This window comes from Lysobacter enzymogenes, assembly GCF_017168095.1.
Lineage (GTDB): Bacteria > Pseudomonadota > Gammaproteobacteria > Xanthomonadales > Xanthomonadaceae > Lysobacter > Lysobacter enzymogenes_D.
The window spans coordinates 1-45,537 of the sequence record NZ_LXSD01000573.1 but is presented as its reverse complement, the minus strand read 5'-3'; the positions used below and the strand labels follow the sequence as shown (position 1 = coordinate 45,537).

At 69.5% G+C, this 45,537-nt stretch carries 35 protein-coding genes and 1 pseudogene; 15 read left to right on the top strand and 21 right to left on the bottom strand.

All coding sequences use genetic code 11. From position 1 onward, the window contains the following. Nucleotides 1–782 (bottom strand): tRNA lysidine(34) synthetase TilS (tilS, locus tag A7A76_RS22520; RefSeq protein WP_206413413.1); only part of this gene is annotated, 782 nt, incomplete at its 3' end. A gap of 108 nt (nt 783–890) precedes the next feature. Between tilS and A7A76_RS22515 the strand changes: the two genes are divergently transcribed. Together A7A76_RS22515 and A7A76_RS22510 are read left to right on the top strand one after the other, a co-directional pair. Next, a complete protein-coding gene (locus A7A76_RS22515) occupies nt 891–1,958 on the top strand; it encodes an NADH:flavin oxidoreductase/NADH oxidase (protein ID WP_206413412.1) in 1,068 nt (355 codons plus the stop codon). A 518-nt stretch (nt 1,959–2,476) separates the two neighbouring features. Then, complete coding sequence (locus A7A76_RS22510; protein ID WP_206413411.1) at nt 2,477–3,985, top strand: discoidin domain-containing protein; 1,509 nt, start codon at nt 2,477–2,479, stop codon at nt 3,983–3,985. 181 nt (nt 3,986–4,166) lie between these two features. Here the strand turns inward: A7A76_RS22510 and A7A76_RS22505 are convergent, their stop codons facing one another. From A7A76_RS22505 to A7A76_RS22490, 4 genes are all read right to left on the bottom strand, one after another. Then, a complete protein-coding gene (locus A7A76_RS22505; RefSeq protein ID WP_206413410.1) occupies nt 4,167–4,958 on the bottom strand; it encodes a transglycosylase domain-containing protein in 792 nt (263 codons plus the stop codon). Nucleotides 4,959–4,984: 26 nt separating this feature from the next. Next, nucleotides 4,985–5,944 carry an acetyl-CoA carboxylase carboxyltransferase subunit alpha gene (locus A7A76_RS22500; protein WP_206413409.1) on the bottom strand — a complete coding sequence of 320 codons (960 nt, stop codon included), beginning with the start codon at nt 5,942–5,944 and terminating at the stop codon, nt 4,985–4,987. A 232-nt stretch (nt 5,945–6,176) separates the two neighbouring features. Beyond that, nucleotides 6,177–9,710, bottom strand: a complete 3,534-nt coding sequence (gene dnaE, locus A7A76_RS22495) for a DNA polymerase III subunit alpha (protein ID WP_206413408.1) — start codon at nt 9,708–9,710, stop codon at nt 6,177–6,179. A 569-nt stretch (nt 9,711–10,279) separates the two neighbouring features. Next, nucleotides 10,280–10,906: a hypothetical protein gene (locus tag A7A76_RS22490; protein WP_206413407.1), complete on the bottom strand. Its 627-nt coding sequence runs from the start codon at nt 10,904–10,906 to the stop codon at nt 10,280–10,282. Nucleotides 10,907–10,968: 62 nt separating this feature from the next. Here A7A76_RS22490 and A7A76_RS27040 point away from each other — a divergent pair, with 62 nt between their 5' ends. Further along, nucleotides 10,969–11,385: a DUF6053 domain-containing protein gene (locus A7A76_RS27040; protein ID WP_428995220.1), complete on the top strand. Its 417-nt coding sequence runs from the start codon at nt 10,969–10,971 to the stop codon at nt 11,383–11,385. Here A7A76_RS27040 and A7A76_RS22485 read toward each other — a convergent pair. The 5 genes from A7A76_RS22485 to A7A76_RS22465 all read right to left on the bottom strand — a co-directional run bounded on the left by A7A76_RS22485 (nt 11,274) and on the right by A7A76_RS22465 (nt 16,735). Then, nucleotides 11,274–11,900: a ribonuclease HII gene (locus A7A76_RS22485; RefSeq protein WP_206413406.1), complete on the bottom strand. Its 627-nt coding sequence runs from the start codon at nt 11,898–11,900 to the stop codon at nt 11,274–11,276. The two genes, A7A76_RS27040 and A7A76_RS22485, sit on opposite strands and share 112 nt — an antisense overlap. A gap of 130 nt (nt 11,901–12,030) precedes the next feature. After that, complete coding sequence (gene lpxB / locus A7A76_RS22480) at nt 12,031–13,284, bottom strand: lipid-A-disaccharide synthase (protein WP_206413405.1); 1,254 nt, start codon at nt 13,282–13,284, stop codon at nt 12,031–12,033. Between the two features lie 263 nt (nt 13,285–13,547). After that, entirely contained in the window at nt 13,548–15,047 is a 1,500-nt protein-coding gene (locus A7A76_RS22475) for an aldehyde dehydrogenase (NADP(+)) (protein WP_206413404.1), read from the bottom strand. Beyond that, nucleotides 15,044–15,865 (bottom strand): NAD-dependent epimerase/dehydratase family protein, encoded by an 822-nt coding sequence (locus tag A7A76_RS22470; RefSeq protein ID WP_206413403.1) that lies wholly within the window; start codon nt 15,863–15,865, stop codon nt 15,044–15,046. The genes A7A76_RS22475 and A7A76_RS22470 overlap by 4 nt, the downstream gene beginning before the upstream one ends. Nucleotides 15,866–15,952: 87 nt before the next feature. Next, the gene (locus A7A76_RS22465) at nt 15,953–16,735 is read right to left on the bottom strand and encodes an IclR family transcriptional regulator (protein WP_206413402.1); all 783 of its coding nucleotides are present in this window, start codon (nt 16,733–16,735) and stop codon (nt 15,953–15,955) included. 125 nt (nt 16,736–16,860) lie between these two features. Between A7A76_RS22465 and A7A76_RS22460 the strand changes: the two genes are divergently transcribed. The 10 genes from A7A76_RS22460 to A7A76_RS22415 all read left to right on the top strand — a co-directional run bounded on the left by A7A76_RS22460 (nt 16,861) and on the right by A7A76_RS22415 (nt 32,364). After that, nucleotides 16,861–17,790, top strand: coding sequence for a 5-dehydro-4-deoxyglucarate dehydratase (locus A7A76_RS22460; RefSeq protein WP_343225390.1), 930 nt, complete (start codon nt 16,861–16,863; stop codon nt 17,788–17,790). A gap of 43 nt (nt 17,791–17,833) precedes the next feature. Then, nucleotides 17,834–19,096: an MFS transporter gene (locus A7A76_RS22455; RefSeq protein WP_206413400.1), complete on the top strand. Its 1,263-nt coding sequence runs from the start codon at nt 17,834–17,836 to the stop codon at nt 19,094–19,096. 116 nt (nt 19,097–19,212) lie between these two features. Beyond that, nucleotides 19,213–21,267, top strand: coding sequence for a glycoside hydrolase family 88 protein (locus A7A76_RS22450; RefSeq protein ID WP_206413399.1), 2,055 nt, complete (start codon nt 19,213–19,215; stop codon nt 21,265–21,267). Continuing rightward, nucleotides 21,267–23,315: a heparin-sulfate lyase HepC gene (hepC, locus tag A7A76_RS22445; protein WP_206413398.1), complete on the top strand. Its 2,049-nt coding sequence runs from the start codon at nt 21,267–21,269 to the stop codon at nt 23,313–23,315. Before A7A76_RS22450 ends, hepC begins: the two co-directional genes overlap by 1 nt. 109 nt (nt 23,316–23,424) lie before the next feature. Then, nucleotides 23,425–26,484, top strand: coding sequence for a TonB-dependent receptor (locus A7A76_RS22440; RefSeq protein ID WP_206413397.1), 3,060 nt, complete (start codon nt 23,425–23,427; stop codon nt 26,482–26,484). A 156-nt stretch (nt 26,485–26,640) separates the two neighbouring features. Next, the gene (locus A7A76_RS22435; RefSeq protein WP_206413396.1) at nt 26,641–28,155 is read left to right on the top strand and encodes a sulfatase family protein; all 1,515 of its coding nucleotides are present in this window, start codon (nt 26,641–26,643) and stop codon (nt 28,153–28,155) included. A 52-nt stretch (nt 28,156–28,207) separates the two neighbouring features. Continuing rightward, the gene (locus A7A76_RS22430; protein WP_206413395.1) at nt 28,208–29,116 is read left to right on the top strand and encodes a formylglycine-generating enzyme family protein; all 909 of its coding nucleotides are present in this window, start codon (nt 28,208–28,210) and stop codon (nt 29,114–29,116) included. 86 nt (nt 29,117–29,202) lie between these two features. Further along, complete coding sequence (locus tag A7A76_RS22425) at nt 29,203–30,153, top strand: polysaccharide lyase (RefSeq protein ID WP_206413394.1); 951 nt, start codon at nt 29,203–29,205, stop codon at nt 30,151–30,153. A gap of 25 nt (nt 30,154–30,178) precedes the next feature. Beyond that, a complete protein-coding gene (locus tag A7A76_RS22420) occupies nt 30,179–30,994 on the top strand; it encodes an ROK family protein (RefSeq protein WP_206413393.1) in 816 nt (271 codons plus the stop codon). Beyond that, a complete protein-coding gene (locus A7A76_RS22415; protein ID WP_206413392.1) occupies nt 30,991–32,364 on the top strand; it encodes an APC family permease in 1,374 nt (457 codons plus the stop codon). The genes A7A76_RS22420 and A7A76_RS22415 overlap by 4 nt, the downstream gene beginning before the upstream one ends. A 189-nt stretch (nt 32,365–32,553) precedes the next feature. Here A7A76_RS22415 and A7A76_RS22410 read toward each other — a convergent pair whose 3' ends face one another. The 11 genes from A7A76_RS22410 to A7A76_RS22360 form a co-directional block, all read right to left on the bottom strand. Continuing rightward, complete coding sequence (locus A7A76_RS22410) at nt 32,554–33,039, bottom strand: hypothetical protein (protein ID WP_206413391.1); 486 nt, start codon at nt 33,037–33,039, stop codon at nt 32,554–32,556. A gap of 28 nt (nt 33,040–33,067) precedes the next feature. After that, nucleotides 33,068–33,850 (bottom strand): acyl-ACP--UDP-N-acetylglucosamine O-acyltransferase, encoded by a 783-nt coding sequence (gene lpxA / locus A7A76_RS22405; RefSeq protein ID WP_206413390.1) that lies wholly within the window; start codon nt 33,848–33,850, stop codon nt 33,068–33,070. A gap of 5 nt (nt 33,851–33,855) precedes the next feature. Beyond that, a complete protein-coding gene (gene fabZ / locus A7A76_RS22400) occupies nt 33,856–34,311 on the bottom strand; it encodes a 3-hydroxyacyl-ACP dehydratase FabZ (RefSeq protein ID WP_206413389.1) in 456 nt (151 codons plus the stop codon). Nucleotides 34,312–34,489: 178 nt separating this feature from the next. Next, entirely contained in the window at nt 34,490–35,518 is a 1,029-nt protein-coding gene (lpxD, locus tag A7A76_RS22395; RefSeq protein WP_206413388.1) for a UDP-3-O-(3-hydroxymyristoyl)glucosamine N-acyltransferase, read from the bottom strand. A gap of 26 nt (nt 35,519–35,544) precedes the next feature. Further along, nucleotides 35,545–38,007 (bottom strand): outer membrane protein assembly factor BamA, encoded by a 2,463-nt coding sequence (gene bamA / locus A7A76_RS22390; RefSeq protein ID WP_206413387.1) that lies wholly within the window; start codon nt 38,005–38,007, stop codon nt 35,545–35,547. 113 nt (nt 38,008–38,120) lie between these two features. Continuing rightward, entirely contained in the window at nt 38,121–39,479 is a 1,359-nt protein-coding gene (gene rseP / locus A7A76_RS22385; RefSeq protein WP_206413386.1) for an RIP metalloprotease RseP, read from the bottom strand. Nucleotides 39,480–39,495: 16 nt separating this feature from the next. Next, entirely contained in the window at nt 39,496–40,692 is a 1,197-nt protein-coding gene (gene dxr, locus A7A76_RS22380; RefSeq protein WP_206413385.1) for a 1-deoxy-D-xylulose-5-phosphate reductoisomerase, read from the bottom strand. A gap of 4 nt (nt 40,693–40,696) precedes the next feature. After that, a complete protein-coding gene (locus A7A76_RS22375) occupies nt 40,697–41,551 on the bottom strand; it encodes a phosphatidate cytidylyltransferase (protein WP_206413384.1) in 855 nt (284 codons plus the stop codon). Beyond that, complete coding sequence (gene uppS / locus A7A76_RS22370; RefSeq protein WP_206413383.1) at nt 41,548–42,315, bottom strand: polyprenyl diphosphate synthase; 768 nt, start codon at nt 42,313–42,315, stop codon at nt 41,548–41,550. Before uppS ends, A7A76_RS22375 begins: the two co-directional genes overlap by 4 nt. Nucleotides 42,316–42,470: 155 nt before the next feature. Continuing rightward, nucleotides 42,471–43,028, bottom strand: a complete 558-nt coding sequence (gene frr, locus A7A76_RS22365; RefSeq protein WP_206413382.1) for a ribosome recycling factor — start codon at nt 43,026–43,028, stop codon at nt 42,471–42,473. A 359-nt stretch (nt 43,029–43,387) separates the two neighbouring features. Beyond that, complete coding sequence (locus A7A76_RS22360) at nt 43,388–44,593, bottom strand: cation diffusion facilitator family transporter (protein ID WP_206413381.1); 1,206 nt, start codon at nt 44,591–44,593, stop codon at nt 43,388–43,390. Nucleotides 44,594–44,810: 217 nt separating this feature from the next. Here A7A76_RS22360 and A7A76_RS22355 point away from each other — a divergent pair, with 217 nt between their 5' ends. Both A7A76_RS22355 and A7A76_RS22350 read left to right on the top strand, forming a co-directional pair. Then, nucleotides 44,811–45,197, top strand: coding sequence for a BlaI/MecI/CopY family transcriptional regulator (locus tag A7A76_RS22355; protein WP_074866145.1), 387 nt, complete (start codon nt 44,811–44,813; stop codon nt 45,195–45,197). A gap of 1 nt (nt 45,198) precedes the next feature. Beyond that, a pseudogene (locus tag A7A76_RS22350) lies at nt 45,199–45,537 on the top strand (hypothetical protein); the annotation flags it as partial.

Below are 45,537 nucleotides of genomic sequence, written 5' to 3'. Positions count from 1 at the left end.
CGCCGCGCCGGCGCCAGCGCGCGCAGGCGGCTGCGCGAGAGCGCCTGCGGGTCCAGGCTGCGCACCTGGGCCAACGCCGCCGCGTCTTCGCCGTCGAGCAATTCGGCCGCTTCTTCCTGCAGGCGCGCCGATTGCGCCAGCGCCGCGGGCGCCTGCGGCCAGCGCTCGCGCAGCAGCGGCAGCGCGCGGTGGCGAAGGAAATTGCGGTCGTAGCGTTGTTCGTCGTTGCCGGGGTCGTCGATCCAGCGCAGCGCGTGTTCGCGCGCGTACGCCTCCAGCGCCGCGCGCGGCAGCGCCAGCAGCGGCCGCCACAGCCGGCCGCGGCCGCAGTCGCGCCACTCGCGCATCGCCGCCAGGGCGTCGGGGCCGGAGCCGCGCAGCAGCCGCAGCAGCAGGGTTTCGGCCTGATCGTCGCGGTGGTGCGCCAGCGTCAGCACTTCGCCCGCGCCCAGGCCGGCGGCGAAGGCGGCATGACGCGCGGCGCGCGCGGCGGCTTCGGGGCCGTCGCCGCCGTCGCGCGCAACCGACACCCGCGAAACGGTCAGTTCCAGGCCATAGCCGGCGCAGACCTGGGCGCAATGCGCGGCCCAGGCGTCGGCGTCGGGGTGCAGGCCGTGGTGCACGTGCCAGGCGCGCAGCCCGCGTTCGCGCGCCGCCGGCGATGCCGCCAGCGCGTGCAGCAGCACGCTCGAATCCAGGCCGCCGCTGTAGCCCACGCACAGCGGCGCCGCCGGCAGGGCGGCGAGCGCGGCGGGGATCGCGTAGGCATGAGATGCGTGCATGCGCGCATGGTGCCACGGCAACGGGACGCAGCAACCCATGCGTGATGCTGCCCCGGCCGCAGGCCGCCTATACCTTGATTCCCAGATCCCTACCGAGAGAATCCCGTCGTGTCCCGGCTTTTCGCTCCGCTGTCGCAACGCTCGCTGACCTTGCGCAACCGCATCGCGGTCTCGCCGATGTGCCAGTACTCGGCCAGCGACGGCCTGCCCAACAACTGGCATTTCGTCCATCTGGGCAGCCGCGCGGTCGGCGGCGCCGGGCTGGTGCTGACCGAGGCCTGCGCGGTGTCGCCGGAGGGCCGCATTTCCGCGGCCGACACCGGTTTGTGGAACGCCTCTCAGGCCGAAGCCTGGCACCGCATCACCTGTTTCCTGCGGTCGCGCGAGGCCGCGGTGGGCGTCCAGCTCGCCCATGCCGGGCGCAAGGCCAGCGTCGCCGCGCCGTGGCTCGGCGGCCAGCCGGTGCGCGCCGAAGACGGCGGCTGGACGCCGGTGGCGCCGTCGCCGCTGCCGTTCCGCGACGGCGCGCCGCAACCGCGCGAGCTGCAGCCGATCGAGATCCGCACGGTCGTCGACGATTTCGCCGCGGCCGCGCAGCGCGCGCTGGATTCGTGTTTCCAGTTGGTCGAGATCCACGCCGCGCACGGCTATCTGCTGCACCAGTTCCTGTCGCCGCTGTCGAACCGGCGTGAGGATCGTTACGGCGGCAGTTTCGACAACCGCACCCGCCTGCTGCGCGAAGTGCTGGCGGCGGTGCGCGAGGTGTGGCCGGAGCGCTTGCCGCTGTGGCTGCGCATCTCCGCCACCGATTGGGCCGAAGGCGGTTGGGACATCGAGCAGAGCGTAGCGCTGGCGCGCATGGTCAAGGAGCTGGGCGTCGACCTGATCGACGTGTCCAGCGGCGGACTGGTGCCGAACGCGCGCATTCCCGGCGACGAGCCGGGCTATCAGGTGCCGTTCTCCGCGCGCATCCGCCGCGAGGCCGGCATCGCCACCGGCGCGGTCGGGCTGATCACCCGCGCGGCGCAGGCCGAAAGCATCGTCGCGCAAGGCGAGGCCGATGTGGTGCTGCTGGCGCGCGAGCTGCTGCGCGATCCGTACTTCCCCCATCGCGCCGCGCGCGAGCTGGGCGCGACCACCCACGTGCCGGATCAGTATCAGCGCGCCTGGAGTTGATCGCAGCGCCTTGAACCGGGCGGCGCACGACGATGTCGGGAATGCGAACGCCGGGCCTTCGGGTCCGGCGTTTTCCTTGTGCGCGTTTCGGTTTTCGCGTGTGGGGCCGGCTCCGGGAATGGCGCGGGCTGCGGCGGCCGCGGCGCAACTGCGGCGATGCTTGCGCGGTGGTGGTGTTTTCGCGGTCGCGACTTGCGTCGCTCCTACAGGGGTGTTCCGTGGCTCTTGCGCGCTTGTGGTTTTGTGAACGACGCGCTTTTGTCTTGATCTGTGCGAGACATCACGCGGCGCCGGCGCTTTCCTGCCGGCGGGGCTGACGCCGCGGGGGCGTGGGCCTGAGAAGATGCGCCAACGGGATCGCGCTGCGCTCGCAAGCGCGATTCCGCAGGGTTCGAACCACGCTCCGCCCTGCATGAATTTTTGGATTTTTCCGCTTTTTTTGCACGAGCGGACCTTGTCTGCGCAAGCGCGCACTTTCGCTGCGCGCGTCCTTCACCCCTACGCTCCCGGGAGTCAGCATGCGATCGATCCTGTGTCTGCAGCAAGCGCAACGGGCCGCCTGCGCGGCGGGTCTGGTCGCGCTCGGCCTCAGCGGCGCCGCGTCGGCGGCCAATCTCGCCTTGAACCGGCCCGCCACCGGCTCGGCCGCGTGCAACGCCAACGAGACGCCGGCCAAGGCGGTCAACGGCAGCGTCTCCGGCGGCAACGCCGACAAGTTCTGTTCGTCGGCGTCGAGCAAGTGGTTGCAGGTCGATCTGGGCGCGAGCAGGAGCATCGCCGGCTTCGTGGTCAAGCACGCCGGCGCCGGCGGCGAGCCGGCGACGTACAATACCCGCAACTTCAACATCCAGACCTCGGCCGACGGATCGGCGTGGACGACCGCGGTGACCGTCAGCAACAACACCGACAACGTCACCACCCACGGCGTCAACGCGCTCACCGCGCGCTACGTCCGGCTCAACCTGACCACGCCGACCCAGGGCAGCGACAGCGCCGCGCGCATCTACGAGTTCGAGGTTCACGACACCGCGCCGGCGCCGGAGAAGGTCGTGCTGGTGCTCGATCAAGTCCCGCAGTTCGGCATCTACCGCAGCACCCAGCCGACCACCTACACGCCGCCGGCGGGCCTGCTGATGTGGAAGCGCGGCACCGAGTTCGCGCGTAAGCTCAGCGATGCGGACAAGGCCAAGATCGGCGACGACGTCGCGCTGCGCATCACCTATCACGCCCAGTGCGATCCCTACGACCGTTTCGCCTCCGCGTTCTTCATCAGCCTGCCGAAGGGACAGACGCCGACGGTGGACACGCCGCGGGTCACCTTCACCGATTTCATTTCGCCGTTCAGCGACATGTGGCAGGGCGCCAAGGCCACGCGCGTGTATCCCGACGCGCCGATGGATCCGTACGCGGCGGCGCTGGCCAATCCGGACCGCGACATCTGGGTCGGCATCAGCGGCGGCTCCAATCCGCAGTACGGCGACGACGCCTGCCAGAACCACGGCGTCACCGATCCGGCCATCGCCGAGGTCGGGTTCAAGTATTCGCTGGCGCTGGTCTCGCGCAAGCCGCTTAGCGCCGGCGCCGACCCGGACGTGCTGAGCCTGCTGTCGCGTTCGCCCGAGAAGACCGACACGATCGCGACCGGCACCGTCGCGCACACGGCCAACCTCGGCATCGCCACGCTAGCGGTCAGCATCGCCGGTTACGGCGCGTCCTCCGGCGGGCAGGAGTACACCAACACCAACGTCAGCGTGAAGTTCAACGGCGCGCAGATCGCGACCTTCAGCACCAAGATCGATTGCGCGACCTACGAGCAGTACAGCCCGCGCGGCAATCCGGGGATCTTCCGCAACAACAACACGACCAATCCGCGCAGCTGGTGCCCGGGCGCGCTGGTGCCGATGCGCTATTTCGACCTCGGCGACATCCGCGGCAAGACCTTGCAGTTCACGCTGGGCGTGGGCAATCGCTCGCCGTGGACGGCCGATTCGGTCTACAACACCAGCGTCAGCGTGTTGGAGCACTGAGGCAGCGATGGGGCCGGCGGGCGCAGGCCCGCCGGCTACGATCGAAGGATCGGAAGCATCGGACCTTTCGCTCAGTTCGCGGCTTCGCCATGCGCGCAGGTTCCCGCGCGCATCCGCGCCGGCATCGTCTGCGCGGACGCCAGATCGCCGCCGCGAGCGGTCGATGCGCGCGCGTGGGGTGTCATTGCGGTTCGCTGCACTCGGTGGGCTTCAGGCGCGGCAGCGACAGATCGCTCGCGCGTGGGAGGCCGGAGGCGGCGGAGTGCCGGATCAACTCGACGTAGCGCTCGCGGAATTGCTCCGGCTGACAATACGGGTCCATGCTCCCGATCTGAAAGCGCAACGTCGCCAGCGCAAGCAGTTCGTCGTCGGTCAGTGCGTCGACGTCGGCACCGAAGTAGACGCGCGCGGCTTGGTCGAGCCCTTCGCTGCCGCGGCCGTAATTGCCATGCTCCAGCACGAAATCGGCCATGCTCTCGGCGGACCGTTCGCGGCTGACGCGGATGTAGGCGGCTACTTCCTTGAGATGATGGTCGTAACCGATCTGCCGCAGCGCTTCGGCATTGCCGCTACTGACTGCGCCCTTGGCCTCGGTTGCCGAGCGCTCTTGTTCGATTTGGTGATGCAAGGAGCCGGCGGCAACATCCAACAGTTGCATATCCGCCGGCAGGGACGGCAGCGGCGCATAGCGATCCATCCAGCTCGTCATCATCGCCTGTGACCCGAATTCCAGGCCGAGGCCGGCATAGCTGAAAATCGTGAGCTTGCGAACCGACAACGGGGTATCGCCGCCGCCGAACATCCGCCACAACGCCACGCGCGCTGTCGTGGGGTACGCGCGCCGCGGTTGCGGCAAGTCTTTCGGCAGCAGCGACGCACCGTACCAATACGCGCACTGCAACGACAAGCACAACACGGCGATGACGACGGCGACGCCGCCGCCGGCCCATTTGAAGAAGGTGCTGAGCGCCATCCGTGGCTCCGCGCGTATCGCCGCGCTTAGGCGGCTTCGTACGCGCCGTACCCGCGCAGCCGCTCGTAACGGCGCTGCAGCAGTTCGTCCATCGGCACGCCGTCCAGCGCGTCGAGTTCGTTGATCAGCACGGCCTTCAGGCGCGTGGCCATCTGCTTGGGGTTGCGGTGCGCGCCGCCGATCGGCTCGCGCACGATCTTGTCGATCAGGCCCAGCTCGTGCAGGCGCTTGGCCGTCAGGCCGAGCTGTTCGGCCGCGTCCTTGGCCTTGTCGGCGGTCTTCCACAGGATCGAGGCGCAGCCTTCCGGGGTGATCACCGAGTAGGTGCTGTATTCGAGCATCAAGGTGCGGTCGCCGACGCCGATGGCGAGCGCGCCGCCGGAGCCGCCTTCGCCGATCACGGTGCAGATCACCGGGGTCTTGAGCCCGGCCATCTCCATCAGGTTGCGGGCGATGGCTTCGGACTGGCCGCGCTCTTCCGCGTCGATGCCCGGCCAGGCGCCGGCGGTGTCGATGAAGGTCAGCAGCGGCAGGCCGAAACGCTCGGCCAGCTTCATCAGCCGCAGCGCCTTGCGGTAGCCCTCCGGGCGCGGCATGCCGAAGTTGCGCTTGATCTTGCTCTTGGTGTCGCGGCCCTTCTGGTGGCCGACCACGACCACGCTGCGCCCGGCGATGCGGGCCAGGCCGCCGACGATGGCGTTGTCGTCGGCGAAGGCGCGGTCGCCGGCCAGTTCCTGGAACTCGTCGCAGATCACCCGCACGTAGTCCAGCGTGTACGGCCGGGCCGGGTGGCGGGCGAGCTGGGAGATCTGCCACGAGGACAGGTCGCGGAAGATCTGCGCGGTGCGCAGGCGCAGCTTGTCCTGCAGGGCGTGGATTTCGGCGTCGATGTCGACCGCCGGGCCGCTGCTGGCGTGGCGCAGCTCCTGGATCTTGGCTTCCAGGTCGGCGATGGGCTGCTCGAAGTCGAGGTAGTTCGGGTTCATGCGTGGGCCATGGGCCGAGGAAGGGCACAGTCTAGCTCAGGCGGCGCGACCGTACCGATAGGCATGGGGTGGGTACGGAAATTGAGGAACGAGTGAGGAGGAACGAGGAACGAGCGACACGGGTGAGGGTGTACTCGTTGCTCGGTTTCTCCAAGGCGGGTGCGATGGCGTGGAGAGCCTGGAACGAGCCGGTCCGACGACTCGTTCCTCGTTTCTCTCCACTCGTTCCTGCTCAATCGCCCCCAGATCGCGCCCACGGCTTGGACAGCGTCACCTTGACCGCCTTGACCCCCGGCTGGGCGCGCAGCAGGCCGGCCAGTTCGGCGTCGATGCGCACCGATTGCGGGCCGTTGAGGTCGAGCATGCCGGCCGCGCCGTCGCGCAGCAGGTCCAGGCGGATAGGGGTCGGGCCGGGGCGCTGCTTGGCCAGCAGGGCGTCGACCCGCTGCCAGGCGCCGGGCACGCGCAGGTCCAGGCGCAGGGCCAGGCGCTGGGCGTGCCTGGCGCAGACCGCGTTGTAGTCCCAGCAGCGCGCCGCGCGCAGGGCGAAGCCGCCGCTGAAGGCGTCCTCGCGCAGGCCGCCCTGGATCACCAGCAGGCGGTCGCGCGCGAGCATCGAGGCGAACTCGCTGTAGGTCTCGGAGAAGAACGCGCACTCCAGGCGGCCGCGGCCGTCCTCGATCTGCACGAACATCTGGCTGTCGCCCTTCTTGCGCAGGCCGACCACTTGCCCGGCGACGATCACTTCCAGCTCCGGGCGCCAGCCGCTGCGCGCGCTTTCCGGGCGCTTTTCCCAGATGCCTTCGAGCTCGCCCAGGTCGGTGCCGACCAGCGAACGCAGCTCTTCGCGATACGGATCGAAGGGATGGCCGCTGAGGTAGTGGCCGAGGGTTTCGCGCTCGCCTTGCAGGATCTGCGCGAGCGGCCATTCGTTGGTTTCGCTGAGGTCCAGGTGCAGCGCCGGCGCGGCGGCTTCGAAGCCGCCGAACAGCGAGACCTGGCCCGCGGCGCGCTCCTTGGCCATCTGGTCGGTGGCCTTGAGCACCTCGGGCAGCTGCAGCATCAGGCTCGCGCGATTCTTGCCCAGGCCGTCGAGCGCGCCGGCGTGGGTCAGCGCTTCCAGCGCGCGGCGGTTGAGCTTGCCGCTGTCCACGCGCTTGCAGAAATCCAGCAGGTCGACGAACGGCCCGGCGCGGCGCGCCTCGACGATCGACTCGCACACGCCGCGGCCGACGCCCTTCACCGCGCCGATGCCGTAGCGGATGGTGTTGGCGTCGATCGCCTCGAACATGTACTCCGATTCGTTGACGTGCGGCGGCAGCACGGTGATGCCCATCACCCGCGCTTCGTCGAGGAAGTTGACCACCTTGTCGGTGTTGTCCATGTCCGACGAGCAGGTCGCGGCCATGAACTCGGCGCCGTAATGGCGCTTGAGCCAGCCGGTCTGGTACGCCACCAGCGCGTAGGCGGCCGAGTGCGACTTGTTGAAGCCGTACTCGGCGAACTTCTCCATCAAGTCGAAGATCGGGCTGGCCTGCTTGGCCGGGATGTTGCGCTCGGCGCAGCCGGCTTCGAACTTGGCCCGCTCCTTGGCCATTTCCTCCGGCTTTTTCTTGCCCATCGCGCGGCGCAGCATGTCGGCGCCGCCGAGGGTGTAGCCGGCCAGGACCTGGGCGATCTGCATCACCTGTTCCTGGTAGACGATGACGCCGTAAGTCGGCGCCAGCACCGGTTCCAGCGACTCGTGCGGATAGGTGACCTCGGCGTTGCCGTGCTTGCGGTCGACCCAGTCCTTGTCCATCCCCGAGCCCAGCGGGCCGGGACGGAACAGCGCGGCCAGCGCGATGATGTCTTCGAAGGTGTCGGGCTTGGCGCGCTTGAGCAGTTCGCGCATGCCGCGCGATTCGAACTGGAACACCGCGACGGTGTCGCCGCGCGCGAACAGCTCGTAGGTGGGCTTGTCGGTCAGCTCCAGCGCGTTGATGTCGAGCGGCGGCTGCCCTTCCTTGGCGCGGCGCTTGTTGATCGCGCGCACCGCCCAATCGATGATCGTCAGCGTGCGCAGGCCGAGGAAGTCGAACTTGACCAGGCCGACGGCTTCGACGTCGTCCTTGTCGAACTGGGTCACCGGATTGCGGCCGCGGCCTTCGCCGTCGTGTTCGGCGAACAGCGGGCAGAAGTCCGACAGCGGGCTCGGCGCGATCACCACGCCGCCGGCGTGCTTGCCGGCGTTGCGGGTCAGGTCTTCCAGGCTGCGCGCCAGGTCGAGCAGGTCGCGCACGTCGTCTTCGTTGCGGTAGCGCTGGATCAGGTCGGCCGAGGCCAGCTCCGGATTCTTCGCCGCCGCTTCGGATTCGCCCAGCGCGTCGTCGAGCGAGATGCCCAGGGTCATCGGGATCAGCTTGGCGATGCCGTCGACGAAGCCGTACGGATGGCCGAGCACGCGGCCGGCGTCGCGCACCACCGCCTTCGCCGCCATGGTGCCGTAGGTGATGATCTGCGAGACGCGGTCGCGGCCGTACTTGCGCGCGACGTAGTCGATGACCTCGTCGCGGCGGTCCATGCAGAAGTCGATGTCGAAGTCGGGCATCGACACGCGTTCGGGGTTGAGGAAGCGCTCGAACAGCAGGTCGTACGGCAGCGGGTCCAGGTCGGTGATGCCCAGCGCCCAGGCCACCAAGGAGCCTGCGCCCGAGCCGCGGCCCGGGCCGACCGGGATCTCATGGTCCTTGGCCCAGTTGATGAAGTCCGCCACGATCAGGAAGTAGCCGGGGAAGCCCATCTTGATGATGACGTCCAGCTCGGTTTCCAGGCGCTGGTCGTATTCCTCGCGGGTCTTGCCGGGGGCGAGCGGGTTCTTCTCCAGGCGCTTGGCCAGGCCTTCGCGCGACTGGCTGCGCAGCCACGATTCGATGGTGTGTTCGCTCGGCGTGGGGAACGCCGGCAGCGCGTACTCGCCCAGCTTGAGCTCGACGTTGCAGCGCGTGGCCAGCGCGAGCGCGTTGTCGATCGCGTCGGGCACGTCGGCGAACAGCGCGGCCATTTCCTCGCCGGTCTTGAGGTATTGCTCTTCGCTGTACTCGCGCGGGCGCTTGGGGTCGTCGAGCACGCGGCCGGAGGCGATGCACACGCGCGCTTCGTGCGCTTCGAAACCGTCGCGATCGAGGAAGCGCGCGTCGTTGCTGGCCACCACCGGCAGGCCGCGCTTGCTCGCGGCCTGCAAGGCGAAGGCGTTGAAGACGTCTTCGCCGTCGCGCTGGGTGCGGGTCAGTTCCAGATGCAGGCGGTCGCCGAACACGCCTTGCCAGTCGACCAGCCAGGCGTGGGCGAGCTCTTCGCGGTTGCTCGCGGCCAGGCGCGCGGCCAGGCTGTTGCGGCCGGCGAGCGCGAACAGGCCGTCGTTGTCCTCGCGCAGCCATTCCGGCCGCAGCACCACGCCTTCGGTGCGGTGGCCTTCCATCCAGGCGCGGCTGAGCAGGCGCGACAGGCTCAGGTAGCCGCTGCGGTCGCGGCACAGCAGGGTCAGGCGCGAGGCCGATTCGTTGCCGTCGGCCAGGTGCACGTCGGCGCCGATGATCGGCTTGATGCCCGCGCCTTCGCAGGCTTTGTAGAACTTGACCGCGGCGAAGATGTTGTCGAGGTCGGTCAGGGCCACGGCCGGCTGGCCGAGGGCGACGCAACGCTTGACCAGCTCGCCGATGCGGAGGGTCGAATCGGCCAGCGAGTACTCGCTGTGCAGGTGGAGATGAACGAAAGGAGCGGACATGCGTACCGATTGTGCGGCCGTGCCGGGAGAGCGTGCCGGGAGCCGCGCGCCTTGATGGCGCGAGCCCGGAACGGCATCGGCACGGCGGGGAAAGTGCCGGATTGCAGGGTATCAGCCCGGCGGCGTGGGGCAAGGCTTGACAGCGGATCGAGGGCGCCCGGGGGGCGACGGGACGTGGGCGGCGAGTTGCTGGCGACGCGGCCGGCGGCGCGGCTGGCGGCGAGGTTGTGCGATTTTGGGCCGTTGCGGTGTCGGCGCTGCGCGGACGGCTACGCCTGTGCGCGGAGCGTCGCGGGGAGCGGGGATACGAGATCCGGTGGGGCGCCGTGGCTTCGCATTTCCTCGGCAAACCATTGGCCGCGTCGCGGCTCGCGCCGCTCCTACAGGTAGCTTCGCCTGCAACAGACTCGCCCTGTAGGAGCGGCGCAAGCCGCGACCGCGCCAATCCGAACCACGGCGCAACCGAACCCGCCGGCGCGCCCACCCGGCGAGGCGCCACGCGAGCAGCTTCGGCCGAGGCGCCGCGCCAGCGACACCCCCGACTCCTCATCGCCTCCCCGCAACCACGCTCAGGTCACCCGAAACACCGGCTCCGGCGTGCGGCCGTTGGCGTAATGGCTGTCGCTGACGCGGGCGTGGTGCTGCAGCAGGGCCAGCTCAGCCAAACGGTCGCGGACCCAGGCGGCGCGCTGCGCGCCGGCGTCGCCGCTGGGGTGTTCGCGCTGGCGGTAGGCGCAGAAGTCGCGGTAGTCCTCCGCCTCGGCCGCGAACGCCGGCCAGGCCAGTTCGATCAGCAGCACGTCGTCGAGCAGGCCCAGCAGCGGCACCCGGTCGGGGATCAGATCCTCGTCCTGGTCGATGTAGGCGAACAGCCGCTCCAGGCGCCGGCGCAGCGCCGGGTCGCAATCCCAGGCCGGGTCGACGGCCAGCGCGCGCAGATCCTGCAGGCATTGCAGGCGGGTGTCGATCGCGCGCCGCGCGTCGGCCGGCGGCAGCTGCGCCAGCCACTGCGCCAGGCGCTGCAGGCGGTCGGCGTCGACCCGGGCGGCGTCGGGATGCAGTTCGTGGACCAGCGCGTCGAACGCGGCGATCGCCGCCGGGCGCAGCGCCATCGCGGGCTCATAAGGCTGCACGCAGTGCGGCGGCGGGGCGCGCTCGAACGGCAGCGGCTCGGCGGTCGGGGTGGGGTGAGGCATGCGCATGAAACACCTCGCGTCCGGCCCGTCTTGGGGGCGGGGAGGGCCGCGTCGCGGGCCGGATGACGACGCGGACCGGTGCGTTGGGACTGTGGCCAACGATGCGCCTGGACGCAGTCTGCGCGCGCGGGTCTGAAGTCGTTGTGACCTGTGGCACGCCTGGGCGTTCAGGCTTTGTGGGAGGGCCTTCAAGCCCGAAGCTCTTGTTTCAGATGGCTGCGACCCGAGAGAAGAGCATCGGGCCTGAAGGCCCTCCCACAACAGCACTGGCCTCAGGCCTCAAGGCCCTCCCGCAGAACTGCAGCATCGGCCTCAAGGCCTTCCCACAAGAACCGCAGCATCGCGCCTGGGCGCCCGCGCATCCGCCTCAGAACAGCGAGCGCTGCTCGGCCTCGATCCGCACCGGCGCGAAGCTGCGCCGGTGCTGCGGGCACGGCCCGTGCGCGCGCAGCGCGTCCAGGTGCGCGGCGGTGGAATAGCCCTTGTGGCGGTCGAAACCGTACTGCGGCCACGCGTCGTGCAATTGCAGCATCAAGCGGTCGCGCGCGACCTTGGCCAGGATCGAGGCGGCCATGATCGACGGTTCCAGCGCGTCGCCGCCGATCAGCGCCTCGCCGCGGCAGGGCAGGCCCTTGGGCAGATGGTTGCCGTCCACGCGCGCCAGATCGGCCTGCGGCGCCAGCGCCAGCAGCGCGCGGCGCATGCCGGCCATGGTCGCCTGGAAGATGTTGATGCGGTCGATTTCCTCGACCTCGACGAACTCGATCCGCCACGCCAGCGCGCGTTCCTGGATCAGCGGGAACAGCGCTTCGCGCCTGGTTTCGCTGAGCTTCTTGGAATCGTCCAGGCCGTCGATGCGGCGGCGCGGATGCAGGATCACCGCAGCCACCGCGACCGGCCCGGCGAGCGGGCCGCGGCCGGCTTCGTCGACGCCGGCGATGAGGCGGCGGGCGCGGCGGGTGGGGGCGGGGGCGGTGGCGGTGGGAATGTCCAAGGGCCGGGAACGAGTGAAGAGGGACGAGCGAAGAGGAACGAGGAACGAGTCGAAGTTGGCGGGGCGGCGAGGGCGGCCGGTCGCCGCGACTCGTTCCTCGTTCCTCTTTAACTCGTTCCTGGAGTTTAAATCACGGAACCAGGGGCGGTTCCGCGTCCGCACCCGCGCCTTCGCCGATCAGCTCGACGATCGCGTCGGCCGCGCGCGCCGAGGCGTCGCGCTTGAGTTCCAGGTGGATGCGCTGGAACTTCGGCAGCAGCGCCGCGCTCGCGGCCGGATCGCGCAGCCAGCGCAGGGTCGCGCCGGCGAGATTTTCCGGCGTGCAGTCGTGCTGCATCAGCTCCGGCACCACGGCCTCGCCGGCCAGCACGTTCGGCAGCGCGTAGTGATCGACCTTGAGCATGCCCAGGCGCTTGACCAGGGTGTAGGTCAGCGGCGAGACCTTGTAGGCCACCACCATCGGCCGCTTGGCCAGCATCGCTTCGAGCGTCGCGGTGCCCGAGGCCAGCAGCACCGCGTCGCTGGCGACCATCACCGTGCGCGCGCCGCGGTCGACGATGCGCAGCGCGCGGCGCACGCGTTCGCCGTCGGCATGCGCGGCGAGGATGCGCTCGAACGCGGCCCGCGCGCGCGCGCTGGCCATCGGCGCGACGATGCCCAGGCGCGGCTCGGCCGCCAGCAGCAGCGCGGCGCAGGCGATGAAATCGGCGGCCAGGGTTTCGATCTCGCCCACGCGCGAACCCGGCAGCATCGCCAGGATCGGCGCCTCGTCGTCCAGGCCCAGAGTCATGCGCGCGCCGTCGCGGTCGGGCTGGATCGGCATTTCGTCGGCGAGCGGATGGCCGACGAAACGCGCGTCCACGCCGTATTCGGCATAGATCGGCGGCTCCATCGGGAACAGGCACAGCACCCGGTCGGCGCTGAGCCCGATCTTCTGCGCGCGCTTGCGCCGCCACGCCCACACCGACGGGCTGACATAGTGCGCGGTGCGCACGCCGCGCTGCTTGAGCCAGCGCTCCACGCCGAGATTGAAGTCGGGCGCGTCGATGCCGATGAAGGCGTCGGGCTTCCAGTCGAGGATGCGCTGGCGCACGTCGCGGCGCAGGCGCAGCAGCCGCGGCAAGTGCTTGAGCACCTCCACCAGACCCATCACCGCCAACTCGCCGGCGTCGAACCAGGTGTCCATGCCGGCCGCGCGCATCTGCTCGCCTCCGATGCCGACGAACTCCGCGCCCGGATGGCGCCGGCGCAGTTCCTCGATCAGCCCGGCGCCGAGCAGGTCGCCGGAGGCTTCGCCGGCGATCAGGGCGAAACGCGGCGGCGGCGGGGGTGCGGCGGGAAAGATCGCGTCGATGGCGGCGGCGGCGGCGGCGGGGGCGTTCATCGGGGGAAAGAGGCGCTCCGGTGCGAGCCGGCGCCGGATCCGCGCGAAACGCGAGCGCAGCGGCCGGCCCGGAATGAGGACGGTGCCGCATTCTCGCCCGGAACGGCCCGGGCATGGGGCCGTTGCGGCCGCGCAGGGGCAGTTGCCGCCAAATGGCGTGATGCGAGTCGGCTTTTGCGCGCGCCGCAGCGACTGCGCGCGAATCCAGCGGCGGCCCGCCCGGAAGGCGGCCCGGACCGGCCGCGCCGCCGCGCGGTCCCGCCTCAATCCAGCGCCAGCGCGCCGTCGCTGCGCCGCGGCAGGCCCAGCGGATTGGCCGCTTTCAACTCGTCCGGCAGCAGCGCTTCGGGCCAGCCCTGGAACGTCACCGGCACCAGCCAGCGCCGCAGCGCAGTCATGCCGACCGACGTGTGCAGCGGATTGGTCGTCGCCGGCCACGGCCCGCCGTGCTGCATGCCCCAGGCCACGGCGACGCCGGTGGGCCAGGCGTTGTAGACGATGCGCCCGGCGATGCCGCGCAGCGCGTCGCGCGCCTGCGCGGCGGCGCCGGCATCGGTGTCGGCCGCGTGCACGCTTGCGGTCAACTGGCCGGGCAGGCGCGCCAGCTCGGCGATCGCGCGCTGCGGATCGCAATACGCCACCACCAGCGCGGCCGGGCCGAAGCATTCCTCGCTGTACTTGTCCGGTTCGGCCGCGAAGGCGTCGAGCCCGACCCGGAACAACTGCGGCGCGGCGCCGTAGGCCGCTACGCTGCCGTCGCCGTCGGCGATGCGCTCGGCCGCGCCGGCCAGCGCGCGGGTGCCGGCCGCGTAGGCGTCGCGGATGCGCGCGCTCAGCATCGCCCCGCCGGCGGTTTGCCGCACCGCGGCGGCGAGCGCGTCGACCAGCCCCTCCGGCGCGAACACCAGGCCGGGATTGGTGCAGAACTGGCCGACGCCGAGGGTCAGCGATGCGGCGAACCCGCGCGCGATCTCCTCGCCGCGCTCGGCCGCCGCGCCCGGCAGGATCAGCACCGGGTTGACGCTGCCGAGTTCGCCGTAGAACGGAATCGGGTCGGGCCGTGCGTTGGCCAGGTCGAACAAGGCGCGTCCGCCGCGGGTAGAGCCGGTGAAGCCGGCGGCCTTGATCGCCGGATGGCGGACCAGCTGGGCGCCCGCGGCGAGGCCGTGGACGAGGCCGAAGACGCCGTCCGGCGCGCCGGCGCGGGCGAGCGCGTCGGCGACCACGCGCGCGGTCGCCTGCGCGGTGTGCGGATGGGCTTCGTGCGCCTTGACCACGACGCTGCAACCGGCGGCCAGGGCCGAGGCGGTGTCGCCGCCGGCGATGGAGAACGCGAACGGGAAATTGCTCGCCGCGAACACCGCGACCGGCCCGATCGGCTGCAGCATGCGGCGCAGCTCGGGGCGCGGCGGCACGCTGTCGGCGTCGGCGCGGTCGAGCGTAGCCTCCAGGTAGCTGCCTTCGCGCAAGGCCTGCGCGAACAGGCGCAGTTGGTTGCTGGTGCGCTTGATCTCGCCGTTCAAGCGCGGCGCGCCCAAGGCGGTTTCGTGGTCGGCGAGCGCGACCAGTTCCCCCGCGCTCGCGTCGATCGCCTCGGCCACGGTCTCCAGCACCGCCGCACGCTTCGCCGCCGGCAGGCGCGACCACGGGGCGAACGCGCGATGCGCGCGGGCGCAGGCCGCGTCGACCTGCGCCGCGGCGGTTTCGGCGATCGGCTGGCCGGCGGCGGCGCCGCTGCGCGGATCGAATCCTTGGATACTCATCGCGCAGCATCCTCTTTTTCGGCGGTATTCCAGTCGGGACCGCACCAGGCGCCGCCCAGGTAGGACATCAGGAAACCGTCCGGGTCAGGTTCGCCCTGGGCGTCGATGTCGGCGGCGAAACGCTCCGAATCGTCCTGCGGCGCGTAGCCCAGCGCGCGCGCCGGCTCCAGCGAGACCCAATGGCGGGTGTTGTCGGAGGCGCCCCAGACCACGCGGAAACCCGGCGCCGGCGCGGCGAAACAGGCTTCGAACAGGCGCGCGCCGTCGTCGGGCGAGAGCCAGGTGCGCAGCATGCGCGCGTCCTTGGGCCGCTCGAAACACGAGCCGATGCGCACCGCGACCACGCCCATGCCGTAGCGGTCGGCGTACAGGCTGCCGAGCGCTTCCAGCGCGACCTTGCTGACGCCGTAGTGGGTGTCCGGACGCGGGAACGCGGCCGCGTCGATGTCGCCGTCGCCCGGGCGCAGGTAGCCGATGGCGTGGTTGGAACTGGCCAGCACCGCGCGCGCGACGCCGGCGCGGCGCGCGGCGTCGAGGGCGACGTAGCTGCCGTGGATGTTGATCTCGAGGATCTGCGCCCAGGCATGCTCGGTGCTCAGGCCGCCCAGGTGCAGCAGCACGTCGACGTCGCGGCAGGCGGCCTGCATCGCATCGGCGTCGGTAATCGAGGCGCGCACGATCTCGGCGCCGTCGTCGCCCGGATCGATCGGGGCGATGTCGAGCAGGCGCAGCACGCGCCCGGGCCTGGCCAGGCGCGGCCGCAGCAGCCGGCCCATGCCGCCGGCGGCGCCGGTGATCAGAATGCGTTGCGGTTTCATCGTCGAGCGTTTTCCTTGGGTAGGGCCGGGCGCGGCGCCGGCGGATGGAAGGACGCGGCGGCCGGGCGCGGCGCCTAGATGCCGCGCCTAAATGCCGCGCCGCGCGCCGGCGCCGATCGCGCGCGCCGCGTCGAACAGGCCGTCGAGCACCTGCCGCTCGTGCTCCGGGTCGAGCCGCGCCAGCGGCACCGAGCAACTGATCGCGTCCTGCGCGATCAGGCCGTGCGGCAAAGCGACCGCGAAGCAACACAGGCCCGGGGTGTTCTCCTCGCGTTCGAACGCGTAGCCGCGCGCGCGCACCTCGGCGAGCTGGCGGTGCAGGGCGCGGCGGTCGCGCACGGTGTTCTCGGTGAGCGCGACGAATTTCGCCGGCAGCAGCGCGTCGACTTCGGCGTCGCTGCGCGCGGCGAGCAGCGCCTTGCCGAGCGAGGTCGCGTATGCCGGCACACGCCGGCCGACGCGCGAGATCACCCGCAGGTGGTGTTGCGATTCGCGGCTGGCCAGGTAGACCACGTCGCCGCCGTCGAGCCGCGCCAGGTGCACGGTTTCGTTGATGCGCACGCGCAGTTCGCTGATGACCTGGGCGGCGGCCTGCACGACCGGGTCCTGGTCGAGATAGGAGGTGCCCACGAGCAGGGCGCGCACGCCGATGCCGTAGGTGCCCAGGCGCAGGTCGCAGCTGAGCCAGCCGCGTGCGACGAGTGTCTGCAGCAGCATGTAGAGGCTCGATTTAGGCACACCGAGTGCTTGCTGCAGTTCGGTCAGCGTCATCGCGTGCGGGCTTGCGGCCAGCACTTCCAGCAGCATCACGGTGCGGTCGGCGGACTTGACCGCGGCCGGTGCGGTTTTTTCCTTGGCTGAGGCGTTCATGGGGGCGAGGGCCTGAGGTTGCGTGGAGAACAACTTGACAGGTTTTGGCGGCTAGACTAGGTTCATGTCCTCGATCTTATTTCATATATATGAACTTCTCAAGCCCACACACGACCGCCGGCGCCGTGCCGCAGGCCACCGACGGCGCCGATCTGCTTAACGGCGTGCTGTTCTTCCCGGTCACGCCGTTCGCCGCCGACGGCGAGGTCAACGCCGCCGCCCTGGCCGAACACATCGAGCGCGGCGTCGCCGCCGGCGCGGGCGGCGTGTTCGTCGCCTGCGGCACCGGCGAGTTCCATGCGCTGGAATGCGGCGAATACGAGCTGGCCGTGCGCACCGCGGTGGAAGTCGTCCGCGGCCGCGTACCGGTGTTCGCCGGCTGCGGCGGCGCGCTGGCGCAGGCGCGGCAGTTCGCCGCCGCGGCGCGGCGCGCCGGCGCCGACGGCCTGCTGCTGTTGCCGCCGTACCTGGTCACTTGCCCGCCCGAGGGCATCGCCGATTACGTCGAGCAGGTGGCGGCGTCGACGCCGCTGTCGGTCATCGTCTACCAGCGCAACAACGCGGTGTTCACTCCGCAGACTGCGGTGCGGGTCGCGCGTCTGCCCAACGTGGTCGGTTTCAAGGACGGCCTGGGCAACCTCGACGCGATGCAGCGCATCGTGCTGGCGGTGCGCGCGGCCATCGGCGCCAAGCCGTTCCAGTTCTTCAACGGCCTGCCAACCGCGGAAATGACCCAGCAGGCCTATCGCGCGATCGGCGTGAGCCTGTATTCCTCGGCGGTGTTCTGCTTCGCGCCGGAGATCGCCAACGCGTTCTATCGCGCGGTGGAGGACGGCGACCGCGCCCGCGCGCAGGCGTTGCTGGCGAATTTCTACGTGCCGCTGGTCGAGCTGCGCGACAAGGTGCCCGGTTACGCGGTGTCGCTGGTGAAGGCGGCGACGCGCCTGTCCGGCATCGACACCGGTGCGGTGCGCGCGCCGCTGGTCGAGGCCAAACCCGAACACGTGGCCGAACTCGAGCGCATCGTCGCCGCCGGCCGCGCGCTGGCGGGCTGAGCGCGGCGTCGATGGGAACCAACCGGGGAGGGATTCGGTGACCATGCAAACGACCGCCGGCTTGGCCGGCGTCGCCCGCCATCGTTGGTGGATCTGCGCGCTGCTGCTGGCGGCGACGACCATCAACTACATGGACCGGCAACTGATCGGCGTGCTCAAGCCGCTGCTGCAGCGGGAACTGGGCTGGAGCGAGACCGACTACGGCAACATCGTGCTCGCGTTCCAGGCGTCCTACGGCATCGGCCTGCTGCTGGCCGGACGCGCGCTCGACCGCGTCGGCACGCGCCTGGGCTTTCCGATCGCGGTCGCGCTGTGGAGCCTGGCGGCGATGGGCCACGCGCTGGCGCGCGGCGTGCACGGTTTCGCGATCGCCCGGTTCGGCCTGGGCCTGGGCGAGGCCGCGCATTTTCCGGCTGCGGTCAAGACCGTCGCCGAATGGTTTCCCGACAGCGAGCGCGCGCTGGCCACCGGCATCTTCAACGCCGGCGCCACCGTCGGCGCGTTGGCCACGCCGCTGCTGGTGCCGCTGATCGTGTCCGGCTTCGGCTGGCAGGCCGCGTTCGTCGTGGTCGGCGGGCTGGGTTTCGTCTGGATCGCGTGCTGGGCCGGCACCCACGTCTGGTTGCGCGCGCGCCACGGCGCGGCCAGCCCGCTGGCGCCGGTCGAGGCGGCGCGCAAACCCGCGCGCTGGCGCGAGCTGCTGCGCTACCGCGCCACCTGGGCGTTCGCGCTCGGCAAGTTCCTCACCGATCCGATCTGGTGGCTGTACCTGTTCTGGCTGCCGGACTTCTTCTCGCGCACCTTCCACATGGACCTCAAGGGCCTGTCGCTGCCGACCGCGGCGGTGTATGTCGCCGCCGGCGTCGGCAGCGTCTTCGGCGGCGCGCTGTCGTCGGTCCTGATCAAGCGCGGCGCGTCGATTGACCGTGGGCGCAAGGTCGCGATGCTGGTCTGCGCCCTGGCGGTCACGCCGGTCTGGTTCGCGCCGTGGGTGACCGACATCTGGATCGCGGTGGGGTTGATCGGGCTCGCGGCGGCGGCGCATCAGGGCTGGTCGGCGAACCTGCTGACCCTGGTTTCCGATGCGTTTCCGCGCCACACCGTCAGCTCGGTCGCGGGCCTGGGCGGCATGTTCGGCGCGGTCGGCGGAATGCTGATCGCCTGGACCGTGGCGCAGATCCTGCAGTTGAGCGGCAGCTACGTGTGGGTGTTCGCGATCGCCGGCGGCGCATACCTGCTGGCGTTGCTGGCGATCCACCTGCTGGTGCCGAGGTTGCAGCGGGTGGAGGTCGCGGAAGCGGACTGATCCGCGCCGATCCTGGTGCGTTCGCGCGTCAGGGCGGTTCAAGTATGAGAACTCGATTTACATATCTGTTGTGCACTTTGTGTGACTCGAATCAGCTTCCGGGAGAGGACATGCGCATGAAACGATTGGGGCAGTGGGCGAGGGCGGTGTCGCTGTGTCTCGCGATGGCGGCGTCGCTTGCGGCGCAGGCGAAGGAGCCCCCGCTGGCCGCCGCGCAGGTGCGCGCCGCGCTGCTGCGCTCGGCCGATTGGCAGCTGGCCCATCCGCGCCGCATCGAGACCACCGACTGGATCATCGCGCCGCTATACGACGGCCTGCTGCGCGCCGCGTTCGCCACCGACGAACCGCGCTTCGCCGAAGCCGTGCTGCGCTTCGGCAACCAGTCCGGCTGGTCGCCGCGCTGGCGGCCGTACATGGCCGACGACCACGCGGTCGGCCACGCCTGGCTCGACCTCTATCTGCTGGACCGCACGCGCAAGGAACGTCTGGCGCCGTTGCAGCAGACCTTCGACTACATCCTGGCCCATCCGGTGACCGAGGCGCTGGATTTCCGCAACACGCCGGCCACTCCCGGCATTGCCCGCACCGACCGCTGGACCTGGTGCGACTCGCTGTACATGGGCCCGCCGGTGCTGGCCAAGCTGTATCGCGCCACCGGCGACAGGAAGTATCTCGATCTGCTCGACCGCGAGTTCCGCTACACCTACGACTCGCTGTACGACCCGCAAGAGCGCCTGTTCTGGCGCGACGGCACTTACATCGGCAAGACCGCGCCGAACGGCCGCAAGCAGTTCTGGAGCCGCGGCAACGGTTGGGTGTACGCAGGCTTGGCCCTGTTGCTGGAAGACCTGCCGGCCGACCATCCGACCCGGCCGTTCTACGAGAAGCTGTTCAAGGAGATGACGGGGCCCGTGGTCGCCGCGCAGCAGGCCGACGGACTGTGGCGGTCGAGCATGCTGGATGCCGCGCACATCCCCGGCGGCGAGCAAAGCGGCAGCGCGTTCTTCACCTTCGGCCTGGCCTGGGGCGTCAATCGCGGCCTGTTGCCGAAGAAGCAGTATTGGCCGGCGGTGGAGCGCGGTTGGCGCGGGCTGATGGGCACCGTCAAGGCGGACGGCCTGGTCGGCTATGTGCAACCGGTCGGCGAGAAGCCGGGCAAGTTCGACCAGAACTCGACCCAGTTGTACGGCACCGGCGCATTCCTGCTGGCCGGCAGCGAAATCCTGCGCGCGCTGGGCGGGGCGACCAAGACCCCGCCCGCGAAGATCCTCGCCGCCGCCCAGGCCGCCTACGATGCCGACCGCACGCCGCGCGCCTACGCACGCCTGGTGCCCGAGCGCCGCGACGACCTGGCCTGGGAAAACGACCGCGTCGCCTTCCGCATCTACGGCCCGGCGCTGCGCGCGTCGGTCGAGGACAGCGGCATCGACGCCTGGTTCAAGAAAGTCGATTACCCGGTGATCGACAAGTGGTATCGCGGCGACCTCCACGACAAGGTCAGCTATCACCAGGATCACGGCGAAGGCTACGACGCCTACGGCGTTGGCGACACGCGCGGCGTCGGCGGCCTGGGACTGTGGCGCGACGGCAAGCTGGTTACCGCCGACACCTACCGGCACGCCGATGTGATCTGGACGTCGCCCGAGGTGGCCGAGTTCGTGGTCGCCTACGACTACCCCGAAATCGACGGCCGCAAGATTCGCGAAAAGCGCATCGTGCGCCTGAAGCTAGGCGAGCAACTCAACGAGGTCGACGCGAACTTCACCGTCGACGGCAAGCCGCTCGCCGGGCTGGAGGTCGCGGTCGGCGTGGCCACGCAGAAACCCGGCGCCACGCTCGCCTTGCGGCCGAAGGACGGCTGGATGAGCGTGTGGGAAACCATCGACGGCCAGGGCGTCGGCACCGGCGCCACCTTCCTGGCGGCCGAACTGCGCGGGATGAAGCGCGCCACGCTGCCCTCCGCCGGCCACGACGGCAAGGCCAAGGGCGTCGAACACGCGCTGGCCATCCTGCGCACCGACGCCGACGGACGGGTGAACTATCGGGCCGGTTTCGGCTGGACCGGCGCCGGCAAGATTGCCGACCGCGCCGCGTGGGAAGCCTACCTGGCCGATCCCGCGCGCGCGTCGGCGAAGACGCCGATTGTGAAGCGCCGGGTGGGGGAGGAATGATGACCTTCGCGCTGCGTGTCGCCCAGTCGTTCGTTCTCGCCATCGCGGCGGCCTGCGCGTTGGTCGCTACCGACGCGCGCGCCGCCGGCAACGCCGGGCCGGCCGATGCCTTCGCCTTGCTCGACTTGAACCGGCCGGGACTGGAACAGGTCAAGCGCGAGGTCGAGGCGCGCGACTACGATGCGGCCGCGGCGGCGTTGCTGGAGTACTTCCGCCAACGCGGCGCAGGCCGGCCGCCCGATTACGGCAACGAGGAATTCCCCGTCGATGCGGCGCAGAAGCCCGACCCGGCGACCGTGGAGCTCGCGGACAATGCGCTGCTGCATCGCTTCAAGCCGCACAAGGGCTACGGCTTCTTCGATTACGGCGCGGACATCGACTGGCAGCACTGGCCGATCAAGGACAACGAGGTCCGCTGGCAACTGCATCGCGTGAAGTGGTGGGGCGCGATGGCGCAGGTCTACCGCGACACCCGCGACGAACGCTACGCCAGGCAATGGATGGCGCAGTTCTCGGACTGGCGGCGCAAGAATCCGCCCGACGGGCCCACCAGTCCGTATGCGTGGCGGCCGCTGGAGGTTTCCGACCGGGTCATGAGCCTGACCACGACGTTCCACTCGTTCGTCGGCTCGCCGAGCATGACCCCGGCCTTCCTGGTCGAATTCCTCGCCAGCTACCACCAGCAGGCGGATTACCTGCCCGGGCACTACGCCAGCGAAGGCAACCACCGCTTGTTCGAAGCCCAGCGCTTGCTTCTGGCCGGCGCGTTCTTCCCCGAATTCAAACGCGCCAGCGCCTGGCGCAAGAGCGGCATCGAGGTGCTGAACCAGGAAATCGGCAAGCAGGTGTACGCCGACGGCATCCAGTACGAGCTGTCGCCGGCGTATCACCTCGCCAGCATCGACATCTTCCTCAAAGCCTACGCCACCGCCAGGAAGGCCGGGCTGGAAAGCGAATTTCCGGCCAGCTACCGGCGGATCGTGGCGAACATGGTGCATGCCTATTTCGATTTTTCCCTCCCGGACTACAACCCGCCGATGTTCGGCGACGCCTGGCTCGGCGAAAAATCGGCGTATCTCAAGCGTTTCCAGAGCTGGTTGGCGGCGTTCCCCGACGATCCCGCGATCCGCTATTTCGCCAGCGACACAACGCAAGGAAGCCCTCCCGCGCATCTGTCGAAAGGCCTGACCGTCGGCGGCTTCTACACCTTCCGCAGCGGCTGGACGCCGGATTCGACCGTTCTGGTCCTCAAGGCCAGCCCGCCCGGCAAGTTCCATGCGCAGCCGGACAACGGCACGTTCGAGCTGTGGGTGGACGGGCGCAACTTCATGCCCGACTCCGGGGTGTACGTCTACAGCGGCGACGCGGAAGTCATGAAGTTGCGCAACTGGTACCGCCAGACCCGCGTGCACAACACGCTGACGCTGGACGATGCGGACATGCGGATCACCCAGGCGGCGCTGCGCGCCTGGCAGCCGGACGGCGACGTGCAGGTGCTGAGCTACGTCAACCCCAGCTATGCGGGGCTGGACCACCAGCGCACGGTGTTGTTCGTGGACCGCAAATACTTCCTCGTCCTCGATCGCGCGTCCGGTCCGGCCACCGGCAAGCTGGGCACCCATTACGCGCTGCGCGAGGACAGCGATCCGGTGTTGGACGCGCGCCGGAATCTGGCGCATACCCGCTATGCCGACGGCAACAACCTGCTGGTGCAGAACTTCGATGGCGGCGAGGCCGCGATGCGCGAGGAAGAGGGCAAGGTGTCCTACTCCTACCGCAAGGAATCCCCACGTCCGGCGTTCGTATTCGAAAAGCAAAAGACCGGCGCCGCGCCGGGCGACTTCGTCACCGTGCTGTTTCCGTACAGGGGGCCAACGCCGCCTTCGATCCGTCTGGTGCGCAACGCCGGCAACGATCCCGAGCGCGGCCTGATCGACCTGACCGTAGTCGTCGACGGAAAACGCCGGCGCCTGCGCGCATCCACGACCTCGAGCGATCCGGCGGCATCCGCCGTCGCGCACGCAGCCGGCGGGGGGAGCCGGCCGTGAGCCGCTGTCGGGGCGTCCATCGCGGCGATCGAGATCGTCGCTTCGCCGCATCGCCCGCGTCATCCAGCACCGGGCATTTCCAGTCGACCGAACCTTGGGGGGAGCCCAGATGAAACGATCGTTCCAGCACGACGCGAGGCAGCCGTCGCTGCGCGCCACCGCTTTGGCCATTGCGGTCTGCATCGGCCTGGCCGGCCAGGTCCAGGCGCAAACCGCGCCGTCGGCGCCCGCCAAGAGCGAAGCGAAGACCCTGGACCGCGTCGCGGTCACCGGTTCCAAGATCAAGGGCGTGGACATGGAAAGCGCCGTGCCGCTGACCTCGGTCACCCGCGCCGAGATCGAGCGCATGGGCGTGACCTCGGTGGACGACGTGCTCAGGATGCTGGCCGTGTCGGGAGAGGGCATGGGCCGCATGTCCAACAACAACCAGAACTCTTACGCCAACCTGCGCAACATCGGCTCGAACCGCACCCTGGTGCTGGTCAACGGCCATCGCTGGGTCGGCGGCTCCGACAACGGAGGCGTCGTCAACCTGAATTCGATCCCGCTGGGCGCGATCGAGCGGGTGGACGTGCTGAAGGACGGCGGCTCGGTGTTGTACGGCGCCGATGCGATGGTCGGCCTGGTCAACATCGTCCTGAAGGAAGACTACGACGGCATCGAGGGCAGCGTCCGCTACGGCACCTACGGCAAGGGCGGCGCGGAGCGCAGCCTGCAGTTGGCCGGCGGCTACTCGGGCGACCGATTCTCGGCCATGCTGGGCGTGCAATTCGCCGAAGGCGAAGGCATCCGCAATACCGAATACGAGATCACCAGCGAGCCGCCGCCGTTCGGCGCGCCGCATTCGCTGCTGTGGAGCAACTCCACGCCCGCCGGCCGCTTCCTGCTCTGCCGGACGGGAACCGCGCTCGCCGGCGGCATTTGCCCCACCGGTTCGCAGCAGGATCCGTCGGGCGTTCGCGGCCGGTTCTTCACTTACGACGAAGGCAAGACCGGCAGGGACTGGCGTCCTTACGACAGCAACACCGATCCGTTCAACGACCGCGGCTATCGCGACCTGATCGTCGGCTACAAGCGCCATTCTGCGGTCGGGTCGATGAAATTCGACATCGGCGAGCGCATGCAGTTCAAGGTGTTCGCGGAATACATGGAAGAAAGCATGAAGCGGCCGTTGCCGCCGGCCACGATCGATGTGGGCACCACCGCCAATGCGTTCGTGATTCCCGCCAACAGCTTTTACAACCCGTTCGGCCAGCCCATCGCGCGCGCCCAGCGTTCGCTGGCGGAAGGCGGTGGGCGGCAGTTCGCCAGCCGGGTGCTGACCCGCGTCATCTCGCCGTCGCTGACCGGCAATTTCGAACTGTTCGACCGCAGCTTCGACTGGGAGGTCGGCTTCATGACCGGCACCACCTCCCAGCGCGCCGACGCTCTGTACGAAATCAGCGCCGGCCGGCTCCGCAACGCCCTGGGGCCGTCCTACCAGGACGCCAGCGGCCGGATCGTTTGCGGAACGCCGGCCACGCCCGGCAGCGCGGCCCGGCCGGGCCGGCCGGCCGTGCCGGCGGCGCCGGCCACGGTGATCCCGGATTGCGTACCGCTGAACCTGCTGGGCGCCGGTTCGGTCACGCCCGACATGCTCGATTACCTTCGGATTCCCGGTTCGGACGCGGGCTTCGCCAATCATTTCCGCGACAACGACTACTTCGTCCAGATCAGCACGCCGAACTTGTTCGGCCTGCCGGCCGGCGATGTAGGCATGGCGGGCGGATTCGAGCGCCATACCGTCAGCGCCCGTTTCACCCCGGGCGAAGCGCTGCGCCTGGGCGACGTGGTGGGCAGCGCGTCCCGCCAGGCCTCGGGCGGCGGTTACGGGACCAAGGAAGTCTTCGCCGAGTTCTACGTGCCGGTGCTGAAAGACCTGCCGCTGGTGAAGCAACTCGACTTCAGCATCGCCGGCCGCTATTCGAAGTTCGACAACGGAGTGAACACGTTCAACAAGAAACTGGGCGTGAAGTGGAAGATCTCCGACGACCTCGCGTTGCGCGGCAGCTACAGCACCGGCTTCCGTTACGACCTGAACGGCCTCAACCAGAACGACATGGTCAGCGCCATCGCCCTGGGCGGATCGACGTTCGACCCTTGCACGTTCACTACCAACGCCAACAACGTGGTCACCGCCAACCGCTACGCGCAGTTGTCGCCCAAACTGCAGGCCAAATGCCGCAGCTTCGGCGTTCCGGCGGGCGGCTACGACAGCCGGTTCGCGCCCAGCGTGATCTCGCAGAGAAACGCCAACCGGGAACTCAAGCCCGAGCGCGATGTGTTCCGCACCCTGGGCGTGCTCTACAGCCCCCGTTTCATCGAAGGGCTGGACCTGTCCGTGGATTACTGGGACGTGCGCTTCCGCGACAGCATCGTCAGGCCGGATGTGCAGGACATGCTGGACAACTGCCTGGCCCACTACGGCGATGCGCAGCGGTGCCCGGAAACCTGGGTGGTGCGCGATGCGCAAGGCGCGGTGACCTACGTGCGCAACGCGGCCCTCAACAGCGGCGCAGGAGAGCGCTATACCGGTTACGACTTCCGTGCGGCGTATCGCTTGAATACCGAGTCCTGGGGCAATTTCCGGGTCGAGTGGAGCAATACCTATCTCGCGCTCTTCCAGCAAAGCGCCTTCCCGCCGTTCCAGAGCCTGGCCGGCACCTACAGCGCCAACTCCGCGCCGACGCGGCCGAACTGGCGCCTGCGCTCGAACCTGTCGGTGGGCTGGAGCCTGGGCAACTGGGGCGTGCAGTGGACCACGCGCTACTACTCCAGCCTCAAGGAGCAGTGCCGCTTCGTCGGCACCATCGCGGTGGAGATGTGCAACGACCTGGGCGAGCCGACCTTCGCCGATCCGAACGGCAATGTCGCCAACAACACGTATCTGCCGTTCCTGCGCGGTGGCAGCGCCAATCGTCTCGGCGCGTATGCCATCCACGACATCAACGTTTCTTACAAGACGCCTTGGCTGAGCGACGGCCGCATCTCGGGCGGCGTGCGCAACGCCTTCAACAAGCAGCCTTCGGTGTCGATGACCCCGGGCCTGTCGGGCAGCGGCATCGGCTATAGCCCCGCGTTCGGCGTGCCGGACCGTTACTACTACGTGGAATACAAACAGAAGTTCTGAGCCGCGCGGCTGCGGCTGCGAGCCGGAGGCCGGGCGGATGCGCGTCGCGCCTTCCCGGACTGGGCTTGTTTGCCGGGCAGCGCTAGGTATTTCGCCTTGGCGACGAGCCAATCGCGCGGATGCGGCGTCGGCCGGATCCTGGAGGAGACGGAGAAAATGAAAGCGAGATTGCGGGTTTACGCGATCATGTTGGCGGTCGTCGCGATCGGCGCCGGATGCGGGCCGCGCGCGCAGGGCGACGCCAAGCCCGCCGAACGGCCCAACATCCTGGTCGTCATGTCCGACAACCAGTACTGGTCGCACGCCGGCATCTACGGCGACAAGGTCGTGCGCACGCCGAACATGGATCGAGTCGCGCGGCAAGGCGTGCGCTTCACCAACGCCTTCGACGGTTCGCCCTCGTGCACGCCCTCGCGCGCGGGGTTCCTGACCGGGCAGGACATCTGGCGTTTGCGCGAGGGCGCCGATCTGTGGAGCATCCTGCCTACCCAGTACAAGACGTATCCCGACCTGCTGGAGGCGTCCGGCTACCAGGTGGGCTTCGACGGAAAGGGATGGGGCCCCGGAAGCTTCGAAGCCAACGGCCGCAGGCGCAATCCCGCCGGCAATCCGTACCATGGATTCTCCGATTTTCTGAAGGCGAAGAAAGCCGGGACGCCGTGGACCTATTGGGTCAGCAGCCTGCATCCGCATCGTCCCTACGAAGTCGGCAGCGGCGTCGAGGCCGGCATCGATCCGGCCAGGATTCAGGTGCCGGGCTACCTGCCGGACAGCCCGGAAGTGCGCGGCGACATCGCCGACTATTACGCCGCGGTCGAAGCCTTCGACCGGGATCTGGGCGGCGCGCTGCAGGCCTTGCAGCGTAGCGGCGAGGCCGGCAACACCGTGGTCGTGGTGGTCAGCGACAACGGCTGGCAGATGCCGCGCGGCCTGGCCAATCTCTACGATTCCGGCACCCACGTGCCGCTGATCGTGTCGTGGCCCGGAAAGTTCAAGGCCGGCGCCGTCTCCGACCGCTTGCTGACCTTGAACGATCTGGCGCCCACCTTCCTCGAACTGGCCAAGGTGCCGGTGCCGGGCGAGATGACCGGGAAGAGCATTCTGTCGCTTCTGAAGCGCGACGGCGCCGAACCGCCGCCGCGGGAGTTCGTGGTGTACGGGCGTGAGCGGCATGCCTTCGTGCGCCGGCACGGACTGGGGTATCCCGGCAGGGCGATCCGCACCCACGATTATCTGTACATCAAGAATTACGAGGCTACGCGCTGGCCCGCCGGCGATCCGCCGCTGTTCGGCGACATCGACCCTTACATGATGCATTACCCCGGCGGCGCCAAGCTCTATCTGATGGCGCACCGCGACGACCCGGCGATAAGGCCCTTGTTCGATCTGAGCATGGGCAAGCGGCCGGAAGAGGAACTCTACGATGTGCGCAAGGATCCCGATCAACTGCGCAATCTGGCCGCCGATCCCGCGTTCGATGCGGTGAAGGAAAAACTGCGTGCGCAGATGCGCGCTTACCTGATCGAAACCGGCGACCCGCGCGAGACCGGCGGCGACGTGCGGATTTTCGATACGGCGCCCTACTTCAGCGAAATAGACAAGAAGCCGCGCCCGGGCGCGGAGGCGATCGAGATGTTCGGGCTCGAGCATGAGTATGACTACACCAAGTGATGCCGTTCTCCGGGCCCGCGTCCGCCGCATCGCCGTCGCGCTTGCGTTCGCCTTGCTGCCGCCGGGGCCGTGCCTCGCGGCGGGCAAGCCGGCGGCGCGTCCGGCGCGGCCTGCGGCGATGGTGCATGTTCCGGCAGGCGTGTTCGCGATGGGCTCGGCCGCCAAGGACGATGGCGCGATGTCGATGCGCCACGAGCGGCCGGTGCACGAAGTCGCGGTGCATGCGTTCTGGATGGACGCGACCGAAGTGACCGTCGCCCAGTTCGCCGGATTCGTCGCGGCGACGCATTACAAGACCGAGGCCGAGAAGTTCGGCTGGTCGGGCGTGTTCCGCATGGATCTGGCGAAATGGGTCCGCGTGGATGGCGCCGATTGGCGGCATCCCAACGGCCCCGGGTCGAACGCAAAAGCGGACGATCCGGTCAGCCACGTTTCGTGGAACGATGCCGACGCCTATGCGAAATGGCTCGGCCATCGCCTGCCGACCGAGGCCGAATGGGAATACGCCGCGCGCGGCGGGCTCGAAGGCAAGACCTACAGTTGGGGCGATGAACTCAATCCCGGCGGCAGGGCCATGGCCAACTGGTGGCAAGGCCACTTTCCCGATCGCAACGAAGGCAGGGACGGCTATCCGGGGCTGGCGCCGGTCGCCCGTTTCCCGCCGAACGGCTATGGCCTTTACGACATGACCGGCAACGTCTGGGAGTGGGTCGCCGATCGCTGGGACGAAAACTATTACGCGCATTCGCCGAAGCGCGATCCGCGCGGACCCGATAGCGGCAGCGAACGGGTGATGCGCGGCGGTTCGTACCTGTGCTCGCAAAACTTCTGCAGCAACTACCGCGTCGCCGGGCGATCGCACGCTACGCCGGACTCGACCCTGTCCAATGTCGGTTTCCGCACCGTGAAGGACAGCCGCAGCCGGATGGCGCCGGCCTCCGCGCGCGAGCGGCCGAAATGAACGCCGATCGCAGGTCCGGCGCCTCTCGCTGCCTGCGTTTCGGCCGACTCCCGACTCTTCTACCGCCAAAGGTCCACACCGCCGCCATGCCTGCCATCGTTTCTCATCTCCGTTCTCTCGCGCTGGGCGTTTCGATCGCATGCGTTCCCGCCGCCGTCTGGGCGAAACAAGGGGACGATCCCCAGGCGAGCATGCAGGCCACCTGGATCGAGCACGAAGGCGTCCTGATGTTTCACGACGGTTTCGACCAGGGATCGTTGCTGAAATGGAGCAAATACACGCTCGACGACCGGTATGCGCTCGAACTGGAACCGCCGCGCGCGCAGTGGGGCAGGCAGGAGCGGATCAGGGTCGTCGACGCTCCGTCGCCGGCGCATCCGGGCGACAAGGCGCTGCGGTTCGCGGTGAAACGCGGACTCGATACGTTCCGGTCGGAGCTGGCGCTCACCGCCGAGCCGGGTTTCCAGGAGCGTTGGTATGGCCTGCGCATCTATGTGCCCGCGGACTGGACCTTCGGCAGCCCGAACGCCACCGACCATGGCGACATCGTCACGCAATGGCATCACATCAGCAGTTTGCCCAGCTCGGCGCGCGGAAAATATCCCCCGTTGGCGCTGGCGATCAAGGACCGGACCTGGCAGATCGACAACAACTACGGCATCGAGGGCGAGGGGACGAACGACGACTTCGATGCGGGCTCGGTAGACGCGGGCCGCTGGACCGCCTGGGTTTTCCACGTCAAGTGGTCGCCCGATGGCGACGGCCTGCTTCAGGTCTGGAAGAACGGCGTGCCTGTCCTCGACAAGCGCGGCCCTACCACGTATCGGCCGGGCCACCTGCGCACGCCCTACTGGAAGATCGGCCTCTACCATCCGGGCTGGAAGAAGCGCAACCAGGACAAGTTCAACGCGGTCGCATCCACGGTCGCCGAGCGCGTCGTCTATGTCGACGACGTGAAGATGGGCGACGAACATGCGGCCTACGCGGATGTCGCACCGCCCGGCGGATTGCCGATCCGCAAGGACGGCCGCCGGTGATGGCGCCGGTTCGGAAACAGTTCCGATGAGCGCTACGGACTTCGTCCTCGGCATCGATATCGGCGGCTCGTCGATCAAGGCCGCGCCGATCGACCCCGCCTGCGGACGCCTGACAGCCAGCGTACGTGCGATATCCACGCCGGAGCCTATGCCGCGTCGCCAATTGGCGGCCGCCATCGTAGAACTCTCTTCCGAGTTCGGCCGGCCTGCCGCGATCGGAATCGGTTTTCCCTGCACGGTGCAACGGGGCCGGGTGCTTACCTCGGACAACCTGCACCCGGAGATCGCGGGCATCGATGACGCGATGCTCGCGCAGGCGACCGGGCATCGCGTCGCGATCCTCAACGATGCGGAAGCCGCCGCGCGCGCCGAAATGCGCTACGGCGCGGGGCGCGGGCGCGCGGAAAAGACGCTGATCCTGACCTTCGGGACCGGTATCGGATCCTCGCTGGCGTACGAGGGTGCGGTTATCCCCTGCGAATTCGGCCTGCTGCCGCTGCATGGCGGGCCCGCGGAGCAGTACGCCGCCGCCGGCGCGCGCACGCGCGAGAAACTGAGCTGGCCGGTGTGGGCGGCCCGGGTGAGCGAATATCTCGCGCTTGTCGAAACGGTGGTCCAACCCGAGCTGATCATCTTCGGCGGCGGCGTGAGCGCGGAGCATCGACAGTTCTTCCCGTACCTGAAGCACCGCGCCGAACTGGTGCCGGCGGCGCTGGGCAATGAGGCCGGTATCGTCGGCGCTGCCGTGCAAGCGGCGGCTCTGCTGTCGGGAGCGGCGCGCGCGGCCACGGCGACGGACCCTTCGTCGCCGTCGCGTCCATCCGAGGGCAACCGTACATGAGCCAGTCCACCTCCCGAGCGATGTCCGCAGCGCCCGCGGCGTTGCATCTCAAGCGCTCGCTCACGCTGCGCGACCTGATCCTGTTCGGCGTGATCGCCATCCAGCCGGTGGCGCCCATGGCGTCGTTCGGCGTGCTGTACGAGAGCGGCCGCGGGCACGTGGTTACGATGGTGCTCATCGCGATGCTGGCCATGCTGCTCACCGGGATCAGCTATGGGCGCATGGCGCAGGTGTATCCCAGCGCGGGCTCGGCGTTCGCTTACGTCTCCCGCGCCATCCATCCCGCGTTCGGCTGGGCGACGGGTTGGAGCATGCTGATGGACTACGTGCTCAACCCGGTGATCTGCACGATCTGGTGCGCGCAGCAGGCGTTCCAATTGGCGCCCGCGGTGCCGTTGTGGCTATGGAAGGTCGGGTTCGCGGCGTTCTTCACCCTGTTGAACATCCGCGGCGTGCGCTCGTCCGCGCGAACCAATGCCTGGCTCGCCGCCGGCATGGGCGTGGTGGTCGTGCTCGTGTTCGTCGCCGCGATCGGCCACCTGACCGGAGAGCGGCTCGATGCCTCCGCGTTGATCCGGCCGTTCTACGATCCGTCCACCTTCGCGATTTCGACGCTCATGCACGGCACCTCGATCGCCGTGCTCACCTACATCGGTTTCGACGGCATCTCGACGCTTTCGGAAGAAGTGGAGAACCCGCGCCGCAACATCCTCCTGGCCACGGTGCTGACCTGCCTGGCCATCGGCGTGTTGGCCGCCGCGGAAGTGTATCTCGCCCAACTGGTGTGGCCGGCCGGGCAGGCGTTCGCGAGCGTGGAAACGGCTTATGTCGAAGCGGTCTCGCGCGCCTGGGCGCCGCTGGCGTTGATTCTCGGGGTCACCCTGCTGGTGGCCAATTTCGGCTCCGGCATGGCGGCGCAAATGGGCGCGGCGCGTTTGCTTTACAGCATGGGGCGCAGCGGCGCGTTGCCCGGGCGCGCCTTCGCGACGCTCGATCCGGATACCCGCGTCCCGCGCAACAACGTGATCTTCGTCGGCTCTATCGTGATGGTCGGCGCGTTCCTGATGTCCTTTTCGCTCGGCGCCGAGATGTTGAACTTCGGCGCCCTGCTCGGCTTCATGGGCGTGAATATGGCGGCGTTCCTGCACTATTTCGTGCGCGCGAAGCGGCGAACGTTCTGGAATGCGGCCTTGCCGCTGGCTGGGTTCGTGGTCTGTTTCGTCCTGTGGATCAGCCTCAGCCTGCCCGCGAAGCTGATCGGCGCCGCCTGGATCGCCTTGGGCGTGGCGATCGGCGCGTGGCGCACGAACGGGTTCCGGCGCAAGTTCGATTTCGACGGCGACGGTTCCGCCGAACCGGAGGCGGTGTGAGGTTTCCAGGACGTGGGCCGGCGGCAGCCGGGCAACCGTCCGGCCCCGGAGCGTCGATGGTCGGGCTTGGGACGAGGCGCCGGTAAAGCCGCTTGGTTCGACGGCAGCGCCCACCGAGGGCCGATCGCTGCCCGAATGCCGAGGCAAGCGCGTTCGCCGGGAGCTGGGCGGCTTTCGCGCGTTGCGCCGTCAGGACGGGCGCGGCTGGAAGTGACGTTCCAGTTCGGCCCGGTACTGGGCGCGGTCGAAGACGAAACGCAGCGGCCCGCTCGGCGGAAACAGGCTGTCTTCGGGTGCTTCGTCCGGATCGCGCTCGAGCATGGGGCCGTCCTCGGTTTCGTAGGTCAACTGATCCCACACAACGTGATCGCGATCGAAGTTCGCCAGGCAGGACACGACGCCACAGTAGTCGCAGCCGCAGTGGCAGCGGTACAGCACCAGGCGGCCGCTGCCGTTCTGGTTGTCCGCCGGCGTCAGTCCGAGGAAGGCCTCGCGCGCCCAGGCGCGCCGCGGCGCGGTCGTGCGCGGGTCGAAATCGGTGTGGCAATTGCCCAGGTGGCGCACGCTGCCGAGCCAGTCGGCGAGCGGGCGCTCATCAATGAACAACTCGCCGATTTCGATCGCGTAGTCCCGCTGCTCGATCCGGTACTCGAACCCGACCGAACCGATGCGCAAGCGATGCACCGTGGCCATCGCGGCGCGCTCAGCGCAGCAGCGGCCGTTCGCCGGTGCCGATGAAGTCCAGCAACGCGCGCACGTCCGCGCTGTCGGCGGCGAGCTCTTCGAGCTTGGCGCGCGCGTCCTCCAGCGATGCGCCGGACATGAACACCGCGCGGTAGGCGCGCTTGATCGCGGCGATGCGCTCGGGGCCGAAACCGCGGCGCTTGAGTCCTTCGGTGTTGATCCCGCGCGGGCGGCCGTAGCCGTCCTGGGCGACCATCAGGAACGGCGCGACGTCGCCGTTGACCAGCGCGCCCATGCCGATGAAGGCGTGCGCGCCGACCCGGCAGAACTGATGGATGCCGGAGAAGCCGCTCATGATGACGTGGTCTTCGATGGTGACGTGGCCGGCCAGCGTGGAGTTGTTGGAGAACACGCAGTCGTTGCCGATACGGCAATCGTGGGCGACGTGGGTGTAGGCCAGCAGCCAGTTGCGGTCGCCGATGCGGGTGACGCCGCCGCCGCTGCCGGTGCCGCGGTTGACGGTGACGAATTCGCGAAAGCTGTTGCCGTCGCCAATGACCAGTTCGGTGCGCTCGCCGGCGAACTTCTTGTCCTGCGGATCGCCGCCGATCGCGCACTGCGCGTGGAAGCGGTTGTCGCGGCCGATCCGGGTCGGCCCGTGCACCACGCAATGCGGGCCGAACGCGGTGCCGGCGCCGACCTCGACGTCCGCGCCGATGTAGCAGAACGCGCCGACCACGACGCCGTCGCCGAGCTTCGCGGCGGGGTCGACGAAGGCGGTGGGGTGGATGGCGGCGCTCATCGCGATTATTCCTTGGCCTCGGCGCACATGATCTCGGCGCAGGCGACCACGTTGCCGTCGACGCGGGCGACGCCGTCGAACAGGGCCATGTTGCGGATCATGCGCTTGAGCGTGACTTCCAGTTCCAGGCGGTCGCCGGGCACGACCATGCGCGAGAACTTGGCCTTGTCGACCTTGACCAGATAGAACGAGCGGCCCGCGGCGACGCCGCCGTGCGAGACCTGGGTCAGCAGGCCGCCGGCCTGGGCCAGGGCCTCGATCACCAGCACGCCGGGCATGACCGGATTGCCGGGGAAGTGGCCGTTGAAGAAGGGCTCGTTGCAGCTCACGCCCTTGATCGCGAGCACGCGCTTGTGGGGTTCCAGCTCGAGCACACGGTCGATCAGCAGGAACGGGTAGCGGTGCGGCAGCAGCTGCTGGATCGCCGGCACGTCGAGCGGGAGTTGCAGGGTCTGGCTCATCTTGTCTTTCGTCCTTTATCGCACGTCCTGTGCTCGCAGCCGCCGTGCCTGGCGGCCCTTGGGGTGTGACACGGTTCCGTCATTGTCCCGCAGTTTCCCCGGCGGGTGTGGCGGCACCGTATGGAAGCATGTGCGCGGTCGCGTGCGAAAGGCGGGCCCGGCGCGGGCCCGGCGCGGCTCAGGCCCCGTCGCGTTCGCCGCCGCCGCCGCGGGTGCGCCGGGCGATCGCGTCGAGCTGCTTGAAGCGCGCGGCGTTCTTGCGCCAGCTGCGGTTGTCCATCAGCGGGGTGCCGGAGGAGTATTCGCCGGGCTCGCGGATCGAGCTGGTCACCAGGCTCATCGCGGTCACGGTGACCTTGTCGCAGACCTCCAGATGGCCCAGCACGCCGGCGCCGCCGCCGATCAGGCAGTAGCGGCCGATCTTGGCGCTGCCGGCCGCGGCCGAGCAGCCGGCCATGGCGCTGTGCGCGCCGATGTGGACGTTGTGGCCGATCTGGATCTGGTTGTCCAGGCGCACGTCCTCCTCGAGCACGGTGTCCTCGATGGCGCCGCGGTCGATGGTGGTGTTGGCGCCGATCTCGCAGTCGTCGCCGATCACCACGCCGCCGAGCTGCGGCACCTTGAGCCAGCGGCCGGACTCCATCGCCAGGCCGAAGCCGTCGGCGCCGAGCACCGCGCCGGGGTGGACCAGCACGCGCTTGCCCAGCCGCACCCGGGTCACCAGGGTCACTCGCGCGACCAGTTCGCAGCCTTCGCCGACGAGGCAGTCCTCGCCGATCACGCAGCCCGGGCCGAGCATCGCGCCGGCTTCCACGCGGCTGCGCGCGCCGATGCTGACGAACGGCCCGACGTGGGCGAGCGGGGAGACCTCGGCGCCGGGATCGATGACCGCGGAGGGATGGATGCCGGCCGGCCGTTCGGGCTTGGGCTCGAACAGGGCGGACATCTTGGCGAAGGCCGAATACGGATCGCGCGCGATCAACGCGGTGCCGGGATAACCCGCGGCCGCGTCCTCGCGCATCACCACCACGCCGGCGGCGCTGGCCTCGAGCTGCGAGCGGTATTTGGGATTGGCGAGGAACGCCAGTTGCGCCGGCCCGGCCTTGGCCAGGGTGCCGACGCCGGCGACCCGGACGTCGCCGTCGCCGTGCAGGCCGAGCGCGAAGCGCTCGGCCAGTTCGGACGCGGTGTAGGAAACCGGGTTCACGCCGGGATGCGGCCGCGAGGCCGCGCTCAGAACGTGCCGCCGAAGGTGAACTGCAGGCGCTCGAGTTCGTCGCCGCGGCCGGTCTTCTTGCCGTTGACGTCGAGCACGTCGTCCTGCTTCTTGAACGGGAACGCGTAGCTGATCGAGATCGGGCCCATCGGCGAGCGCCACATCAGCGCGATGCCGGCCGAAGCGCGCAGCTCGCTCGCGTCGAAGGCGTCGTAGTCCTTGTACACGTTGCCGAAGTCGACGAACGCCGACACGCGCGCGGCCGGGGTGTCGAGCAGGGTCGGGAAGTACATTTCCAGCGAACCGGTGGTCTTGAACGCGCCGCCCAGCGGCTGCGCGTAAGTGCCGTTGCGGGAGGCTTCGCGCGGGCCCAGGGTGTTGTCGGTGAAGCCGCGCACCGAGCGCACGCCGCCGGCGTAGAAGTTCTCGAAGAACGGCAGGCCGGTGGCGACGATCTTCTCCGGCGCGCCCGGGCCGTCGCCGTCGCGGTCGATGAAGCGGACGCTGTCCTTGCCGTAGCTGTCGCCGTAGCCCAGTTCGGCGCGGGTGTTGAGCACCAGGTGGCGCGACAGCGGCCAGAACTTGGAGAAGCTGTAGTTGATCTTGTAGTACTCGACCGTCGAGCCCGGCAGGGTCGCTTCCAGCCACAGGCGCTGCTGGGTGCCGGCGGTCGGCGTCAGCGCGTGGTTGAGGCTGTTGCGGCCCCAGCCGATCTGCGCGCGCCAGGCGTGGAAGGTCTGGCGGCCGAGCGCGTCGAGGTAGTCGACGATGCTGGGCGGGGTGTAGCCGCGGCCGATCAGGATCTCGTTGCTGTCGATGCCGACCAGGCCGGTGATGGCGTCGGTTTCGGTCAGCGGAATGCCCAGCACGACCTGCGCGGTGCCGTTGGTGGTCGAGTACTGCGCGGTGTTGAAGTCGGAGTAGTCGAGCTTGCGCCACGACAGGTTGTAGCCCAGCGAGACGCCGTCGTCGGTGAAGTAGGGGTTGGTGTAGGAGAAGTCGAAGCGCTCCTGGTAGTAGCTGCGCTGCGCCTGCACCGACACGCGGTTGCCGCTGCCGAGGAAGTTGTTCTGCGACAGCTGGACCTGCGTGGTCAGCTTGCCCAGCTGCGAATAGCCCAGGCCGAACACGAAGCTGCCCGAGGTGGTTTCCTTGAGGTTGTAGATCACGTCGACCTGGTCGTTGCTGCCGGGCACCGGCTTGCTCTCGACGTCGACGGTTTCGAAGTAGCCCAGGCCCTGCAGGCGGATCTTGGAGCGGTCGATCGCCGCCTGCGAATACCAGGTGCCTTCGAACTGGCGCATCTCGCGGCGCAGGACTTCGTCGCCGGTGCGCGTGTTGCCCTTGAAGATGACCCGGCGCACGTTGACGCGCGGGCCCGGCACCACCTGCATGTTGATGCCGACGGTCTTGTTCTCGCGGTTGATGTCCGGGATCGGATTGACCTGGGCGAAGGCGTAGCCGACGTTGCCCAGGGTCGCGGTGATCGCGTCGGAGCTGATTTCCAGCAGGCGCCGCGAGAAGATCTGCTCGGGCTTGACGATGACCAGCTTCTCGATGTCTTCCTTCGGCAGGATGGTGTCGCCGGTGACCTGCACGGTGGAGATCTTGTACTGGTCGCCCTCGGTCAGGCCGGCGGTGAGGAACATGTCCTGGCGGTCGGGGCTGATCGAGACCTGGGTCGAGTCGATGGCGAAATCGACGTAGCCGCGGTCGAGGTAGTAGGCGTTGAGCTTTTCCAGGTCGCCGGAGAGCTTCTCGCGCGAGTACTGGTCGTCGCGGCGGTACCAGCTCAGCCAGTTGTGCTCGCGCGACTCCCAGCCGTTGAGGATGTCCTTCTGCTCGAACTTGTCGTTGCCGATCAGGTTGATGTGGCGGATCTTGGCCGCCTTGCCTTCCTTGACGTTGATCGTGATGTCGACGCGGTTGCGGTCCAGCCGCGCCACGGTCGGGGTGATCTCGACGTTGTACTTGCCGCGGTTGTTGTACTGGCGCGCCAGGTCCTGGGTGACCTTGTCCAGCGCCAGCCGGTCGAAGGTTTCGCCTTCGGCCAGGCCGATGTCCTTCAGGCCCTTGAGCAGGTCGTCGGACTTGATGTCCTTGTTGCCGCTCAGGGTGAGCTTGTTGATCGCCGGACGCTCGGTCACGGTCACCACCAGGATGTTGCCCTGGCGGTCGAGCTGCACGTCTTCGAAGAAACCGGTCTTGTACAGCGCGCGGATGGCGTCGCCGGCCTTGGCGCTGTCCATGGTGTCGCCGCGCTCGACCGGCAGGTAGGTGAAGACCGTACCGGCGGAAATGCGCTGCAGGCCGTCGATGCGGATGTCGCTGACGGTGAACGAACCGGCCGCCGGCGTCTTGGCGCCGCCTCCCAGCGCGAACGGATCGGCGGACTGCGCCATCGCGGGAATCGCCGGGGCCGAGGTCATTGCCGTGGCAAGGGCGAGGGCGAGCAGGCGGCGATTAGGAATTCGCGTCATCATTACGTCCGTTGGGGGCTGGTTTGCCGCGCTCAGGCGCTGGCAGGGGGCGAAGCGGGCTTGGAAGGCGTGCTGGGAAGGGCGAAGCGTGGGAGCGAGCGTCAGGCCGGCATTCAGCGCACCAGGTTGTTCAAGATGTCGTTGTAGAACGCCAGGCCCATCAGGCTCGCGATCAGCGCCAGGCCGACGAAATGCCCGGCCGCCATGGCGCGCTCGCTGACCGGGCTGCCTTTAACAAGCTCGATAAGGTAATACAGCAGGTGTCCGCCGTCCAAGATCGGGATCGGCAGCAGGTTCAGGATGCCCAGGCTCAGCGACAGCATCGCCAGCAGCTGCAGGTACCAGGCCAGGCCGTTGTTGGCGTAGGCGTTGGCGGCGCGGCCGATGGTGACCGGGCCGGCCACGGTGTTCTGCAGCGAGACCCGGCCGGTGAAGGCGCGGCCGATCATCGCGTACAGCTCGCTGGCTTGGTGCCAGCTCTCGCGCAGGGCGGCCGGCACCGCGGCCAGCGGGCCGTAGCGCAGCACCGCGTCGCGCTTGGGCGCGACCGGGGTCGCCGGCTCGATGCCCAAGCCCCAGAACTCCTTGCCGTCGCGCTTGAGCCGGCCGGGCTGGATCTCCAGGGCCAGGCGGTCGCCGTTGCGCAGGACTTCGATCATCGCCTTGCCGCCGCGCTGGCCGAGGCGGTCGACCGCGGCCGGCAGGTCGTTCCAGCTCGGGATCGGGTCGCCGTCCAGGGCGGTGATGCGGTCGCCCTCGGCCAGGATGCGCCAGGCCGGGTCGTCCGGCACGACCCGGCCGATCACCGCCGGGACCAGTTCGTGGCGGCCGCTCAGGCCGATCGCCTGGACCGCGCGGCGCTCGTCGATGACCGCCGGCAGGTGCGACAGGCGCAGGGTGCGGACCAGCTCGCTGCCGTTTTCGGCGCGGACCTTGACCGCCACGTCCTCGCGGTCGAGGGCGTGCGGGATCAGCGCCATCTGCACCTCGCTCCAGGTCGGCGTGGCGCGTTCGCCGATGGATTCGATGGTGTCGCCGTGGCGCAGCCCGGCCTGCGCGGCGATGCCGGCGCTGGCGCCGACGACCGGGGCGAAATCGGGCCGGCCGATCACGAACATGCCCCACAGGAAGGCCACGCACAGGATCAGGTTGGCGATCGGGCCGGCGGCGACGATCGCGATGCGCTGCCACACCGGCTTGCGGTTGAAGGCGTAGGGCTGCAGCGCTTCGCCGATCTCGAACTCGCGCTCGTCGAGCATCTTGACGTAGCCGCCCAGCGGGATCCGGCCGATCGCGTATTCGGTGCCGTCCTTGCCGACCCGCATCCACAGCGGCTTGCCGAAGCCGACCGAGAAGCGCAGCACCTTGACCCCGCAGCGGCGGGCGACCCAGAAGTGGCCGAATTCGTGGAAAGTCACCAGCAAACCGATGCTGATGATCAGCCACCACAGGGAGCCCAGGATTTCGCTCATGGCCGGATCAGGCTCGTCAGGGTCGGGCAGCGCGGCCGATCGCCTGCTCGGCGCGGCGGCGGGCCTGGACATCGGCCTCGCGCAGCGCCGCCAGCGAGCTGGCCGGGGTGGGCGGGAGCGCGGCGAGGGTGTCCTCGACCAGCGCGGGTATCGCTAGGAAGCCTATGCGCCGCTGAAGAAAGGCTGAAACGGCCACTTCGTTGGCGGCGTTGAGCGTGGCCGGCGCGGTGCCGCCCGCGGCCAGGGCCTGGAAGGCCAGGCGCAGGCAGGGGAAGGCGTCCAGGTCGGGCGGCTCGAACTCGAGCTTGCCGTGGGCCAGCAGGTCCAGCCCGGCCACGCCCGACTCGATCCGCCGCGGCCAGCCGAAGCCGACCGCCAGCGAGGTGCGCATGTCCGGCAGGCCGAGCTGGGCCAGGGTCGAGCCGTCGACGAATTCGACCAGCGAATGGACCAGGCTCTGCGGGTGCACCAGCACCTCGATGGGCACCGCCCCGGACCGCCCCGGACGGCCGAACAGGTGGTGGGCCTCGATCACCTCCAGGCCCTTGTTCATCAGCGTGGCCGAGTCGACCGAGATCTTCGGGCCCATCGACCACTTCGGGTGGGCGACCGCCTGCTCGGGGGTGACCTCGCCCAGTTGCGAACGTGTACGCCCGCGGAACGGCCCGCCCGAGGCGGTCAGCAGGATCCGCCGCAGCCCGGCGTGGGCGTGGGCGTCGGGCAGGCACTGGAAGATCGCGTTGTGCTCGCTGTCGATCGGCACGATGCAGGCGCCGGCCTCGTGCGCGGCGTGCATCAGCAGCTCGCCGGCCAGCACCAGCGATTCCTTGTTGGCCAGCAGCAGGCGCTTGCCGGCGCGCGCGGCGGCCAGGGTCGAATCCAGGCCGGCGGCGCCGACGATCGCGGCGACCACGGTGTCGCAGGCGTCGGAGCCGACCAGCTCGTCCAGCGCCTGGCTGCCGCAATGCGCCTGGGTGGCCAGGCCGCGCGCGCGCAGGCCCTCGCGCAGCGCATCGAAGCCGGCCGCATCGGCGATCACCGCGTGTTCGGGGCGGTGGCGCTCGCACAGCGCCAGCAGCGCATCGACCTTGCCGCCGGCGGCGAGCACGCTCGCGCTCAGCGCCTGCGGATGGCGCGCGATCACGTCCAGCGCCGAAGCGCCGATGGAACCGGTGGCGCCGAGCACGGCGACCTTGCGCGAGGGCAGCGTCATCGGCTCAGAACCCGAAAATGGCCTTGCCCAGGGCGAACACCGGCAGCGCGGCGAGCACGCCGTCGATGCGGTCGAGCACGCCGCCGTGGCCCGGAATCAGGTGGCCGGAATCCTTGACCCCGGCATGGCGCTTGAGCAGGCTCTCGAACAGGTCGCCGACCACCGAGAACAGCACCGCGACCAGCGACACCACCGCCACCCACGGCAACTGCGCGACGGTCGCGCCGGCCAGCAGCGACAGGCCGACGCCGGCCGCGACGCCGGCGACGGCGCCGCCGATCAGGCCCTCGACGGTCTTGTTCGGGCTGACCCGCGGGGCCAGCTTGAGCATGCCGAACTTGCGCCCGGCGAAATACGCGCCCGAGTCGGCCGCCCACACCACCGCCAGCGCGGTCAGCAGCCACCAGTGGCCGTTGGGGCCGTCGGCGTGGATCCAGGTCAGCGCGCACCAGGCCGGGATCACGCTCAGCGCGGCCGCGGCCAGCTTGAACATGCGCGCATAGGTGCGGTGGTCGCTGGCGAAGTTGAAGCGCTGCAGCCACAGCAGCGCCAGCAGCCACCAGATCACCCCGACCAGCGAGGCGATCTTGAACAGCACCATCGACGGCGGCTGGGCCGGATCGCCGGCGCCGCCGCCGCGCGAGGCCCACACGATCGCCACCATCAGCGCCATGTGCACCACCAGCAGCACGGTGCGCGAGAGGGTGTCCTCGATCTCGGCCAGGTCGAACCACTCCCACAGCCCGGCCAGGAACACCACCGCGGCCGCGGCGATCATCCACGGGGTCGGCAGCAGCAGGATCGCGGCGATCGCCACGGGAGCCATCACCAACGCGGCAATCAGGCGGGTTTTGGTCATTCAACGGTCTCGTTGGTCTGGGCCGCGATCTGCGCCCCGGTCAGGCCGAAGCGGCGTTCGCGCCCGGCGAACTCGTCCAGCGCGCGCTGCAGCATGGCCGCGTCGAGCTCGGGCCACAGCGCTTCGGTGAACCACAGTTCGGTATAGGCCAGCTGCCACAGCAGGAAGTTGCTGATGCGGGTGTCGCCGCCGGTGCGGATGAACAGGTCCGGCGGCGGCAGGTCGGCCAGGCACATGCGCGCGGACAGCAGGCCCTCGTCGATGGCCTCCGGCGCCAGCCGCCCGGCGGCCACGTCCCGGGCCAGCGAGCGCGCGGCCTGGGCGATGTCCCAGCGCCCGCCGTAGCTGGCGGCGATGGTCAGGTGCAGCACGGTGTTGGCCTGGGTCTGGCGCTCGGCCGCGGCCATGCGTTCGCGGATCTTGTCGGAGAAGCGGTCGCGCTCGCCGATGAAGCGCACGCGCACGCCGCGCCGGTGCAGTTCCTCGACCTCGCGCTCCAGCGCGTTGAGGAACAGCTTCATCAGGCCGCCGACCTCGTCCTCGGGCCGGCCCCAGTTTTCGCTGGAGAAGGCGAACAGGGTCAGCGCCTGGACGCCGCGCGCGATGCAGAAATCGATGCAGACGTTGACCGCGCGCGCGCCGGCGCGGTGGCCGATGATGCGCGGACGGCGCCGGCGCTCGGCCCAGCGGCCGTTGCCGTCCATGATCACGGCGAGATGGCGCGGGATGCGTGCGGGCGCGGCGGTGGCGGGCTCGGAAGGCATGGCGCCGATGACGGAAACCTCAGGCGGGAAGGACGGGCGAGGAAGCGGCCCGGCGCGCCGCGGCACGCGGGCCGGCGGCGAGCCGGTCGCGGCAGGCCGGGGGACTGGACCCGCGCGCGGCGCGGAAGTTCAGTGCCGGACCGCCGCGCACGGCGTCAGACCGCCATGAGTTCCTGTTCCTTGGCCTTGACCACGCCGTCGACGTCCTTGATCGCGTTGTCGGTGACCTTCTGGATGTCGCCCTCGAAGCCGCGCAGCTCGTCCTCGGTGACCTTTTTGTCCTTGAGCAGTTCCTTGGCCTGATGGATGGCGTCGCGGCGGATGTTGCGGATCGCGACCTTGGCGTTCTCGCTCTCGCTGTGCACGACCTTGGTCAGCTCCTTGCGGCGCTCCTCGGTCAGCGCCGGCAGGTTGATGCGGATCACCGTGCCGGCCGTGTTCGGGGTCAGGCCGAGGTCGGAGGCGAGGATGGCCTTCTCGACCGCGCCGACGATCTGCTTCTCCCACGGGGTGATGGTGAGGGTGCGCGCGTCGCTGACCTGGACGCTGGCGACCTGGTTCAACGGCATGTCCGAACCGTGGTAGCTGACCTTCAGGTGGTCGACCAGCGCGGTGGAGGCGCGGCCGGTGCGGACCTTGGTCAGATCGTGGCGGAAGGCTTCCACGCTCTTGGCCATGCGGTTCTGTGCGTCTTTCTTGATGTCGTTGAGCATCGCCGGCTCCGGTCCTTTCGTAACGGTAACTGCAAGGGTAATCGCGGGATTATATGGGCTCGGGCCGGTTTTGCGGACCACGTCGGCCGCAGGCGGGGCCGCGCGGGCGCGCGTCGGGGCGGCGCGCGGGCGCTGCGAACGGCGCGAAAACGGGGTTTACGCGGGCGCAAACGGGCGCGGCGCGGCGGCGTCTCGGGCGCGTCGGGGCGCGCGGATCGCTGCGGATGGGGCGGGATATGCGGGCGCCGCGGGTGCTCCGGGGCGCTGCGGCGATCACGGTTTGGCGGGCGTGGGTCCGGCTTGGGCGCAGGAGCGGCCTGCGCTGCATTGCAACATCGGCGCTCAGCGGTGCGGGGCGCTCAGCCGTGCGGATCGTGGCTGTGCTGGCGCGGGTGGTCGTGGCGCTCGCGCTCGCGTTCGCGCGCCTGGGCGAGGCGGGCGGCCTCCTCGTCGTGGCGGTGGCCGTGGCCGGCGTGGTCGTGGCCGGCGTGGTCGTGGCCGGCGCAGGCGTGCTGCTTTTCGTGGTCGTGGCCGCTGTGGTCATGGCCATGATCGTGACCGTCGTGGTCGTGGTCGTGGTCGTGACCGGCATGCCCATGATCGTGCCCGCCGTGCGCCCGCGCCGCGTGGCCGTGCGGCGCGCGGTCGTGGCGGTCGTGCTCGCAGGCGCCGCCGTGCTCGACCTGCAGGGTCGGGTGGTTGATGTTGAAGCGCCGGTCCAGCTCGCGGTTGAGCGTGTCGATGAACACGTCGTGGTCGCGATCGTCCGGACGCACGATGTGCGCGGTCATCGCGATCTCGCCCGCGCCCAGCGACCAGATGTGCACGTGATGGACCGCGCGCACGCCGGGCTGGGCCAGCAGCAGCGCCTCGACTTCGCCGCGGTCGATGTTCGAAGGCACCGCGTCCATCGCCGCGTTGAAGCTCTCGCGCAGCAGGCCGAACGCGCCGGCCGCGACCACCGCGCCGATCAGCAACGCGATCGCCGGATCCAGCCATTCCCAGCCGGTCAGCCACATGCCCGCGCCGGCCAGCACCGCCGCCAGCGAGACCGCGGCGTCGGCCATCAGGTGCAGGAACGCGCCGCGGCGGTTGAGGTCGTGGTCGTGGCCGTCGCGCACCATCCAGGCCGCGCCGAGATTGACCGCGATGCCGAGCGCGGCGACCAGGATCACCGGCAGCGCCGGAATCTGCGGCGGCGCGTCGAAGCGGCGGATCGCCTCCCACGCCAGCGCGCCGGAGAAGCCGACCACCAGCAAGGCGTTGGCCAGCGGCGAGAGCAGGGTGGCGCGGCGCCAGCCGTAGGTGTGGCGATCGGTCGGCAGGCGCTGGGCCAGCACCGCCGCGCCCCAGGCCAGGCCCAGGCCGAGCACGTCGCCGAGGTTGTGCAGCGCGTCCGACAGCAGCGCCAGCGAGTTGGTCCAGAAGCCGTAGCCGGCTTCCAGCGCGGTGTAGGCCAGGTTGATCAGGGTCACCACCGCGAACGCGCGGGTGCCGCTTTGCAGGCCGTGGTGGTGGCCGTGGCCGCCGTGGGAATGACCGTGGGAATGGCTGTGCGAGTGCATGGGCGAATGCTGTCACGGCCGCCGCCGCGAACACTATTACAGCGCCGCGGCGAGCGGGCCGGCAGGTCTGGCAAGGCGCGCTTAAACCCCGGCGCGCCGGAGCGAATCCCAAGGCCGAGCCCGCCACGCCGGACCCGGTCCCATGACTTCAGTCACGTTGACGACACCTGTAGTCACCGGCACAGTTGACTACAACTGTAGCTACGAGGCGCAAGCGATGGCCCGCAAGTCGATCGGCGACCAGGAACTGGCGCTGCTGAACCACATTTCCGAACGCGGCGACGCCTCGGTCGGCGAGGTCGCGGCCGAGTTCGGCGAGGCGCGCGGGCTGGCCCGCTCGACCGTGCTGACGATGATGGAGCGGCTGCGGGCCAAGTCCTACCTGCGTCGGCGCAAGGCCGGCGGCGTGTACCGCTATGCCACCCAGACCCCGGCCGACGACGTGATGCGTTCGGCGGTCGGCAGCTTCGTCGCCAACACCCTGCAAGGTTCGCTGTCGCCGTTCGTGGCGTGGATGTCGCAGCGCGCCGATGTCAGCGATCAGGAACTGGCCGAACTGGAAAGCCTGGTCGCCGATCTGCAGTCGCGGCGCAAGGAGGACTGACATGACGCTTCAATGGATCGGCGAAGTCTGGTTGCCGCGTTTGCTCGCGGCGGGTCTGCAATCGGTGCTGCTGGTCGCGGCGATCATGCTGCTGGTGCGCTGGCTGCGGCCGAGCGCGGCGGTGCGCTGCTGGCTGTGGTGGTGCGCGTCGCTGCAACTGCTGCTCGGCGCGCTGTGGCCGGCGCCGCTGGAACTGCCGCTGCTGCCGGCGCAATGGCGGCAGGCGGCCGAAGCGGTGGCCGCGCCGGCCGCGCCGCAGTTGTCGCCAACGGCGCAGTTGCCGTTCCTGGTGACACGCGAACTGGCCGCGCGCGGCGACGCCGTCGCGGCGCCCGCCGCC

Coding starts and splice junctions, on each gene's coding strand:
- A7A76_RS22360 (WP_206413381.1), bottom strand. CDS start 44,593: ATGCACTCGCACAGCCATTCCCACGGTCATTCCCACGGCGGCCACGGC.
- A7A76_RS22425 (WP_206413394.1), top strand. CDS start 29,203: ATGCCTGCCATCGTTTCTCATCTCCGTTCTCTCGCGCTGGGCGTTTCG.
- A7A76_RS22355 (WP_074866145.1), top strand. CDS start 44,811: ATGGCCCGCAAGTCGATCGGCGACCAGGAACTGGCGCTGCTGAACCAC.
- hepC (WP_206413398.1), top strand. CDS start 21,267: ATGACCTTCGCGCTGCGTGTCGCCCAGTCGTTCGTTCTCGCCATCGCG.
- A7A76_RS22455 (WP_206413400.1), top strand. CDS start 17,834: ATGCAAACGACCGCCGGCTTGGCCGGCGTCGCCCGCCATCGTTGGTGG.
- A7A76_RS22470 (WP_206413403.1), bottom strand. CDS start 15,865: ATGAAACCGCAACGCATTCTGATCACCGGCGCCGCCGGCGGCATGGGC.
- rseP (WP_206413386.1), bottom strand. CDS start 39,479: ATGAGCGAAATCCTGGGCTCCCTGTGGTGGCTGATCATCAGCATCGGT.
- A7A76_RS22505 (WP_206413410.1), bottom strand. CDS start 4,958: ATGGCGCTCAGCACCTTCTTCAAATGGGCCGGCGGCGGCGTCGCCGTC.
- A7A76_RS27040 (WP_428995220.1), top strand. CDS start 10,969: ATGACGACGCGGACCGGTGCGTTGGGACTGTGGCCAACGATGCGCCTG.
- uppS (WP_206413383.1), bottom strand. CDS start 42,315: ATGCCTTCCGAGCCCGCCACCGCCGCGCCCGCACGCATCCCGCGCCAT.
- lpxB (WP_206413405.1), bottom strand. CDS start 13,284: ATGAACGCCCCCGCCGCCGCCGCCGCCGCCATCGACGCGATCTTTCCC.
- frr (WP_206413382.1), bottom strand. CDS start 43,028: ATGCTCAACGACATCAAGAAAGACGCACAGAACCGCATGGCCAAGAGC.
- A7A76_RS22440 (WP_206413397.1), top strand. CDS start 23,425: ATGAAACGATCGTTCCAGCACGACGCGAGGCAGCCGTCGCTGCGCGCC.
- A7A76_RS22450 (WP_206413399.1), top strand. CDS start 19,213: ATGAAACGATTGGGGCAGTGGGCGAGGGCGGTGTCGCTGTGTCTCGCG.
- lpxA (WP_206413390.1), bottom strand. CDS start 33,850: ATGAGCGCCGCCATCCACCCCACCGCCTTCGTCGACCCCGCCGCGAAG.
- A7A76_RS22490 (WP_206413407.1), bottom strand. CDS start 10,906: ATGCCTCACCCCACCCCGACCGCCGAGCCGCTGCCGTTCGAGCGCGCC.
- dnaE (WP_206413408.1), bottom strand. CDS start 9,710: ATGTCCGCTCCTTTCGTTCATCTCCACCTGCACAGCGAGTACTCGCTG.
- A7A76_RS22415 (WP_206413392.1), top strand. CDS start 30,991: ATGAGCCAGTCCACCTCCCGAGCGATGTCCGCAGCGCCCGCGGCGTTG.
- A7A76_RS22510 (WP_206413411.1), top strand. CDS start 2,477: ATGCGATCGATCCTGTGTCTGCAGCAAGCGCAACGGGCCGCCTGCGCG.
- bamA (WP_206413387.1), bottom strand. CDS start 38,007: ATGACGCGAATTCCTAATCGCCGCCTGCTCGCCCTCGCCCTTGCCACG.
- A7A76_RS22420 (WP_206413393.1), top strand. CDS start 30,179: ATGAGCGCTACGGACTTCGTCCTCGGCATCGATATCGGCGGCTCGTCG.
- dxr (WP_206413385.1), bottom strand. CDS start 40,692: ATGACGCTGCCCTCGCGCAAGGTCGCCGTGCTCGGCGCCACCGGTTCC.
- A7A76_RS22435 (WP_206413396.1), top strand. CDS start 26,641: ATGAAAGCGAGATTGCGGGTTTACGCGATCATGTTGGCGGTCGTCGCG.
- A7A76_RS22500 (WP_206413409.1), bottom strand. CDS start 5,944: ATGAACCCGAACTACCTCGACTTCGAGCAGCCCATCGCCGACCTGGAA.
- A7A76_RS22375 (WP_206413384.1), bottom strand. CDS start 41,551: ATGACCAAAACCCGCCTGATTGCCGCGTTGGTGATGGCTCCCGTGGCG.
- fabZ (WP_206413389.1), bottom strand. CDS start 34,311: ATGAGCCAGACCCTGCAACTCCCGCTCGACGTGCCGGCGATCCAGCAG.
- A7A76_RS22465 (WP_206413402.1), bottom strand. CDS start 16,735: ATGAACGCCTCAGCCAAGGAAAAAACCGCACCGGCCGCGGTCAAGTCC.
- A7A76_RS22475 (WP_206413404.1), bottom strand. CDS start 15,047: ATGAGTATCCAAGGATTCGATCCGCGCAGCGGCGCCGCCGCCGGCCAG.